Source organism: Paenibacillus planticolens (genome assembly GCF_013141725.1).
In the GTDB taxonomy this organism is placed as follows: Bacteria; Bacillota; Bacilli; order Paenibacillales; family NBRC-103111; genus Paenibacillus_E; species Paenibacillus_E planticolens.
The window spans coordinates 1-57,671 of record NZ_WHNZ01000043.1; the positions used below are offsets into that span (position 1 = coordinate 1).

A 57,671-nucleotide genomic window follows, 5' to 3' on the forward strand; every position below is an offset into this window, starting at 1 on the left:
CTCGACTGTGCTTACTCACTCGTTGTTCAGTTTTCAAAGATCAAGTTTTCTTGTCCAACCCGCTCTCTTTCGAAAGCCGGAAGACCAATATACCATACTGAGTTTTTGTTTGCAACTTATTTTTTTAAGTTGTTTTGTTAAGCATTTGTTGATGCATCTCAGCGGCAACTTTTATAAGATACCACAGACATCGCAGACTATGCAAGTACTTTCGACAAAAAATTTCGAGGCACCTTCCGATGCCCCGAAATGTACCCCTTATTCTCCTTGGCGTTCACGCATAAGCGGGAACAGCAGAACGTCGCGAATAGATGCCGCATTCGTCAATAGCATAACCAAACGGTCAACACCTATTCCTAAACCACCTGTCGGCGGCATTCCGTATTCCAATGCACGGATGAAGTCTTCATCCATCTCATGGGCCTCATCATTGCCTTGCTCTTTCTCTCGCAGTTGAGCTTCAAAACGCTCTCTTTGATCGATAGGATCGTTAAGCTCCGTAAAAGCATTCGCATGCTCACGCGCAACGATGAAAAGCTCGAAGCGATCTGTGAAACGCGGATCCTCCGGGTTCTTTTTGGCAAGCGGCGAAATTTCTAATGGGTGTCCGTAGATAAAAGTTGGCTGTATCAGCGTCTCTTCGACAAACGTCTCAAAGAATTGGTTCAAAATATGACCAAACGTCATATGCGGCTCGACAGGCACATTGTGCTCTTTGGCCAAACGATGCGCTTCCTCGTTCGTCATTTGAACACCAAAGTCTACGCCTTTAACTTCTTTAACCGCATCAACCATGGAGATACGTCTCCAACCTACAGCTAAATCAACGACATGATCGCCGTAAGGAATCGAGGTCGTGCCAAGCACCTCTTGAGCGATATGCGCAATAAGCTCCTCAGTCAGTTTCATAATGTCTTTGTAGTCAGCGTACGCCTCATACAGCTCAATCATCGTAAACTCCGGATTATGACGCGTGGAGATACCTTCGTTCCGGTATACACGACCGATTTCATAAACTTTCTCCAACCCGCCGACAATAAGGCGTTTCAAGTGAAGCTCAATCGCAATACGCATATGAAGCGCCATATCCAAAGCATTGTGATGCGTATTGAACGGACGCGCCGAAGCTCCGCCTGCAACGGAATGCAACGTTGGCGTTTCCACCTCTAAATAGCCCAGGGAATCCAGGTAACGTCGCATGGACTGAATAATACGCGAACGCAAAATAAATGTTTTCTGAACGTCTTGATTCATGATCAAGTCAACATAACGCTGGCGATAGCGCAATTCTACATCGCTAAGACCATGGAATTTGTCCGGAAGCGGAAGCAGAGACTTGGTCAATACCTCGAGAGATTGGACTTTAATCGAAGTTTCTCCCGTTTTTGTTTTGAACACAACCCCTTGAACGCCAACCATGTCGCCAAGATCCAAGAGATCGAATGCTTTGTACTTGTTGGCATCCAGCGCATCTTCTCGCACGTAGATTTGAATCTTCCCGGTAATGTCCTGGATATGGGCGAAACTCGCTTTCCCCATACCTCTTTTTTGCATAATGCGCCCGGCAATACTTACCTCGCGGTTCTCTTCATCCAGCTCTTCTTTGGTTTTATCTTGGCAAGCCGCCAAAATCTCTTGAGTCGTATGCGTTCTTACATATTTGCTGCCAAAGGGGTCTACGCCCAAACCACGAAGCTCGTCCAATTTGTTACGGCGAATGACGAGCAATTCGTTCAATTCCACTTCCTGGCTCATGTTTTCATCTCCTACATATTTTAGTAAAGGGTGCTTAAACCGGAAAAAAGCTTCCGTAAGGAAGCTTTCCAGGACAATTCGCCAATGCTGCGCAAAGGTAAATTGCAACGGGGCTGCGGCTGCACGCTACTTTTTAATATCAACAATTTGATACTGAATGACGCCAGCAGGAACGTTAACGTCAACGGTTGCGCCCTTTTGCTTGCCAAGAATTGCTTTGCCCACCGGGCTTTCATTGGAAATCTTATTCTGCAGCGGATCGGACTCCGCAGTACCTACGATGTTGTACTCCACCAAATCGCCGAATTCCAAGTCCTTTAGTGTGACGATTGATCCAACACTTACCGTGTTGATATCGACATCGTCGTTATTAATAATCCGCGCATTGCGCAGCATTTTTTCTAAAGTGATGATTCTGCCTTCAATAAAGGCTTGCTCGTTCTTCGCATCTTCGTACTCGGAATTCTCACTGATATCGCCATAACCGATGGCAACCTTGATTCTTTCCGCTACTTCGCGGCGCTTCACTGATTTCAGATGCTCAAGCTCATCCTCGAGCCTTCTCAAACCTTCTGGTGTAAGAATGACCTCTTTTTCAGCCATTACCAACTGATCTCCCGTCATGTGAAAGATTTTCATATCGTTGAATCGATGCTTCCTGCTAGGAGTTAGGTCTTTATAGAGCTGATTCAAGTAGTATGAATTCACAGTTATAAAAATAAGGAACTTGCTCGTTTGTCTTTCAATATATGCAGGAACACATTAATATTGACTGATTATATTGCAACCGTTTCAAAATGTCAATCTCAACCATAGTTGCATGATTTATTGCAGTACGGGAGATTCTTCTTCGCTGGATGGAGACGATTGCGCAGCAAGATGCTCAACGTATTCATTCAAAGCTCGAACCATTTCATCACGCTTCAACATCTCCATAATGGCATCCTTCACGCGAGCCGCTCCAGTTAAACCTTTGAGGTACCACGCCATATGTTTGCGCATTTCTTTCACGGCAACATGCTCACCTTTAAGCGCGATGAGACGGTCCATATGCAAGATTGCAATGCGGATTTTCTCTTCCGGCGTCGGCTCCGGCGGCAATTCGCCACCCGATAGGTATTGTACGGTACGGTAGAGCATCCAAGGATTGCCTAATGCGCCTCGACCGATCATAACGCCATCCACACCCGTTTGGTCCAACATGCGTTTGGCATCTTCGGGCGTTACTACATCCCCGTTGCCAATTACGGGAATCGACAGAGCCTGCTTCACTTCCCGGATGATGTTCCAATCCGCTTTACCCGTGTAAAGCTGCTCACGCGTTCGTCCGTGGACACTAACTGCGCTTCCGCCGCCTCTTTCGACAGCTTTCGCATTTTCGACAGCATAGATGTGCTCGGAATCCCAGCCGATCCGCATTTTTACGGTAACGGGTTTGCTGACAGCTTTAACGACCGTCTCAATCATTTGCTCGATTTTGTCGGGTTGGAGCAGCCAGCGCGCGCCAGCATCGCATTTGGTGATTTTGGGCACAGGACAACCCATATTAATATCAATAATATCTGCATTGGTATGCTGATCCACGATTTTGGCCGCTTGCACGAGCGTTTCCGTGTCTCCGCCGAAGATTTGCAAGCTCAGCGGCTTTTCGCGGTCGTCCACATACAGCATTTCCATCGAACGGGCGTTCCCGTGAACGATCGCTTTATCACTAACCATCTCCGCGCAGACCAAGCCTGTGCCAAACTCTTTGGCAATCAGACGAAATGCAGGATTACAAACGCCCGCCATCGGGGCGAGCACAACTTTATTGGGAGCTTCGACATTACCTATTTTCAGCACCGAAGATTCCACCTCTCTCATCTCGCAACCACGGCAACTAACTCGTCCGGCTCTATACCAAGGACTTGCGAGATTTTCTGAATAATTTTCGTATCCGGCTTACGTGTTCCTCTTTCAATTGCGCCCAAAATGGCGATCGAAACGCCGAGCAAATCGGCTAATTCATTCTGGGTATACCCTTTTAATTTACGAAAAGCGCGTATGCGCTGTGCTACTGTGCTTTTTTCCATAACACGACGCCTTCCTTTCCTTCCAGTTTCTCCAACTGTGCGGAGATGAATTCAAATGCAGCATCTTGCCGCTCGCAGAGAACCTCAGACAGAGGAACTAATACAAAAGCCCGCTCATGCATCCGCGGATGCGGAATGATCAAGTCGGGGGTCGTAAGCCGCTCGTCGCCGTACAGAAGCAAATCCAAGTCGATCGTTCTCGGACCCCAGCGCACATCGCGCTTTCGTCCCAGTCGATTCTCGATGGCCAGCAATGTGAATAGCAAATCTTCTGCAGGTATAACCGTTTGAATCTGAACGACCATATTAAGAAAAGCAGACTGGTCCACATAGCCGACCGGTTCGGTTTCGTAAATACTGGACAAACCAGTCACGACAATCCCCGATTCCTCGTTCAGCGCTGTGATCGCATCCTGCAAAAATTGTTCACGATTATCTATATTAGACCCTAATGCGACATAAGCCGCAATGCTTCGTGCTCGTTCTTCGGCTGTCATGACGTTGCCCGCTTTCGGTTAATCTCTACTGTAACGCCGTCGAAAATAACGGCAAAGGGCGGATGCGGCTTAATGACGCGAACCGTCACTTCATTGATACTAGTATAAGTATGCAGCAGCTCGGATGCAATGTTTTCCGCTAAAGCTTCAATTAATTTGAAGGTGCGCCCTTCGACAATTTCTTTCACTTTGAAAAAAACTTCCCCATAATTCACGGTATCATCGAGATGATCCGACAAGCCCGGCTTGTGAAGCGGAAGCATGAGCTCAACATCCACATAGAAGCGCTGACCGAGCTTATTCTCCTCCGGGAAAACGCCATGATTGCCAAAAAACTGCATACGGGACAGTGTAATTTTGTCCATTTGTTGTGACCTCCTTCATTTAAGAGCGAAGTATAGCATCTGTCATAACGGCAGCCCGCTTCGTTGCTTGTACGTCATGCACACGAACGATACCGCACCCCTGCGCAATCCCCAGCACGACAGTTGAGATTGAACCTTCCAACCGTTCTGCCGGCGGCAGATTCAGCGTCATTCCGATGACGCTTTTGCGAGATGTACCCAGGAGTACCGGGTAGCCGAGATCCACGATCGGACGCAGCTGGTTCATGAGCTGTAAGTTTTGCTCGTAGGACTTGGCGAAGCCGATGCCGGGGTCCAAAATAATCCGCTCGTCGCGAACGCCCGCTTCTCGGGCTTGTTTCACATACTGCTGAAGATCGCTCAGCACCTCAGGAAGAAAATCGTTATATTCCGTATTCAAACGGTTATGGGTAATAACGAACGGACAGTCATAGCTCGCCGCTACCCCGGCCATCCGAGAATCAGCCTGTCCCCCCCATACGTCGTTGATGATGTGCGCGCCCGCCACCAATGCTTGCTTAGCGACCTCAGCTTTGTATGTATCTATAGATATAGGAACGTTAATTTCACGGCTTAGCGCTTCAATAACGGGAATGACGCGGTGAAGCTCTTCCTCTTCGCTCACCTCAGCAGCCCCCGGACGCGTGGACTCGCCTCCAATATCAATGATATCTGCGCCATCCGCGACCATCTGGCGAGCTCTGCTCACCGCATCGTCGATTTTGACATAAGAACCGCCATCCGAGAAGGAATCGGGCGTTACGTTCAATATGCCCATGATGATCGTTCGATCACCGATGGGCAGCTCGTGTCCTTTGAAGGATAACACTTTCATCTGCTGTTCACTTCCTATTGTTTTTCAATTTATCAATATTCGTTATACCATTGACGCAGCTTACGAGTTATAGGGCCAACGGCGCCTGTGCCGACAGTAATCGCTTGTCCGCTTGGTGTGTAAAGCGTAGTAACCGGTACAATTTCTTGAATGGAATTGACCAGAAAGACTTCATCGGCTTCCGCCAGATCCTCCCAGCGATACAATCCGTCTTGGGTGGGAATATGCCCCTTCTGGGCAATCCGCAGCACATGGGCTCTGGTAATTCCCGCTAAAATGCCTGTATCCAGCGATGGCGTGTAGCAAGTGCCGTCCTTGATGAAAAAGATATTGCTGACAATGCCTTCAGCCACATAACCCTCTTCACTCATCATCAGACCTTCTGCGCCTGTTGCCCATGGATACTGGCCGAGCTCTCTTTTCGCCAAAATATTGTTCATATAGTGAAAAGACTTGAATCGGTACAAACCCTCCGGTGTATTACGCGGCAACTTCAGCAGCTGCAACGATTTGCCCTCTTCGTAGATCTTCGTATCCTTAGGCGGGAGAGCTTTAATATAGATAATTTCCGTAGGCTGTCCATAATCGCCCGAAGGAAGTCCAAGTGCTTCTACACCGGCGGACACGGAGTAACGAATGTAGGCATCCTGAAGCTCGTTCGCGGCAAGCAGCTCATTGATAAGCTTCTGTATGCGATCAAGATCAGGCTCATAAACAATCCCCAGTTCCTTACAGCCTTCCGCAAGGCGATTCAGATGTTCGGGCAGAAGAAACGGAACTTTATTATAGGTACGGAATGTCTCAAAGAGACCTAGTCCGTAAAGAAAACCGTGATCGTAAACCGAGACCACGGCTTGCTGTTCATCCATAAGTTTGCCATTGATGCTAATAATCATAAATCAAGCTCCTGTTTTAGCCGTGCGGCGCAGGAAGTTGCGCAGCATTTGGTGGCCATGCTCAGTGATAATGGATTCCGGGTGGAACTGAACGCCTTCTATCGGATATTCTTTATGGCGCAGCGCCATGATTTCACCTTCAGCAGTACGGGCACTAACTTCCAAGCAATCCGGCAGCGTCTCCGCTTTGACAATCAAGGAATGGTAACGTGTTGCTGTAAAAGGAGATGGCAGCCCTTCGAATAGCGTTTGGCCGTCATGGAATATTTCTGAGGTTTTGCCGTGCATTAAGCGCTCAGCGCGAATGACGTCGCCGCCGAAAGCTTGCCCAATGGACTGATGGCCGAGACAGACGCCGAACATGGGGATTTTACCCTTGAAATGGTCAATCAGTGATAGACTAATGCCGGCTTCATTCGGGGTGCAAGGACCCGGAGATATTAAGATATGGTCTGGCGCTAAAGCCTCCACACCCGCTAAATCAATTTCGTCATTGCGACGAACGATGACTTCTTCCCCAATCTCCCCCAAGTATTGGACGAGGTTGTACGTAAACGAATCATAATTATCAATCACTAAAATCATTCTAAGCTCCCCTTTCGTCAGCCCTGCTCAGGCTTAAGCTCGGCTCATGCTCCGCTCACTATATTCAATTGCTTTCCACATCGCTTTGGCTTTATTCAAGGATTCGATATACTCACGCTCCGGAATGGAATCAATGACGATCCCCGCTCCCGCTTGAATATGTCCCATGCCTTCGGCCGCCACCAGCGTGCGTATAATAATATTAAATTCCATATTCCCGTTATAGTCAATCCACCCCATGGAACCGGTATACGGGCCACGGCGGACAGGTTCTAATTCTTCAATAATTTCCATGGTCCGAATCTTCGGCGCGCCTGTGATCGTTCCTCCAGGAAATGTGGCGGCAATGACATCGTACGCATCTTTTCCTGGGGCCAGCTCGCCGACCACTTCGGAGACGATATGCATCACATGGGAATAGTACTCAATCACCATGAAGTCTTTGACGCGGACGGAGCCGTACTTGGAGATGCGGCCAAGGTCGTTGCGCTCGAGGTCGACCAGCATGACGTGCTCGGCGCGCTCTTTTTCGTTGTCGATGAGCTCGCCGGCCAGGCGCAGGTCATCCTGCTCGTCCTTGCCGCGCGGGCGCGTGCCGGCAATCGGACGCGTCCGCAGGACGCCGTCCTCCAGCTGCACGAGCAGCTCCGGCGAGCCGGAAACAAGGGCAAAGCCTGCGAAGCGCAGCAAGCCCATGTAAGGCGAGGGATTGACGATGCGCAGCGCCTCGTAGATCTCTTCCGGCGTCGTATTCAGCCGCCGGCTCTGTCTGACCGACAAGTTGACTTGGAACACGTCACCTTGGGAGATATAGGCTTGGATGCGCTGCACCGCCGCCATGTACTCGGCTTTGCCGAACGCAGGCTGGATGCCTGCAATGCTCTCTACATCGATGTGCAGCTGCTCACGCGCGATCGATGCCCCGTCCGGGCCGCTGTGCTGTGGAGCGCCGGTTCCGCTTGAGCGGAGGGCCTGCCAGCGGCTGATCATGGTAGCCGCCTGGGCTTGCGCCTCGGCGTAAAGCCGCTGCAGGTAGGCGTCATCTGCAGCAAGGTCCTGCTGCCGGGGCATATGGACCATGATGTACAGGCTCTTCTCCAGATGATCCACAGCCCACACCTGATCATACATAGCGAAGCTATAATCGGGGATTGGCAGGTCGTCTGCCGCTTGAGCCGGAAGCTTTTCGATGGTGCGAATCACATCGTAGCTCCAAAATCCGACACACCCGCCTAGGAATTTAGGCGCACCTTCTACTTTGGGACTTCTATAGGAGGACATCCATTGTTTCACGACCGTGAGGGGCTCCCCCTTCACGCGGGTTACTTTGCCGGACAGGGCGATTTCGGCCTCCAGCCCTTTTCCGTGCACAGTTGAAAATGGCTGCAATCCGAGAAACGTGTATCGCCCTCCCTTGCCGCTCTCCAGCACGAAGGAATCCGGTGACGCTTCCTTCCAGGCCGATTCCCATGAGGCTACACGGTCTTCCTCCAGTTCAAGCTTTATGACGTAAGGCAGCATGGTAAATGTGGAGGACCAACTGCGCCATTGCTCTAAGGTTGTTAAAATCATGTTTGCCCCTCCTTCCAGTAATATCCGGGGATTAGTTGTCCATTAGTATACTCCAACCCATGACAGAAAAAAAGCCCCAGCTGCAGGAGCTGAGGCTTGCTTGGTTGGATGTCGAACTTATTGCTCTTCGAATTGGTAAAGCGGTGTAGACAGGTAACGCTCACCGTTACTTGGAACGACAGCAACGACACGTTTGCCTGCGCCAAGCTCTTTTGCCACTTTCAAAGCTGCAAAAATCGCTGCACCGGAGGAAATACCGCCAAGAATACCTTCTTCTTTGGCTACGCGGCGGGAAGTTTCGAAAGCGTCGTCGTTCTCCACAGCAATGATTTCATCATAGATCTTCGTGTTCAAAATACCAGGAACAAAGCCGGCGCCGATCCCTTGAATTTTGTGAGGACCTGGTTTACCGCCGGATAGAACCGGTGAAGCCGCAGGCTCGACAGCATAAATTTTGATGTCCGGGAAGTTTTCTTTCAGCACGCCGCCAGCGCCTGAAATCGTTCCGCCAGTACCGATACCTGCGATGAAAGCATCTAATTTGCCGTCATGTCCTTTGATCGCTTCCACGATTTCCGGACCTGTTGTTTCGCGGTGAATTTTCACGTTCGCTTGGTTCTCGAATTGTTGCGGAATGAAATAGGATGGATTCTCCGCTTTCAGTTCTTCCGCACGTTTGATCGCACCTTTCATACCTTCCGCTCCCGGTGTAAGTACAAGCTGTGCACCGTAAGCACGCAGCAGGTTGCGTCTTTCTAGAGACATCGTTTCCGGCATAACCAGAATCGCTTTGTAACCTTTAGCAGCTGCAACTAATGCGATTCCGATTCCTGTGTTACCGCTAGTTGGCTCAACAATTGTATCGCCAGGCTTGAGTTTGCCTTCTTGTTCGGCGACCTCGATCATGGAGATGGCAATACGGTCTTTTACACTGGCACCAGGGTTCTGATATTCCAATTTAACATAAACCTCTGCGCTTCCTTCCGGAACCACACGATTCAAGCGAACAAGCGGTGTATCTCCAATTAAATCCGTAATGCTTTGTACTAATCTTGCCATTTCTAGTCCCCTCCAGATTGAGTAATGAATGATTTCCGAGTTAGTTAGTCGGTATTATGCATTAATCTTATCAATGCATACTATGGTTGTCAACCATATTTTCCACAGTATGCTACTTAAACTGCGGATCTATGATCGTTACTTTCCATTTCGTGCGAAGCTGCGAAACATAATCTTTGAGGGGCGGCGCTTCCTGCAGCGCAAGCTCCCTGCGTACATTTTCCCGAATAAACGTACGATCCGGATTGGCTTTATCCCGCTTATTTTTCAGCTTCACAATAGCAAAGCCTTGTGCCAGCGGAACAGGTTTACTCACTTCTCCAGCCTTCAGCAATTTCGCCGCTTCCAGCACCGGAGCCGACACAAAAGGATCATCTCCCTCAATCCATCCCAAATCGCCACCGGAATTATTGGTTGCATCATCGAGAGAACGATCTCTGGCCAGGATTTCAAAGCTTTCCCCTTTCGCCAACGCCGCTATGACTTTGTTCGCCTGTTCCTTGGTAGAGACAATGATCTGCTGGATGTTGTACTCGGATTCTTGCTTAAATTCATCGGGATGCGCTTGGATATAGGAATCCACCTGAGCATCCGTTATTTGTATATGGCTGGTAGCGAGTTTCTCCAAGAGCAGCTTATTCGTAACATCGTCTTTGATTTCTTGCTGGGACAGCCCCAATTGACTTCGCATGGATGCGTAAAATTGTTCTTCACTCTCATAGCCTTGCTGCATTCGTTTCAACTCACGCGCAATCTCCGCGTCTCCAATCGATGTTCCCGTCTCGTTTCCTTCCAAACGTATCACTTCACGATCCAACAGTTGACCTAACAGTTCTGCGCCATAATGACGTTCCAGCGCCGTTTGCAACTCTTGCCGCGTGATTGCGCGACTTCCAATTTTGGCAACGACCTGCTCAATGGTTTGCCCGCCTTGCTGCTCAGGATCTGCTGGATGACTCGGTTCTGATTGGTTCATGATATGGGTGATCAGCAAGGATGCGAGCACGAGATTACATACAGCCATCACAATGATGACTCCCCACAATCGCTTTACGTTCTGCATCCTGACTCCCTCTTCATTTCCATAGTGCTGCTGATCTACAGATCAATCATCCGTTGCAGCTCTTCTTCATTGTAGCGATACGCTTCATTGCAGAAATGACACACGACCTCGGCAAAGCCTTCATCGTCAAGAATTTCTTGAAGTTCCGCTTTCCCTAAGGAAATTAACGTAGATTCAATTCTCTCCCGGCTGCACTTGCAGCGGAACATAACGTCCATCTGATCCAGTGTCTGAAAAGACGGCAGCACCGTTTGGAGAATTTCCTCCAGGTTCAACCCACTGCCCAGCATGCTTGTAAAAGACGGGATACGTGAGAGCATTTCCTCGATTTCCCCAATCTCTTGGTCGCTTAATCCAGGAAGCAATTGAATGACGAATCCGCCGGAAGCGAGGATGGAGTGATCCGTGTTTACCAAGACACCAAGCGCGACAGCCGACGGCGTTTGCTCCGACTTCGCGAAATAGTATGTGAAATCTTCGGCTAACTCGCCGGTTATTAAAGGCGTACTGCCTTTATACGGCTCTTTGAGACCTAAATCTTTGGTTATGTACAAAAAGCCTTCCGTTCCTACTGCTGCAGCAACATCAAGCTTGCCATTCGCTTTAAGGGGAGGATCAACAAGCGGATTATCCACATAACCGCGCACCTCGCCTTTGGCATTGGCATCGACCACAATTTGACCGATCGGACCGTCGCCTTTGACTTGAATAATAAGATGCTCCTCTCCTTTGAGCATGGCTCCGAGAAGAAGACCTGCTGCCGCCGTTCTTCCTAGGGCCGCTGTGGCCGTTGGAGTCGTTTGATGTCTTCGGCTAAGTTCATCTGTGAGAACGGTGGTTTGTACTGCAAAAGCACGTACTTTCCCTTGAAGCGCCGTTCCTCGAATTAAATAATCGCCCATGTTACGTCCTTTCCTTAACCAACTTATGCGTTTTTCTCGTATATCATTTGTAAGCCTTGCAGGGTCAGCAGGGGATTCACAATCTGAATCGTTCGGGATTCGCTGGAGATCAATTCGGCAAGTCCCCCCGTTGCTATGACGGTAGGATTCACATTAAACTCCTGTTTTACCCGTTCGACAATGCCGTCAACCTGACCCACATAGCCGTAAATAATTCCCGCTTGCATCGCCGCTACTGTGTTTCTGCCTACAACGCTCTTCGGCTTCACAAGCTCGATGCGCGGCAGTTTCGCAGCCTTTTGATATAACGCTTCTGTCGATATCCCGATTCCCGGCGCAATGGCGCACCCTACAAGCTGCTGGGCAGGGTCGATATAGTCGTACGTTGTCGCTGTTCCGAAATCAACAATAATACAAGGGGCCCCATAAAGCTCAAGCGCCGCAACAGCATTCACGATGCGATCCGCTCCAACCTCTTTAGGATTATCTACCCGCACGTTCAATCCCGTCTTGATGCCGGGACCTACGGTAAATGGCGTCCTTTTTAAATAATGCAGACAAAGGTTTTCCATGACGCTGACGAGTGGAGGGACGACGGAAGAGACGATGACACCGTCAACTTCGCTGAATGTGATCCCTGAGTGTTGGAACAGGCTGAATAGCTGCATGCCGTACTCATCAACGGTGGCTGAGCGGTTCGTGCTTACCCGCCAATGGTGTTGGAGTTCACGCCCTTTGTAGAGACCGAGTACAATGTTGGTATTCCCAACGTCGATGACAAGAATCATAGCGCAGTCTCCTTCCGCTCATTGAGGTCAAGTGAAATATCCAGCGCTGCAACCGAGTAAGTCAACCGTCCGACCGAGATCACATCTACGCCCGACTCAGCCATAGCTTTAATGGTCTGCAGCGTTACGGACCCCGACCCCTCTACTACAATATGCGGAGCTTTGCTTTTAATTATGGAAACTGCTTCCTTCATTTGCACGGGTGGCATATTATCCAACATGATGATATCTGCACCCGCGGACAGAGCTTCATGGAGTTGATCGAAATCCTCGACTTCCACCTCAATCTTCATGGTATGAGGAATCTGCCGTCTTGCCGCCTGTACAGCTTGGGTAATACCGCCGGAACCCTTGATGTGGTTATCTTTAATCATCACAGCATCGTAAAGCCCGAAACGGTGGTTATGACCGCCACCCACGCGAACGGCATATTTCTCCAGCATCCGGTGACCCGGCGTTGTCTTCCGTGTGTCCACAAGTCGGGTCGGCAAACCCTCCAGAGCGTCAACATACTCCCGCGTTCTGGTCGCAATGCCGGACATTCTTTGCATGAGGTTAAGGCTCAAACGTTCCCCAAGCAGAATGCTCCGGGTGTTTCCTTCCACTTCAGCTAGTATAGTCCCTTTATTAACAGACGATCCTTCGGCCACTTTAGTTTCAAAACGAAGGGAAGCATCGACGACGGCAAAAACTTCTTGAGCAATTCGCAGACCGCATACGATCCCATCTTCTTTGACGTGGATAATCCCTTTGGACGCATGTTCCAAAGGGATCGTTGTCAGAGTCGTGACATCTCCTGTGCCAATATCTTCTTCTAACCAAAGCCGAATATGTTTACGAATTAGTTCCATATTTAAATCCAGCATATTAAATCCACTCCTCAATGCTATCTTCCCCGCGCTTAAAAACAATATGCTTCTTCCAAGCATGATCGTCCCGCTCCGGGAAATCTTCGCGGTAATGACCGCCCCGGCTTTCCTCACGCGTCAAAGCTGCTGTTGTCGTAAGCAAAGCACAGTTCAGTAAATTAGCAAACTCATATTCTTCACGTTTCGTCATTAGGGAATCGTAAATGGACAGCTGTCTGGACAGTTCGTCATGGCCTTTTTGCAGACCTTTGGCCGAACGCTTCAGTCCGGCGTACCGCAGCATGACTTTCTGCAATTTCAGCTTCTTTTCGACAACGGCCTGGTTAGGAATTTCCGTTCTTGGCGCTTCCGACTCTGCGCGGAGCTGAATATCGCCTTCCAGAGGCGGAAGCTCTTGAATACGCTCTATGATCCTTCTACCGAAAACGATAGCTTCCGATAACGAATTGCTAGCCAAGCGGTTAGCGCCATGTACACCTGTAGAAGACACCTCACCGCAAGCAAAAAGTCTGCGGACGTGTGTTTCACCATGCAAATCAGTCTTAACGCCACCCATCATATAATGGGCTGCAGGAGCAACTGGAATCCAGTCTGTGCTCATATCCAGACCATAATTCAAGCAGAACTCATAGATCGTAGGAAACCGGTGTTTAATGAGCTCCTCGGTTTCGTGCGTAATATCGATATAAACGAACGTCGATTTGCAATTCTCCATCTCGTCCACAATGGCGCGAGCCACAACATCCCGAGGCGCTAGCTCAAGTTGCGGATGATAACGATCCATGAAGCGTTCCCCTTTGATGTTGCGCAGATAAGCCCCCTCGCCGCGCACCGCTTCCGATATAAGAAAACGCGGAGCACCTGGGTAGCAGAGCGCCGTTGGGTGGAATTGAACAAATTCCACGTCTTGAATTTGCGCGCCGGCGCGATAGGCAATCGCGATGCCATCGCCGGTCGCGATATCCGGGTTCGTCGTGTAGCGGAACAGCTGCCCCGCCCCCCCGGAGCAGAGGATCGTGGCGTTGCCGCGGACAAACACCCGCTGGCCGCCCGGCTTCTGTACGAGTGCGCCGTAGCACTCGCCATCTTGCGTGATGAGGTCGATGACAAAGTGATCGTCCCAAATCTCGATATTCGGATCCTGCTTCGTGCGTTCCGAAAGAGCCCGTACAATCTCGGCGCCGGTAGCGTCGCCGTGTGCGTGCAGAATGCGGCGCTGGCTGTGAGCCCCTTCTTTGGTCAAAGCGAACTCTCCGTTCTCCAAATCGAACTGAGTTCCCATGCGAATCAGATCCTGAACGCCGTTAGGCCCTTCATGAACAAGAACGTCAACAGCCTCAGGCGAGCAGAGGCCGGCACCGGCGATCAAAGTATCCTGCATATGATATTCAGGTGAATCCTCATCGGAAATAACAGCAGCTATCCCGCCTTGTGCATAACGGGTGTTGCTGTCGAGGAGCGATTTCTTCGTAATCATCAGAACTTTCTTATTTTCACTAGCGCGCAATGCCGTAAATAATCCCGCAATACCTGCGCCAATCACAATCACATCTGTATGTACATGAGGAATGGAATTTAAATCTACATCTACGAGGTATCTAGGAATCATGCCGCTCACCCGTTCTTCACCGTTAATTATACAAATTGATGCGTTCATTCAATTAAACAAGAGAGTAGCGCATGCTACTTTACTTGTAACATGCGCTCTAAGGACAATCTTGCTTTATCGGCTACATCTTCCGGCACATAAATCTCCGGCTGCATCGTCTCCAAACATTTCACAATTTTCTTTAAATTGTTCACTTTCATATTCGGGCAGACCAAATATTTCGTTGCGAAGTGGAATTGTTTGTCCGGGCTGTCCAGGCGCAGTTGGTAACCTGTCCCATCTTCCGTTCCGACAATAAATTCCTTGCAGTCTGACTCTTTGCAATATTTAATAATCGCTGTCGTACTCCCTACAAAATCGCCAAGTTTCACAACTTCTGGCCGGCACTCCGGATGGACCACGAATTGCGCATTCGGATACTGCGCTTTCATTTCTTCGACATCTTTGACGGTCAGCATATCATGCGTGTTGCAGTAACCTTCCCAGATGATCACTTTTTTGCTTGTGAATTTTGATACATAGTCGCCCAAATTTTTATCCGGTACCCAGATGATTTCATCTGAATCGACGGAATTGATGACGTTTATGGCATTTGCGGATGTACAGCAAATATCTGTTTCTGATTTAACATCGGCTGACGTATTAATGTAAGCAACGACTTTAGCTTTAGGATGTTGGCGCTTCAAAGCACGAAGACCTTCAACATTCACCATATCCGCCATCGGGCAGCCTGCCCGTTCATCGGGGATAATTACCGTTTTGTTCGGGGCTAATATTTTAGCGCTTTCTCCCATGAAATGAACGCCGCAAAAAACGATAACATCTGCATCTGTTTGTGCCGCCTTTTGCGCTAGCAAGAAGGAATCCCCCCGAAAATCGGCAACCTCTTGAACCTCGTCACGCTGATAATAATGAGCCAGAATAATGGCATTCCGTTCTTTCTTCAGTTGCAGCAACCGTTCTTTCAATATACGATTCTGCTCCGCTTTGCGCTCTAATGCTAAAGCTTCCATGGATGCTTCCTCCCCGGTTTGGGATGTAAAATGTATTTCATAATACTTACATAACATCTAAAATAGTATGATCAAACCCTCGTAAATTTAGAGATTTACAACTAATTTACACATTCCAGCATCCCCTGTCAATGCGTAAAAAAGCCGAAATAACCACAAAAATCCGGGTACACCTGACGTGTACACCGGATTTACGTGTTGCTATCCCTTGTTACTCTTCGGATTGATCCGAATTGGGTTCCTTGTCTTTCTCTTTATCTTTGTCGAACTCTAACTTGTTGCTTTCATTTGCTTGGCTTTGCGGCTGAATGTTCACTTTAACGTCTTCGTCATCTCCGCTAGCATTCAGTTTGCCTTTTTCCAAGAGCTCAATAATTTCGTCTTTATCGAGCGTTTCTTTCTCAAGCAGCGTTTTGGCTACAAGATGCATCTGATCCGCATGCTCCGTAAGAATGGCACGCGCACGATCATAACAAGCACGGATAATGCTTTGCATCTCTTGGTCGATCTCATATGCGATCGCATCGCTGTAGTTCTGTTCATGACCGATATCGCGGCCCAAGAACACTTGACCTTGCGAGCTGCCGAATTGCATCGGACCCAGCTTATCGCTCATTCCGTATTCCATAATCATGCGGCGAACGATGCCGGTTGCCTTCTGGAAGTCACTGTAAGCCCCTGTACCGATCTCGCCGATAAACAATTCTTCGGCAACGCGGCCTCCGAGGAGTCCAGTCACTTTATCGAGCAACTCGTTCTTCGTCTGCATCATGCGGTCTTCGCCTTCTTTAGGCAGCATCATGACGTAACCGCCGGCGCGTCCGCGCGGAACGATCGTCACTTTGTGCACCATATCTGCATTTTCCGCATGATAACCAATGATTGCGTGTCCGGCTTCATGATAGGCGACAATACGTTTCTCAACATCGCTAATAATCCGGCTTTTCTTCTGCGTACCGACAATGATACGGTCAAAAGCTTCCTCGACTTCAGCCATGGAAATGTCTTTACGGTTACGGCGAGCAGCGATTAAAGCCGCTTCATTCAATAGATTCTCTAGATCAGCGCCTGTAAATCCAGTTGTGTAACGGGACAAAGCGTCCAGCTTCACATCTTTGGCAAGCGGCTTATTGCGAGCATGTACTTTCAGTACAGCTTCGCGGCCTTTAATATCCGGACGGTCAACCGTGATTTGACGGTCGAAACGGCCTGGACGCAGTAAGGCAGGGTCAAGAATATCAGGGCGGTTCGTCGCGGCAACGATAATAATACCTTCGTTTGCGCCAAACCCGTCCATTTCAACGAGCAACTGATTGAGGGTTTGCTCACGCTCGTCGTGTCCGCCGCCTAAGCCGGCGCCACGTTGACGACCGACAGCATCGATCTCATCAATGAAAATGATACAAGGCGAATTTTTCTTCGCATTTTCGAACAAGTCACGTACACGGGATGCGCCGACACCGACGAACATCTCCACGAAGTCGGAACCGGAGATACTGAAGAACGGCACGCCTGCTTCACCGGCAACCGCCCGTGCAAGCAATGTTTTACCTGTTCCCGGAGGACCGTTGAGCAGAACCCCTTTGGGGATTCGAGCGCCGACTGCTGCGAATTTCCGTGGATCTTTGAGGAACTCAACAACCTCGACCAACTCTTGCTTCTCTTCATCCGCGCCTGCCACGTCTTCAAATGTGACACGCTTCTTTTCCTCGTTATATAAGCGTGCACGGCTTTTGCCGAAGTTCATGACTTTGCCGCCGCCGCCCTGCGCTTGATTCAACAGGAAGAAAAACAAAATGAAGATAATGACGAATGGGATAATAGAGGTAAGGAAACTAATCCATACGCTATCCCTCTCCATCGTCTCATACGTTTCCGTCGGAACGCCATTGGCTTCAATCAATTGAACGACCAAAGGCTCATACGGAGCGTGCGTTTCAAAGCTCTTCTTATCTGCACCGCTTGGAGGGTTAATGTACTTACCTCTAATCAAATACGTGTAACCATCGAACTTCAACGTTACGGATTCCACATTTTTGGTAACGACTGCTTGGCGGAATTTATCGTAAGTTATTACTTCCTTTTGTTCGTTTTGGGTACTGATGAAATGGACGATACCTACTGTTACCAAAAATATAAGTAAATAAAAACCGGTATTCCGGATAATTCGATTCATCCCAAGCCTCCTCTCGAACGGCACACTTTTATTATTTTACCATATCCCGGTAAAGCACTACAACATAACCGCATTGAAGAAGCCGGGAAGTATGACATTAGGTAGTATAGATCTCTGGTTTCAATATGCCGATAAATGGAAGGTTACGGTATTTCTCTGCATAATCTAGACCATATCCGACAACGAACTCGTCCGGAAGCACATAACCTGTGTAATCAGGTTCGAGCTCCACGGTTCTGCGACCCGGTTTATTAAACAGCGCAACGACCGAAATCGTCTTCGCATTGCGTCGCTCTAGCACATCTATCAGATAACTCAGCGTTAAACCGCTATCGATAATGTCCTCCACGATAAGAATGTGACGCCCTTCTACCGGAACATCAAGATCTTTAATAATCTTAACGACGCCGGATGACTTCGTGGATTGGCCATAGCTCGAAACGGCCATGAAGTCGAGTTCCAACGGTACTCTGATTTGCTTGACAAGGTCAGCCATGAAAATAAAAGCTCCCTTAAGCACGCAAATAACCAATGGATTCTTGCCTTCGTAATCGACGGAGAGTTGCTCTCCTAATTCTTTAATCTTCCCTTGAATCTGTTCTTCACTGTAAAGAACTTCTTGAATGTCGCTGTACAAGGATGAACCCCCTAGATTATATTATGAATCCTTATAAATTTACATTCTAGAAGAACGAAATTTACGCATGTTACTTCAGCACGAGCTTCAGATGAAGCACACGTTCCGTATCGGGTCCGACAAGAGCGTGCTTGGACCTGCGAAAGCCGGCAATCCAAAGGATCTGTCCGGAAGCATCGACCAGTAACGGGATGACATCGCGCCGGCTTAGCGGCATTTTGGCATCAATGAACATATCTTTTACCTTTTTGGACCCGTTTAAACCATGAGGTTCCAATCGATCTCCAGACCTGCGGCTTCGCATATAAAGCGGCAATTGAAGTTGATCCAGATCCAAAAATACGTCCGTTGCCGATGAGAGCAAATCAGCTTTCTCTATCGAACTGACGTGCATCCAAGAGATGAGCAGCCCGGCTTCTATTTCTGGCAAGTTCAGCCCATCCGTATCTAATCCGATCTCATATTCATAAGGCTTCGGCGTAGGAGCAAATGTCTGAAATTGAATGTCTTCATATTCTCTCACAATATAAAGCGCATCATTTACCTGCAAGACTTGATTAGAAACTTGATCTTGTAAGATCAGCTCGCGGATACATTCAATCCGGTTAAATTCCAGCCGGTCCATTCCCAAACAAAGACAGTTTAATATTAATTTAATCAAACGCCTTTGTAAAGCAACGTGCAGTCCGGTGAAATCACTTCTCTCCAGACGGCAAACAGCTCCCTGAAAAGTCACTATCCGGCGTAAAACCCGCTCGGTTTCCCCAGCCAAATAATCATCCTCAGCGCGCATCATATCCGTCAATCGATTCAGCGATTCCGGAAGTTGTTCATTATACTGCTTCAGCACCGGCATGACATCAAGCCGAATTTGATTACGAAAGTACTTCCGCAGCGCATTGCTGCTGTCGTTGCAATAAGTAATTTCATGCTGAAAGCAATAATTCACAATATCTGATTTGTATATACGTAGGAAAGGACGAATCAGTTCCACTTTTTTTTCGCTTCTTCGTTCCGGCATCCCGACAAGCCCGGACGGGCCTGTTCCGCGAAGGATTCTCATCAAGACCGTTTCCGCCTGATCATCCGCATGATGAGCGAAAGCAATTCGCTGAGCCCCATAGTCGGCAGCCACTTGATGCAGGAATTCGTACCGTTTCTCACGCGCGGCGGCTTGACCGTTGAGCGCCGTTTCCTCTATATAAGCCGGGACATCGATAACCCCGATTTCATAAGGGATCCCCCATCTCTTAGCCAGCTCCATAACGAAATCGGCCTCCGCATCGGACTCCGCTCCCCGGAATTGATGATTTACATGGGCTACAACCAACTGCCATTTGAAGCTGTCCGCCAGCGTAAAAAGGACATGAAGCAGCGCCACGGAATCAGGCCCCCCTGAAACCGCAACGACGACGACATCTCCCGGATCCGCCAGCCTCTCTTCTGTTATCCGCTGCCGCACCACGGCGGCAAGATCGACTTCCATGCTGTATTCCTTTCTTCCTCGCTCTTTTACCTGGCTAATTCAACCAATACATATAATAAATCGTGGCCCCAAAAATAAAAATGGAAGCGGCAAAGCAAATTTTCAGCCATGGCATTTTGAGCGCGGGCTGTGCGAGCTTCTTACCTGAGATAAGCTTTCTCCAATAGTGATAGGCTTCTTGTGAGGTGCCGAATTCACTTTTCAGAGCTTTATGCAGAAAAGGCGCAATGTGGGCAGCGGCCGGATTCTCACGGATGATTGCCATAAGCTGCTCCAAGTCCCTGTTCTGAGGCAGCATTTTGTTAATAGCGGAGAAGCGTTGGCGCTGATCGAGCGATTTTAAAAGTAAAATGGCAAATGAAAATAAATCATAGCTCTCTTCCGCTACCCGCTCCCCCATGTTCCAGAAGCCGCGATCGTACACTTCCGTTAACTGTTTAATGGCTCTGCCTTTCGGTGTTACCCCTCCAAAATCAATGAGGTCCACATCGCCATAGTTGGATACGATCATATTCTCAATCTTCAAATCGCCGAACACATATCCGCTCTGATGGATCTCGGTCAGCTTGCGCAGCAGATTAGAGCCAATGACATAGATCCAATCCTGTCCTCGCTTATGCATAAAACGAGAAATTGTCATTCCTTCAATATACCGCATGACATAGAAAGAAACATCTTTCCCGCGAACCTGCATATCATCCGCATCGACTAAAAAATGCTTAAAAGATGTTTCTGTGAGCGATATGGCGAGAAGCGAGTTGATCTCCGATTGATGGTCAACCGTTTCATGTCCCGCTTTCAACGCAAACCGGACCGTTCCTCTTCGTACGAGAACCACAACACCGTTAGAGCCAGCACCTAATAAACGTTCAACCACATAGCTGTGGCCGTTCCATTTGCCTTGGATCTCTGCCCCTGGACGGAAGGCTTCCTCATACCACGTAGTCACTCAGCATCCCATCCCCGGTCGTTGGTATGACAGGCTTCTCCGTTACGAACTGCAGCGTTTGCAGGAGCGCCGGACCTGTCGGAGTCGTACCCTTCATGTTTATTTTATAGAACATCTTATCTAAATTTGCAAGTTGATTCGTCCAATCGAGATCCATCTCCAGCTCTTGGTCTCTTGTTTTGGTGGAAGGGAAATGAAACACCGCTAATTCACTTTTGCCGCTGCGCGCTCTGAGACTTAGCAGTAGATCATGAATGGCTTCCCTTACGGCTGCAAGCTTGGGCTTCATACTAGCACTAGCATCTATTAAAAGCGCTACGCGAAGGGAAGAGGTTTCGCTCATCGAGTCGATCACCTGAACCACCTCAGCCCGCTTCTCCGGCGGAAGCTGCTCTAATTGATTAATTCCCAGAATACTTTGCAATTCTTTGCCTACCGCATGCTGAATCGTTGTCGTTACGGTTTTGCGTGTCATCATCTGAACGGTTTGGGACAGTTGGCCCGAATTAACAATCCGGCTCATCCCGCCGCCCGCCGCGGCAATCTCCCGAATTTCCTCGGAGCCCAGCATGCCTAGCTCCCCTTGGTCGACCACACCGATGACATTCACTGTTACGCCTTCTGTATGCGCTTGTGCGGCCGCGATTACCGGACTCACACCAACATTCGAGCATCCGTCTGTAATTAACAAAATCTGCTTCATCATGATATTTGCCTCCCTGGCCCAAGAAAAAGTTTTGCTCTCTAGCAGTTCTTCTCCTAGTTTTTCCATTTTTGAGAGGGTCTAATCACGAGGTAAACAGAACGGCAAAAAACAGTTAGCCGGCTAGTGCGGCTGACTGCTTTTTGCAAAAGTACACTTGCGCTTTATGGCTTACGCCGTCTTTTTCTCAACATAAAGCCAGATAGAACCAAAGCTACTCCCGCTAGTTTCACAGCTGTATGGCTGGACTCTCCGGTTACAGGAAGTGTTTCCGCGTGATTGTCAGGCTGATTCCCTCCCCCTTCGTTATCACCCTTCACTGGAATAAGCCCCCCGGTTGGTGTCGGACTGGCATTGGGAGCAGATTCGTTCGACGGTTTTGACGTTCCAGCCGGAGTCGGACTTGGACTTGGATTTGGTTTTGTACTCGGACTTGGCGAAGCCGACGGTGCCGGCGTCACGCTTGGCTTCGGCGTTGGCGAGGCGCTCGGAGTCGGAGTCGGGTCTGGATCGGACGGTGTGCTTGGTCCCGACGGCGTCGGCGATGGCGATGGTGATGGTGACGGCGATGGCGATGGTGATGGTGACGGCGATGGCGACGGATCCGGTTGAGACCTTGCATTGGTGACGGTTAAGACCAAGTTCTGCGCCGAACCAAGCGTTATAGAGCGTTCGACACCGTTTAACACATACCCGGCAGGAGCTTTGGTTTCCTTCACCATATACTCACCAGCCAGAAGGCCGGTAAAGTCGGCAGTCCCGTTCGCATTCGTAGTCACCGTGCTAATCAGATCCTTTGTGTCTCCGGACTTGCGGTACAGTTCGAAAGTTGCTCCGCTAAGCAGTAAATTTTCGTTAGCTGCATCAACTTTCTTCACCGATAGAGATCCTCTGACACCGCTGCCAGTGCCGGAACCGCTCGAAACACCTACCAAAACATCCTGAACGGTTTCTTTGGTGACTGGCGTTTCGTTGTTGCCGCTAAAACTGACTTTATTGGAAACGATGTCTTTATCATTGGCTGCAATGAGAGATTGATATTCCAAGATGTAGGCCGAATTAATCTGCTTTGCAAACTTTAATTCAAACGTTTGTCTGCCGTCGTCATAGGATTGGAATGTCACCGTGTAGTCCGTACCCTTTGTCAACTCCGCACCCTTAATTAAATCGCCGCTTGTCGCAAAGAGATGGAATGAATCCGGAAGCAGTATCTGATTCTTCGTCGGTGTATCGAAGATCGCAGCGTCTGATACCGTGGATTTTCCGCGATTGATGATAACTTTCCAGTTTATCTTCTCGCCGCTCTGCTGACCTTCTTTGCTGACATACTCTCCCCCGTGCGGAATGTTAACAGTTGCTGTAAGATCATTCGATACGGGTTTACTGCCGTCAAATAATTTGGCCGAATTATTCACCGTACTATTAATAAGCTGGCCCTCAAGACTCGTTGTAAAGACTAAATAATACGGTGATGAAATTGGTTGTCTGAATGTCACGATTAGCTTATTGTAAGCATCCACATGGTAGTCATAGTTTGATGAATCCACTTTAGAGCCCTTAAAACTCGGCCCATCACCCAAAATATTCATGTTGTAGACAGCTAAGGCAACGGAACCGTTGGAACCTTCCACCAGCTTTTGATTTGATTGCAAAAGGTCCTCGATCACTGCTGACTCAAGCGGTTTCTTGTTATAGTTGAAACCTACTGTCCAAGTGATTTCTTTTGAATTCGCATTATACTCGCCGCTTTTAAACCCATTGTTCTTGACTTCAGCCCTTGGTTCAAAATTAGTGGTTACCGTTTTGGTTTGCCAGACTTCAGTACGATCGAACCATTTGAGCTCGGCCGAATTGCTAAAGATGGTGCTGCCCGCAGGCTGAATCCAATCCAGATTAAATTCCGTTTTGTAGCTAATTGTAATCGGACTGTTAAGCGTATTCTCAAATGTAATTTTCAAGCCTTCGTCAGGGGCTACCGAATTATCGATTGTATACTCTGTTGGATCTAGTATTGTGGTGCCCTTTTTAATGACTAGCGAATCCGGGAGAAGTTGGAGGCCTTTATTCGGAAATGTATCGTTCACAGTAACATGGTACATTTCATGACTATCCCCGTTAATCGCTACGTTCCATACAATCGTCTTAGCCCCATAGTCTACAGTTCCAAAAGTTTTGGCAAGAACAGCCTGCAAGAGAGGCTTTGAAGCTGTTTTAACGATTCCGCTGCCGGAAGTGACTTGGTTCGTTATTAACACATTATTGACAACGGGAATACTTGACTTCGTTACATAGATGATTTTGTAAGCCGATGAAATATCAGTATTAAACTGAAGCTTGAACCCTCTCTTAGCGGTAGCCGTTGCCTGTTGTGGCGTCACTGTATATTCGGAAGCAGGCAATTCACTGCCCAACTCCTCGTCGCCAGTGGGACTGAACGTTACCGGATAGACTTTGAGAGAATCCGGAACTAAATCTTGGGAGTCATTGTATAGGTCTGATAACCACGCTGCCTCCTGGGCAATGTTCCCTTCGTTATAATTGTACATAATTGCCCAGCGGATGGACTGAGAACTGGCTATGTATTCGAGGGCAGTCTTTTCAAGCGGGCTTCCATGCTTTACGGCGACCGTTGCAGTTGCCTGAGCAGTTGTTATGTTGCTTCCCTCCAACTTTGCGGTGTTCACGAATGGCCCTTTGGATTGGTCAGCGATTGGCGTCGTATATTGAATGCGGTAGGCAGAAACAATAGGGCTGTCTGTAAAGTGTAAAGAAAGAACATTCCCCTCCGTACTCACCGTATACTCGCTGCTGTCCACCAAATCACCCTGAACCGTTGTGCCATTCAATTGTACATCCAGATGGTAAACGGCAACTGTTACCGGAACGGAGAGCCCTGTGGGTATAGGATCTGTTATAATAGCGCCCTGAATGGAGTCCAGAGATTTGTTCACATCGACAGTCCAATCTATTTGCTTAGCATTGAACCCCTTAGCTACACCGGTTTTGCTAATTGTAGAAGAAACTGTCGGTTTGAAGGTGAGCGTAAACACCTGTTCTCCGGAATGAATCGGAATTTTAATAATTTGCGTGGTGCTTCCTGTAATCTGGCTTTTATTGAACTGGGTATTGAGTGAGAGAGTGCCCTTCACATTGTCATGGCTTTCAATGTAGTTATTAAATGTAATCACGACTTGATGACTGTCTTTTCCTACATGGAACGTTCCTACCTGATCATCCCCCATAGTCAGATTGCCGCTAATATCATTGAATAGTAAAAACTGCTGCGGCAGATCAAACGAATAGGTATCTCCGGCACGGTGACCGTTTGGCAGAGACCAAGTATAGTCCAGTTTCACCTTGGCCCCTTGATCATAAACGTTGCCCGTCACCACTTGTCCCGCACTGTCGTATACCACCATAGTCACACTGTCCAAAATACTTTCTGTAATTGCGGTAGCACCGACCTTCGTTGAAAAGCTAATCCCGTACAGGCTTTGCATGAATACTAAGAGGGCAATTAACAAAACCTTCGTCTGTTTATTGAACATTTTTCTTTCTTACCTCCATTCCTGACTAGTAACTGGACCTAAAAACGGGCAATTCACAACGTTTGAAACAAAATGTATCAAAAATACCATCAGTATACAATACAAATTGTATCAACGTCTACATTATATGATACATTATGTATTGTATACGTGTTGTTTATATGACAGAATAAATGAGATGCAGCATAACTGCACTCACTTATCCTTTTGATTCCACTATTTTCCCCTTTACTATTAACCGCTGTGTCGGATTTACCATAGGGTGGCAGGTGACTAACGTAATTTCTCGATCTTTGCCATTTCCCTTCAAAACGGAAACATCAGTCGGAAGGACATACTCCTTGTCCTCTACAATGTAATCAAACTGTTTGCTCCCCGTATCCACCTGAATGACATCCCCTATATCGACTTCATCCAATCTGTTGAAATTTTTCCCGTAGGTTAAGTTCCTATGCCCGGCAATGGCATAATTGCCGAGTTCGCCAGGTTTACCCGTATTGGCAATGCTTGCAAGGGAGACTTTTAAATTCTCTGCGGTTGCGTCAGTCAAAATTGGGAGCTTTAAATTTATTTTTTTAATAACCAACACGCCCTCTAAATTCTTAGGCATCATTGGCGTTGGTTTCGGTGCAGCCGGCGTGTTCAAAGGTTGGCTTGTTTGCAGGCTTGCTGCGGGAGCGGCGGAAGAAACGGCATCTGTCATGTTTCCCGGGTCGACCTCGGCGCCAGTATCAGCCGGACCCGCTGTGTTCACCGTCTCCATCTCCTCGGCCGCAACTTGATCCATTGCTTGCATATTTTCTTGCCACTGCTCCAAAATTCGCTGTTGGCGATAGCTTTCGTATCGATCATTGATCGAAGGATAAAGAAAAACCATGATGCCAAGGAGGATAAAACTGATTGAAAGCGTTTTCTTAATCATTCGGTGCCTGCCTTTCTTGAATTTCTCCGATGAAGCTCTACAGCCAAAAAGCCGCAACAGCAAATGAGCTGCTACAGCTTCACTTTCCCACCTGGCTAGCTGACGGTTTTGGGGCGCTCCATGCGCGTGATCCCCGGCCAGCGGAACGTAGCCCACTCCGGCTGCCGCTTCTCTACACGGGCAACGACGACCGTCATATCATCTTGGATTTCGCCATGATGGTGACGGAAAATCCGTTCCAACAAGCAATCCGCGAACTCTTGCGGGTAGGTGGTGTCTATTTCATGAATCATGCGCTTCATCCACATCTCCTTATTCACCGCATGACCTGGCGCATCATAGATACCGTCCGTCATCATGACGAGAATATCCCCCGATTGAAGCGGAATGGATACCAGATCGACATCGATCTCGCTCAAAATCCCCACGGGCAAGTTATTTGCGGAGATGGCAATAACCTCATTCCCACGCTTAATGAAGCTCGGGGTTGAGCCGATTTTCATGAACGTCGTATTTGCATTATACATGTCAATCAACGCCATATCCACCGTCGCGTACATCTCGTCGGAGGAACGGAGCATAAGCACGGAGTTCAGCGACTTAATCGCGAGCTTCTCGTCCATGCCCGACTGCAGCAGCTGCTGCAGGATGCTAAGTGCGGTCTGGCTCTCAGCCCGCGCCCGCTCGCCGTTGCCCATGCCGTCGCTAAGCGCAACGGCATACTTGCCATTGCCCAGCTCCACCGTGGAGAAGCTGTCGCCCGAGAAGAGGTCGCCCCCTTTGGCTGCGCCGGCGACCCCGGTCTCAACCTCGTATTCCTTGGCGGAGCCGAATACGACCGTGCTGTAGCCTTCGCCGCGCTCATGCATTTCCTCGCGCATCACGGCGACATTCTCGCCGATGATTTCGCTCAGCAGCGGGGCAATGATTTTCCGGCATTCATCGAAGCCCTTCGTGTATTGATGAATGATTTCAATCTCAATATTTCCTTCGTCCAAGGAAATAATATCGATCGTATGAATAGATAAGCCCAGCTCCTCCAGCGCATTACGGATTTGCTCTTCCTGAAGGAACAATTCCTGTCCTTCCCGCTTAATTTCCTTCGCCAGGTCCTCCATCACCTGCGAGACGCCGGACAGCTGATCCGCAACGAGATGCCGGCTGTCCATAATCTGTTTTTTCCAGTGTAAATCATTTTTGTATAAACTGTACTGTTGTTTCATCACATCCAGTACCTGCTCAGGCTTATTACATACTTTCTTCCACTCTGGCGGAATTTGCTTCTTCGTCATATTCTCCTTTGTCTCGATATTCGTCATCATATCAGTCATATATGTGTACGTCTGGTAAAACTTTTGATCCCAGCACTGGCTCTTTTTCCAGCAGGAGTCACAAGCTTTCTGCGCAACAGCATTCATGAAATGTCCAACTTCCTCCTCCTTTCGGCTTACCGCATCATCCGTCGTTAACTGCTTAAAACTGCGCGACAACTGGCGAAACACTTCCGAGAACTGCTCCACACGGCTGGCCGTCACATCGCGTACCCGCTTCGCATAGTCCTGCTGCGATTTGAGATTCTCCTGCGTGCCCGGAACATATTTGGCTAGCGTGAGAATCAGACTCCGCGGTGTAAGGAGGAACAACGTAACGGCGGCAAGCGACTCCCATGCGGAATTCATAACATCGACGCTCGTCCCCATATAGAACGATAAGATCGAAGAACCCAGCAGCATGCCGAAAGCGACAGCGAGGCGATTCCCTTCCTTCAGCAGTCCGGCTAACATGCCTGAGAAAGCAAGCAAGCTCATTTGATAAACGGCATTGCTATTCGCAAGGCTTAAGATAAGTCCTGTGATAACACCAACCGAGGCTCCGAAAGGCGCTCCCCCCACCAGCGCAAATAATAAAATCAAGTACCGGGAGAGCACGTGCTCCACCGTGACAGGCCCTATCACCCAGCTCACCGTCCCTGTCATAACGGAAGCCAATAGAATGATCAAACAGATGATTTCCTCGTGTTTCAAATGATAGTTTTTACGGGTAAGTGTGAATACAGGGATGGCTTGTATGAAAATTAGCGTCAATACCAGACTGAGCAGCGCCTCAACGGTAATCATCATGAGGGTGTACCAGCTTAAGTTAGAAACCACCAGTTCGGCAAAAAGCTGGACCAGGAAGGTTGAGCTGAAGACGAGAATCGGAGCCAGCGACAGATCGGAGCGTTCAAATTTCTCCAGCGCTTTTTGAATGAGCAGGAATACGATAATCTCTGTAACGAGATAGCCGGTATTCGCATGCAGGGACAACAAGCTACCGGCAAATGCCGCAACGCCTACATAGTGTAAAATGTCTCTCCGCGTAAAATAAATAACGGCAATAAATGCTAGAGCAAACGGGGATAGCTGTTCCAAAATCATCGCACGTCCAAGAAGGAAACCCATAACAACGAGAAGAAAAGTCCATCTTTTAGCCACAAAGGCTTGAACAAACCGATTTTCCACCGCAGCACCGCGTGCACCTGTTTTCGCTTTCTGCCATAACCCTGACCATCCGCCACCAATCACTGCACCTAGGCTTCTTCTTTGCATGCTTTGTACACCATCCATTCTTCCCTTATTTGTTTCTCTAGTATAGAGACAATCTAGCAGAAAGTTTGTCAGAATGAGTTGATAGATTCAAAGAAATTTCCGACAAGCCGCGCCAGCCGTGTCATCAGCCCTCATCCCTTGCCTCATCTCGCTTTACCGGATTGAGAGCGTATCCAAAAGTCTGATTGCCCCGAACTTTCGCCATGCAGATGGGGGAGATACCCGTAATTCCATGTCGATTGCAAATGACTATACGATAAATCGTAATCTATTGGTGTGTTCACTCTTTACTATCTCTCACTCTGCCCACTCTGCTCCGCTCAGGCAAATATAAGGGAACGTGAGTACGCTATTTTAACCTTATTAGCCGATTTCACTCACTAAGAGGAACTACAGGGTCCTATTTACCTAAGAACCTCCACATTTCAGCCAAAACAACAATATAGCGGAACATAGTTCCCTCTCAGGAGCGGTAGAAACGAATTTCGGTCAAATAGAGGACTGTAGTTCCCTGTCGCATAAACCATAGCTGCTGCTAAGCCCATTCCCCGCTACAATGCAATCCCCTCACTCAGCTTCCCTATCTCTCATTCAGCCACGCTCTCCCATTCGGTCTCACGATCTTCTCATCCAGTCATCTACCCACTACAAGACGCTCCCTCACTCAGCTTCCTCATCTCTCATTCAGCCACGCTATCCCACTTAGTCTCACTATCTTCTCATCCATTCCTTTCTCCGCTACAGCCCGCTCCCCTCATTCAACTCTACCAACCTCCCCTCATCCAGCCCACGGCCACGCAACATAAAAAACCACATCCGCCTAAGCGAATGTGGTTTTTTATTTGCATCTATTAGTCTCTTCTTCCGCCTCGGCCACCGCGTTTGGACTCGGTGTTCTTCTTCAGAGACGAAATCCGCTCTTCACTATCTTTAAGGAAACGAGATACTTTATCTTCGAACGAGAACGGTCTAGCTCCGCCTTGCTGCTTGTTAAAGCCGCCGCGACCGCCACCGCCGCCACCACGATTGAAGCCGCCACCGCCTGGACGACCACCACCTGGACCGCCGCTTGGAGGACCACTGCGTTCTCCGCCGCTGCTTGGACGACCACCTTGGAAGCCACCTGGACGATCTCCGCTTGGGCGACCTTGATAGCTGCTGCCACCTGTACGTTCAGGACGAGCTGGTCTTTCCTCAACTGGCTTGTCAACCGTTTGCTTGATCGACAGTCCGATCTTGCCATCCTTGTCCACGTTAATCACTTTGACCAATACTTTGTCTTCCAGCTTTAAATGGTCATTAACGTCTTTCACATAATTGTCCGCGATCTCCGAAATGTGAACAAGACCGGTAACTCCTTCAGCAAGCTCGACGAATGCTCCAAAGTGAGTAATCCCCGTCACTCTACCCTCTAACTTGGTGCCAACTTCAATTGCCATAAAGTAAAATGTTCCTCCCTTAAAATGTTGAAAACACTGGCTACGCCGATTATAACCGATGCAGAAACCACGGTCAACACGGCATTCGCCGCTTCTTCAGTCCTGTTATTGCTTCGAGACACTGAGGGGCGTCTCTCCCGTTTTGCTATAGTGAAAATCCCGGCGAATAATTTGATCCAAGTATTCGTCATTATGAAGCCTAGCGATTTCCTTCTGCGTCTGCTCCTTGACCTTCTTCGCATCAATAAGCTGCTGCTCCATATTCGCGACGGCATTTCTCTTCTCGTGAAGCTTAGCGAACTGCCCCCAAATGTTAACGGCAGCCCAGCTCATAAAACATAGGACAAAGATCAAGAGAAAACGCAGTCTTCGCTTTGAGCCTACGCTACTGCTGCGCTTGTTGTTTGGTGCGGTTGCTTGAGCCTGCATGAATAGGAATTCCTCCTACTTTGAGAATAACCTGTGATAGATCGTTACGATTTTACCCGTCAGCTTCTTCAACCAAACAGGGATTACGAAATATTTATGCACAGGCCGAGTCATCCACAGGAGTAATCTCCACAAAGGATAAAGCAATTGTAGCACAATTCTGTATAGGAATATAGCTACAGCTAGTAAAAAGCCCAAAATTATCACGGTTAGACGATATAAGCCAATGATCGGTTTTATAAGAAGAATTTCGACGGTTTTTGCTGTGAATTTGTAAATCGCAATGACAATTCGTATAAGAAGCAGCGTCAGATAAATGACTACACGGCTGAGGAAGGCGAAATAAAAACAAATACCGATCCCCATCCCGAGAAAAATAAACACGCGGACTTGTCCTTCATTGCTGTAAATGAGCAAGCGGAACACGAGGATTGTCGCCACAATCCAATACACCGTATCAACGAGCGGAATCGTCCATCGCGGCAGCTTGAGCTTGCCGGAAAGCACACGAAACACATCGAACATCGCACTTATGGCGACTCCGCCCAAAAACATCATGAAGATCGTATGGAATTGAACGTTCAGGGTCACTTGAATAATTTACCAAGGAACCCCTTGGATTTCTCCTGGGTATTTCCGTCCACATAAGCTAATTCTTGAATGAGTCCTTCAATGGCGACTAACCCTTGCTCCAAGCTCAAATTCTTAATGTGCAAATTTTGCCCTTTAATCATCAGGTAGCCCATTTCCGTTTCCAGGAGGAACTCTTCGCTGTCAAAGCTTTCTACGTTCAAAACTCCGGAGATCTCCAAGAGCTTGCGATTCAACATTTTGATTTCTTGCCGCTTGTTCGTGTTTTTCACGGGTTCCATCATGGCCTGTACCCCTCCTTCATCTATCCTTACGATATGGGAGGATGTCCTATTTTAGAACCATAAAAAAAGCCCAAGATCCCTCATTCGGGAATCCTGGGCTGATCTTTGTTTGGCAGCGTTACTCGGACTGATAAGCTTCTTCCTTGATCAGGGTATACATCTTCGCAGCGTCTTCCTTGCGGGTCGACTCCGAAAGGAGCTCTACGCGAATCGTCACCTTTTTCTGACCAAATTGAATCGCCAGTTCGTCACCGACTTTCACCTGTGTACTCGCCTTGGCATCTCTGCCGTTTATCCAGACACGCCCTTGATCGGACACATCCTTCGCTACGGTGCGGCGCTTAATCAGACGAGAGACTTTGAGAAACTTGTCGATTCGCATTATTTTACAGCGTCTTTAAGCTTGTTGCCCGCTTTGAACGCTGGAACGTTGGATTCCGCGATCACGATTGGGTTGCCTGTTTGAGGGTTACGGCCTGTACGACCGGAACGTTTACGAGTTTCGAAAGTTCCGAAACCGATCAATTGAACTTTATCTCCGGATGAAAGAGCGTCTGTAACTTCACCAAGGAATCCGTTAAGTACAACTTCTACATCTTTCTTCGTTAGTCCGCTTTTTTCTGCAATGTTGTTGATCAAATCCGTTTTGTTCATGTGATTTGTTACCTCCCAAAAATAGTTGAAGATCATGTCTTCTATGTACCAAAGCCGCAAAGCTGAGAGACTTCGAACAAGGTTCAAATATCCCTAAATTATATTTCCATATTCAACCTTACACCTTACACCAAACTTAGTATTCTTCTTTTTTCGCCAAAATCCTTCTATTACTAACGAAGTTTTGTAACTTTTTTTGCTTCTTGCCAGTAATTTTCCATCACTGATAACTCAGTTTGTTCAAAAGAAAGCCCTCTTAAACGTAGCTGATCTTCAATATATGAAAATCTTTGAATAAATTTGCGATTTGTATGCGCAATTGCTTCTTCCGGGTCAATTTTCAGGAATCTAGCAACATTTACGATAGAAAAAAGCACATCGCCCAGCTCCTCAAGCCGATCTTGAGCCGCCTCTTCCGATGAACTGCCGATAGCCTCACGAAGCTCTGTCAGCTCCTCTTCCAGCTTCTGAAGCACCTCTCCGAGCTCCGGCCAATCAAAGCCGACGGCAGCCGCTTTCTTCTGCAGCTTCAAGGCCTTCATAAGACCCGGCAGCTCCCGCGGGACGCCGTCCAGAACGGATTGCTTCGTCACGTCGATGCCTTTCTTCCGCTTCTCCTCGGCCTTCATGGCATTCCAGTTAACAAGCGCCTCGTCGGCATCCTCCGCCTTGTTTTCCCCGAATACGTGCGGGTGGCGGCGAATCAGCTTCTCGTTCAGCGTCGCAATCACGTCGTAAACCGTGAACGTTCCGATCTCCTCTTCCATCTGAGCATGAAGCATGACTTGCAGCAGCAAATCCCCCAGCTCCTCGCACATATGCTCAGGATCATCCTCATCAATCGTTTCCAGCACCTCATAGGCTTCCTCTATGAGATTTTTGCGCAGGCTGGCATGCGTCTGCTCGCGATCCCAAGGGCAGCCATCGGGACTGCGGAGAATTTGCACAATTTCGTGCAGCCGGCCGAACGTACGATAATGAACCTCATCCTTCTCACTTTTAGGAATCCACACAAGCGATAAATTCCCGTAGCCTTTCACATGATCCAGCTCATGGAGCGGCACTTCGATGATCTGTTCTGCACCCGCTACACCTAAGGAGTGGCCTACCACCACGCGATATTCGTCCGGGTATGTATCCATGAGAGAGATTTTGAGATCCGACGCCGTATATGTATCGTACACTTGCCCAATGATCGTATGTACCTGAGGATTTAAAGCATAACGGCTAAGGCTGGTCGCGTCAAGCAGTTGAAAGCCATCGATCGGGTCAAAGCCGAAGCGCAGGAAAGCTTGGTCCAAAAAGCTCTCACCGCCCATGACTTGAAGGGAAATTCCCTCTTCCGGACAGCGCTGCTTCAAAAGCTGAACCGTATATTCCGCCACCATCGGGTGACCCGGTACCGCGTAGATAACCTCGGCGGACGTACTTTTGGCGGATTGGACAAGCGCCTCCGCGATAGATTCGTATACCCCTTCAAAGCTTTGGTGGGCAACGTAATTCGCATCGAAAGTTTGGTAAGGAATTTGGTTGCTGTCCAGCATGCGCACCATTGGATGGTCCACCGTGCGCAAAAATAACTGAGCTTGGGATTGAGCTGCGCTTTGAAGCTTTTTCCAGACGCCTAGCGTGAGCTGGTCTTCGTCGCCCGTTCCGAGTCCGACAACGGTAATGTGAGCTTGGGTTGACATGGTTCGCACCTCCTGAAATATGTGTGGGACCCGATCTGGATCCAAAAGGCTGAGGCTGCCACGGCATGGGCAGCCGCGGGGGCAATGACAAGTGCTACGGCATCTGCAGCCGCAGGAGCCCTACCGGCCGCCGGAACGCCCCGCCGGCCAGATCCGAGCCAGGACCGGCGCCAGCTTCCGGTCCAGCTCCGGCATCAGCCGCAGCTCCTCGCGGCTGACGCTGCCGCTGCGCAGCAGCGCTAGCCCGTAGACGGCCGCGCCGCCGGCTACCCCAACCAAAGCGATTACGCTGGCGCTCAATCGCTCAGACACGTGCCATGCCGCAGCAGCGGGCATGGCCAAGAACTGCAGCGCTGCGAGGCAGACACCCATCGCCACCACGCCCAGCGTGGGTGCGATGACGTACGGCCGCAGCGCGAAGCGCGCCCCGGTGCAGCGGCGCAGCTGCACCAGATTCAGCCCCGCCGCAGCGGCGTAGGCGATGACCGCGCTGAGCGCGGCGCCGTTGATGCCCCAGCGGGGCATGAGCACGACGTTGCCGAGTGCTTTCAGCACGATGGCAACGAGCAGGGCCTGCACCGGCGTACGGACCGCGCCGGCGCCCTGCAGCACGCTGGCCGACACAGCGTTCAGCGTGCTGAACAAGGCCGTAAAGGCAAGAACAGCCATCGTCAAGCTGGCCTCGTCGTTTTTGTACAGCATCACATTGATCGGCATCGCAGCAAAAGCAAGTCCGAAAGAGGCGCCAAGACCAATAAGCCAAGAAAGCCGAACAGACATCTCCGCCCGGAAACGCAGCACGTCTATCTGCCCTCTCGCCTTCGCATCCGCCATCGCGGGAACAAGCACAGCCGACATCGAGGAAGCGATCATAACAACTAGCTGGACGAGCGGCAGCCCGCGGTTGTATAAACCAAACTGCCGAATAGCCTCAAGCTCGCTGCCTTGCGACGCTTCAAGCAGCCGCGGCATCGTAAACGTGTCGACCAATGTCAGCAGGGGCACAACGACCGCGCCTAAGCAGACAGGAATCGCATAAGCTGCGATGCGCCTCGTCCACTGCCAAGAGGAAAGGACCTTAAAGCCGGGCTTCCTTGCACCCTCCTGATCACCAGAATACTTTTGACGCCGCATTGCTTTACGCCAATATACATACATAACGAGCAGCCCTGCACCGGCGCCGGTTACAGAGCCAAAGGTTGCTCCTGCAGCAATCCACTCCTCGTCATACGCTAGAGCCGCCAAATAGAGCAGTAAGGCAACCATCGTAATGACGCGAATCAACTGCTCAATTACTTGAGAAACTGCGGTTGGCACCATGTTGTGATACCCTTGGAAATAACCGCGTAGAACAGCCAAGGTCGGAGCTACAAGAAGCGCAAACGATACGCTTCGGATCGCCCTCTCCGTTTGGCGGATCCCAATCCAGCTTGCAATCTCACCCGCTCCAAAGTAGAGCAGCATAAACAGGACGATGCCAGTAACCAGCAGCACAACTCCGGAAATACGGGCGATGCGCCTAGCCTCCTGATGATCGCCATGAATGACGCTCTCTGCCACAAACTTGGATACGGCGACGGGAAAGCCCGCTGTGGCCGCGAATAAAATCAAAATATAAAGCGGATAAACCGCATTATAGATACCAAAGGCCGCGTCCCCTGCTACATTTTGCAGCGGGATTTTTTGCAGAGTGCCCAGCAATTTAGAGAGTACAGCGGCGGCTCCCAGTACGGCAGCCCCCTTCAACAGCTTGACGTTACCCTGTTTTCCGACATTCTGCTGGAGCCCCTCTTGATCCATTTGATGCTCCTTGCCGGTTTTCCCCATCCTGCTTCTCCTCTACCTGAAGTGATCCAGCGATACATATACACGTATTATAACGAAATAGGCCATGGCAGACAAAAAAAGCTTCTCTTACAGATGAACATCACCTCAGTAAGGAAGCCTTTGTGTCTTATAATTTTGTCTACTGCTCCATCTGTTTCGCCAGAAAGCCAGCCGCTGTTTCTACCATCTTCACTTCCATGTTCCCCATCTTAACACTCTCATCCTTGGAGATTAGAATAACAGATCCAATAGGATCGCCACCCGCTACAATCGGAGCCGCCACGAAGGAAGAGAACGTTTCATTCGCATCTTTAATAATCTCAAACGTCCCTGGATTGCTCTCCAATATCGGTTTCCGGTTTTCCATACAAGATTCGATGATGGACCCCACCGACTTTTCCAAGAAATCCTTTTTGGATCCGCCAGCCATGGCAATAATCGTGTCCCGGTCTGAAATCATGGCAACATGATTAGTGCTCTCAAATAATGACTCTGCGTATTCCTTCGCAAAATCACCAAGCTCGCCAATAGGCGAATATTTCTTCAGAATCACTTCACCATCGCGATCCACAAAAATTTCCAACGGGTCGCCTTCACGAATTCGCAGTGTGCGTCGTATTTCCTTGGGGATGACTACTCTCCCTAAATCATCTATCCGACGGACAATTCCAGTTGCTTTCATACCTCTAGATGCCTCACTTTCCGCTCAAGAATTAGATACGACAGGAGCATGAAATCTTGTATGCTAGATCGGGATTTGGTGGGAACTTGAATTCTATCCATAGTATTCTTCACTTCCCAATCTTCTATGCAGTCGCTTCTGCTAAGGAATTTTTCTTTATGTAGCTTTGCACCCTGCTGCGATTATGTTGTCCAAAAATAACAAATAAAAACAGGATGTCCATAATCGGACATCCTGGTAAGTTCTTACTTTGCCGCTGGGCTAGCTGCTGGACTTGCAGCAGGGCTTGCCGCCGGAGCAGGGTTTGCTTCCGGTTTAGGCAGATTATTCGTTTCGATCAAGTTCGGATATTCTTTCTCAGCAAATTCAGTCAAGGATTTCTCTGCAAGCTGAGATTTAATTTGTGTTTTAAGCGTATCATCAAGTTGTTTCGTGCTTCTGGATTCCACTTTCATCACGTGGTAGCCAAAAGAGGATTCAACCGGATCGGAAATTTTGTTCAAAGGAAGTGTGCTTGCCGCATCTTTAAATTCAGGCACCCATTGGTTGATGTCTGCATCTTTATACGTACCGCCGGCATCTTTGGAACCCGGATCATCGGAATACTCTTTCGCTAGAGCCGCGAAATCTCCGCCTTGATCCAATTTGCCTTTTACTTCTTTCGCTCTAGCCAAGGCTTCATCCTTCGTACGCAGATCCTTCTGAGTAGCTGCATCTTTCAAGGAAATCAGAATATGGCTCACAGTTGCGATATCAAACGCATGCGCGGCTGCTTGCTCGTTGTAGGAATCTTGTACTTCTTTGTCAGTAATTTTGCCTTCCATGCTGCCCATCGTGTAGAAGCTCATTTTCATCAAAGATTCGATGTCTTTTAACTCGATGCCGTTATCTTTCAACTGCTTGTCCATTCCGCCTTCTTGCTTGCCGAAGTAATCCGTAATAGCCTTCATTTGCTCGGCGACTTGCTTGTCAGCATCCGCCTTCACTTTATCATCGGCTTTCGCGGACAACACGCGGAAAGTAACCATTTGCTTCAACATATCTTGTTGAAAAGCCGGATCTGCCATGAACTGAGCCAGTTGCGGCGAGAACATTTTGTTCACGTTGATGAAAGAATCGAACTCGGCGCGAGTGATTTTGCCGCCTTCTTTGTAAGTGGCAATCACATCAGTCGGCTTGCCTGTTGCTGCTGCAGTCGGGGAAGGTGAAGCTGTTGCTGCACCCTCCTTTTTGCTGCCGCATGCACTCAATACAGAAAATGCAAGTAGCAATGCTACCATGCTTAATATCCATTTTTTAGAAAAAAGTCGTTTGCTAGTATGATTTGGCAACATCCTTTAATTCCCCTTTCGTTTTCAGAACATCCTTATATTGTACCAGAAATTTCTCCAACAACTCGATGGAAGCTTCTGGCTTCATACCTTTGGAGCGGATAACAATATGCAACTGCGGGTCTGCGTTGAGCTTGATTCGACCGTCAAAGCCTTTGGACAAATTGAGCAGCTTCTGTCCATCCAGCCTGCCATTTTGGTCAATATGCACCTTGATTAGGTAATCATCCCCTTTTTGGCTGATCGATTCAATACGGTACTCCGCGCCATATGCTTTCAAGCGAGCCACTGACAGCAAGTTGAATACGGCCTGAGGCAGATCCCCGAAGCGGTCCACAAGCTCATCATGCAGGTCTGCGGCTTCCTCCAATGTGCGAATGGCGGCCACTTTTTTGTAAATTTCGATTTTTTGCATGCTGTCGTAGATGTAGTCGGATGGCAGATAAGCATCCAATTGTATATCGATGGAAGTGTTCCATTCCGGTTCCGGTACAGCCGCTTCCCCGTCTATTTCTAGTTTCAGCTTTGCAATTTCTTCGGCTAACATTTGGGAATAGAGGTCAAAACCTACGGAAGCAATGAAGCCATGCTGCTCTGCACCCAGCAAGTTCCCTGCGCCGCGGATGGACAAATCCCTCATGGCAATTTTAAAGCCTGAACCAAGTTCTGTAAACTCTTTAATCGCTTGCAATCGTTTTTCCGCCACTTCCGTGAGCACTTTATCCCGCTGGTATGTGAAATATGCATACGCTACGCGATTCGATCGCCCTACGCGACCACGCAGCTGATACAGCTGGGAAAGCCCCATTTTATCGGCGTCATGAACAATAAGCGTATTGACATTCGGGATATCGACACCCGTCTCGATAATGCTCGTACTGACGAGCACGTCGTATTCTCCATCGAGGAAATCGAGGATCGTCTTCTCCAGCTCCTGTTCGCCCATTTGTCCATGTGCGACGGTCACGCGGGCATCCGGTATCATCATCGAGATTTGATCGGCGATCTGCGTAATCCCTTGAACCCGGTTATAGAGATAATACACTTGACCCTCACGGGCAAGTTCCCGCTCAATCGCTTCTCTGACAAGCGTCGGGCCATACTCCACCACATAAGTTTGGACAGGGAAACGATTCTCCGGCGGCGTCTCAATAACGGACAAATCCCGCACTCCGAGCATGGACATATGCAAAGTTCTTGGAATCGGCGTTGCGGTGAGCGTCAGCACGTCCACATTCGTTTTGAGCCGCTTCAGCTTTTCTTTGTGGGACACGCCAAACCGCTGCTCCTCATCGACAATCAGCAAACCGAGATCTTTGAACTGCACATCTTGCGACAGCAGCCGGTGCGTGCCGATGACAACGTCAACCGTCCCTTTTTTGACGCCTTTCATGACTTCCGTCTGCTCTTTTTTGGAGCGGAAACGGCTGAGCACTCTCACATTAAACGGATAGCCTGAGAACCGCTCGCGGAAAGTCTCGTAATGCTGCTGCGCCAAAATCGTCGTCGGTACCAAGACAGCGACCTGCTTCCCGTCAATAGCCGCCTTAAATGCCGCACGAACGGCCACTTCGGTCTTCCCGTAACCAACGTCGCCGCAAAGCAAGCGATCCATCGGACGCGATTTCTCCATGTCGTTCTTAATTTCTTCAATCGCACGAAGCTGATCCCGCGTTTCATCGTAAGGGAACATCGCTTCGAACTCATTCTGATAGGAGCTGTCTTTGCTGAAGCCGTAGCCGGTCGTGGCCTGACGCTCAGCGTAGAGCTTGATCAGTTCATCCGCAATATCCTTCACAGATGCCCGTGCCTTGCTCTTCACTCTAGCCCAATCCGCTCCGCCAAGCTTATAAACCTTCGGTTCTTTCTCTTCCGAACCTACATATTTCTGAATGAGATCAATCTGGTCAATCGGCACTGACAGCTTATCGCCGCCAGCGTACATGATGTGCAGATAATCTTTATGGATTCCGCCTACTTCGAGCGTACCTATACCGACGTATTTCCCGATCCCATGGTTCACATGAACAACGTAATCGCCAATTTTAAGCTCTTGATAGCTCTTGATGCGCTCGGCATTCTCCAGCTTTTTCTCGACCTTGCGGGCTTTCCGCTGCTTCTGCGTGAAGATTTCGCCTTCCGTAATGACGACCAAATGGATCGAAGGCAGTTCAAACCCTGTTTGCAGATTGCCATCTACAATTTCCGGCACTTCGATCTGGTAATCATTCAAGACACGCCGCACCCGTTCGGCGCGTTCTTCGCCGTTCGCAAGAAGAATGACGTTGGCGCCATTCTTCTTCCAGCGCTCCATTTCCGCTTTCAGCAGATTCATTTGCCCGTGGAAGTTTTGCATCACACGACTGACGAAGTTCACAATGTTTTGCGGTTGAATGCCCACGACCTGACGCAGGAACAGCGACAAATACAAGGTCGGAAACGGTCTGCGGTGCAGCAGCGTTTCATAGGATTTGGACAGCACAAAAGCCGGCAAGCTCTTCCCCTCTGTCAGCGCATGCATCATCCACTCCGCCTCGTCGCGTTCGAGCTGCTTCGCCGTCTCCAGCAAACGCGCCGGCTCGTCGATGATCAGCACCGCATCCTTAGGCATGTAGTCTATGAGGGTCTGTCTTTCCGTATATAAAAGCGAAATATATTTATAAATGCCCGGAAATGTCTGCCCTTCGCGGAGCAGCTCAATATCCTGTCCAATCCCTTCGAGCAGGTTATCTTTCGCAGACCGGTCGGTCATTTTCTCCAGTTGCGCTTGAAGCAGCTCGTACGCGTGCTGCGCTGCGGATTGTAATCGCTTTCGGTCCGCTTGAATCTCACGGCAGGGAGGAATCGTAATCGCCTGTAATTTATCTATTGACCTCTGGTCACTCACATCGAAAGTACGGATAGAGTCAACATCGACATCAAAAAGCTCAATACGAATCGCATTTTCCGACGTCAGTGGGAACAAATCCAATATGCCGCCGCGAACGCTCATTTCCCCTTTGGTCTCAACCCGCTCCACGCGTTCGTAGCCCATATTGGATAACGTGCCGAGAAGCGTATCCAGTTCAACGGTATCCCCTACCTTAACGGTAATCCGGGATTCTTCGAAAACTTGCTTGATCGGAAGCAACCTGCGGACTCCGGCGAACGGCGCGATCACAATCCCACGGTAACCGCCTGCCAGCTTGGTGAGCACATCGATTCGCTGTGCCAGCATCTCCGGACTGGAAGCTGCTTCTTCCGCCGTCAGAAGCTCTTGCGACGGGTAGAGCAGCACATTATCGGCTGAGAGGCACTCTAGCAAATCCTCCGCTATTTTTTGAGCGGCAAACATATTATGAGTAACAATGAATAGCGGGCGCGTTAGCTCTCGCGCAAGAGTTGCGATCATCACTTGCTTAGAGGAGCCGGTAAGTCCGGCAACGAGCTGCTCTTTCATCTCGGACCTGATGCCTGTCACGATCGTTTGGAAGTCGGTATCCGCAGAAAAAGCCTGAATTAAAGCTTGCAAACAAGTACACTCCTCTCACAAAAAGAAGCCTTGGCACACTTGCCTCGGCTATTAACTCTTCATCTTCATCATTTTACTTCAACGAAATTCTGTTACTGCAAGGGACTAGCCAGCAAAGACAGCTCTGGATTGGCTTCCAGCGCCTCGCGGCAGTAGTCGCAAACAACCCTAACCGTAACATCTCCGTTCGTGTTATACGATATTATATCTCTACGCTCATCGGGGGTCAAGAAATGGAAACCCAACTGCTGCTCCGTGATCGCATGTTGATTAATTTCCCCAACAAACGTGTGGCAATGCCTGCAAATATACTTAATCATATGTATGCCTCCTTCGACGATTCGATTACATCCTAGTATGGCCATTCTCCGGAGAAATTAGCCGAATATACCATTATCATTTTCGAATAAGGGCTATGCATACAATACGTAGAAGCAAGCTGCAGACTTTATTTGTTGAATTTGCCCATCGTCTTCTCGAAAGGTTCGTCAAGACTCGACAACATCGCTTCGCACGTCAGATCCAGCACATCGCCAAGCGACTTCATCTCTTCCTTGGAGAAGTTCGACAGCACATAATCGGCAATATTATAGCCGGGAGCCGGTCGGTTCACGCCCACGCGAATGCGGTTAAAGCTCTGCGTCCCGGCATGCTGAATAATCGACTTAATTCCGTTATGACCGCCTGCGCTCCCTTGATAACGAAGTCTGATCTGGCCAAAAGGCGTATCCATATCATCATAAATGATGACAACATCCTCCACCTTCGCTTTATAAAAGTCCAAGACCGCTCTCATCGATTCGCCTGAAAGGTTCATATACGTCATTGGCTTCAGCAAAAACACCTTCGTGCCGTTCACGTTCCCCTCTGCGAGAAGTCCTTTGCCCTTGTTTTGAAAGGAACTTATTCCCCATTTGGCGGCAAAACGATCAATCGCCATGAACCCGACATTATGCCGGTTCATCTCATATTGTTTTCCCGGGTTTCCCAGTCCGATAAAACATTTCATTTTCTTCCAGTTCCTCCTAGCCGTTTGCTAAAAAATCCTTGGCGTAACCTGCATCTAACGGTTATTGTTTACCTATATGTAACGAAAGCGCACCAACAAATTCTTAGCTGCGGGTGAATTATTGAATATGTATCTAAACGGTCAACAACTTACAAGCGATCATCATTTTCAAGATCATATAGATGCCGGTATTCCCGTCCAAGTATACTATCAAAATCTGCATAAGGATATAGGCTACATTGAAAATTACAACCCGCATTTTATTAAAGTCAATAATACGTTCTATAACCGAAACACGCACGTTATTGTTTCCCGGCCAGGATACTGACTCATCTTGAGATCCGCCTGATTGAAGGGTAATTAAATAAAGGATACCCTTAGCACATCGCGGAGGGTACCCTTCTTTTAACTTATACCGTCTGTTCTTCTTTCGCTTGCTCGCCTGCTTCGCTTGGCTTATCCTCTTTGCCCTGCGTAGCAACGTCCTCTGGAGCTTCTTTCTGAGGCGCCAGGATCGTGAGAACGAGCTCATTCGGATCGGACTTCACTTCAATCGTATCCGGCACCGTGAGCTCGCTAACCAGCATGTTTTCGCCGATGCCTACGTGTGAAATATCGACCGTGATCGAAGCCGGTATCTGATTGGGCAAACAGCGGATTTCCAATTCATGCAATTGAATCTGCAGAATGCCGCCTTCCTTCGCCCCTTCGGCCTCCCCGACGAATTCCAGAATAACCACGGTTTTGACCGGCTCGTCCATATTGATTTGATGAAAGTCAACATGGAGCAGCTCCCGGTTAAGCGGGTGGCGCTGAATTTCATTGATCATAACCGGCTGTTTGCCCCCGCCATCCGGCATGTCCAGCTCAATAACGGCATGCGGGCTCTTGCGGAGCAGCGCCATTAGTTCCTTCTGATCAACGGTAATGACCGTTACCGCCACCTTCTTGCCGTACACGACTGCAGGCAGCTTGCCGTTCACACGCAGCTGCTTAATATCAGATTTCGTTGCGTCCTTGCGGGCTTCCGCTTTCAATGACAATGCCATAAGAAAAAGAACCTCCTAAGAGTTTTGCTCAGCACACTTACTTTCGTAAACGACGCCAAGTGGGTAACAGCTAGTTCATAGCGTACCCAACCTTAAGAAGTTCCATCCAAAATCCCCCTCGTGAGGGAGATTTGACTTTTTCCTACTCTTTTTTCGCTTTACTGTCCTTCTTCGCTTTCATCCGTGCTTTGATTTTATCTGCATAGCCCGGTTTATTCGTTTGTCTTTCACGCGCGATAGCCAAATCGCCGTCGTTAACGGCGTGTGTAATCGTAGAGCCTGCGACGACATAAGCACCGTTGCCAATTTTCACAGGAGCAATTAAGTTGACATTACTGCCTACAAACGCATCGTCCCCGATTTCAGTTAAACTCTTATTGAAACCGTCGTAGTTCACCGTAATTGCGCCACAGCCAAAGTTAACGTTCGTGCCGACAACCGCATCTCCTACATAGCTTAAGTGAGATACTTTCGATCCATCGCCCAGCGTCGCATTCTTAATCTCGACGAAGTCGCCGATCTTCACTTGCTTGCCAAGTTTCGCTCCGGGTCTCAAATAAGCAAACGGCCCTACACTAGCCTCATTATCCACATAAGCGTCTTGAAGAACGGATTGCTTAATCGTAACGTCATCCTTCACAACGGAATCGATAATCTCGGTTTGAGGTCCGATCGTACACTGCTCGCCAATCACCGTTTTCCCACGCAAAATAGTACCCGGCAGCAGCACGGTATCCGCTCCGATCACAACCCCTTTTTCAATATAGGTGTTGGCAGGATCGATAATCGTAACCCCGTTCAGCATGTGCTCACGGTTAATGCGCGCTTTAAACAGCACTTCTGCTTCAGCTAGCGCTACACGGTCGTTCACACCGATAGACTCTGCGGCATCTTTCATGCAGTAGCCTTGTACCGTTTCCCCGGCGCCCGTTAGGATGCCGATGACATCGGTCAGGTAGTATTCATTCTGAGCATTGTTGTTTGTCACAGAGCCCAGTGCTTTGAACAGCTTCCGGTTATCGAAAATATAAGTGCCTGTATTGATCTCCTGAACAGCCGCTTCTTCGCTGCTGCAGTCCTTTTGTTCCACAATTCGCGCAACTCTGCCATCTTCACCGCGAATAACCCGGCCATACCCCTGCGGATCATCGAGCTTTGCTGTCAGGATCGTCGCCGACGCGCCCGAACGCTGATGCAGTTCAAGCGTACTCTTCAGCGTAGCTTCCGAGATCAACGGCGTATCTCCGCAAATGACCACCGTCGTGCCGTCTTCATCGCCAAGCATATCTTTCGCTTGCAGAACCGCATGACCGGTTCCGCATTGCTGCTCCTGCAAAGCATATTCAACCTGGTCTCCCAGGTAACTCTTTACCGCTTCCGCTCCAAATCCAACAATAACTAGAGTTCTTGTTACTTCTATTTGCTGAAGCGTGTCCATAACGTGCCCCACCATCGGTTTACCTGCAACCGGATGAAGCACCTTATACAGCTTTGATTTCATACGCTTACCTTGTCCTGCAGCCAACACAATCGCCATGAGCTTCAATGCCTATTCCAACCCCTTTATTAAAAATAACTGTATGCATATATACGTAATAATCGAATTAAAAGTTCATTACCAATGATAGCATCAATGCCACCCAAATGAAAAGAGAGCCCCAAAGGGCTCCCTCAATAATTATTCGCTATGCGCCTTCTTCAATAACCTCTTCCTCTACTGCCGCACGGTCGTATTCAGCCAATACAGCAGCTTGAATCTTCTCGCGTGTAGTAGAAGAAATTGGATGAGCGATATCGCGAAACTCCCCATCTGGCGTACGCTTGCTTGGCATTGCCACGAACATGCCGTTATTCCCGTCGATAACACGTATGTCGTGTACAACGAACTCGTTATCGATGGTAATGGAAGCGATTGCTTTCATCCTCCCCTCGGAGTTGACCCGGCGGAGCCTTACATCTGTAATTTGCACTTGTGTTCACCACCTTTTTCCATCTCTGAGACTTGGGTGTAATATTCCACATCATCGTGCAAATTCCTTCTTATTTTTTTGAAATTTTCGATAATTTTATACAATCTTAATGTTACTGTTAAAATTCGACAGGAATCTCAGCAATTAACTCTATTTCGACAAAAACATCGCGTGGTAATCTGGCCACTTCGACAGTCGATCTAGCCGGTTTATGGTCGCCAAAGTACGTCGCGTAAATCTCATTGAGCTCTGCAAACTGATTCATATCCTTTAAGAAAACAGTCGCTTTCACGACTTGTCCAAAAGATGAGCCTGCCGCTTCCAGCACGCCTTTCAAGTTGGCGAACACTTGGTGCGCTTGCTCCTTAATGCCGCCCTGCACGATTTGCCCATCCAAACCGAGCGGGATTTGTCCCGAAGTAAACAGCAAATTGCCGAACTTAACCGCCTGCGAGTAAGGTCCGATAGCAGCAGGCGCTGCCGTTGTTGAAATGAATTCCATCGTTTTACGCATCTCCTTTTTTACTATCAAAATAATTGCCTGGCTCTACCGTAATTTGTTTGGTCTTGGAATCAACGCCATACAACCGGGCCAGCGATATGTAATGATCCACTAAACGCTCTTCGACTTCAACGGATTCCATAAAGACGCCAACCCCTTGGACAGTGGCTTTGAATTCCGCCAGCAAATCCATCATGCCATGAATTGTACCGCCTACATGCATGAAATCGTCGATGATGAGCACTTTCGATTCCTCTTTCAAGGCGCGTCTTGCCAGCGACATGGTCTGAATGCGCTTATTAGAGCCCGAAACATAGTTAATGCTCACCGCTGAACCTTCAGTAACCCGGCCGTCCCTGCGGACAACAACAACCGGCAGATTCATATAAGTAGCCGTCGCATAAGCGAGCGGAATGCCTTTCGTTTCTACAGTCATAATCACATCAATATCACGACCTGCGAAAGCAGATGCAAATGTTTTGCCAATTTCATTCAAATACTGGGGCTGCCCCATGATATCGGACATATATAAGTAACCGCCGGGCAAAATCCGTTCAGGCTGCTGCAGCTGCAGGCAGAGCTGTCCAATAAACTTCAAGGATGTTTCCTTCGGCACCTTCGGTGAAAACTTCACACCCCCGGCTGCGCCCGCAAGCGTTTGCAGCTCGCCGAGTCCCTCTTCTTCAAAAACTTCTTTAATAATCGCCAAATCCTCACTAATGGAGGACTTCGCTGAGTTGTAACGCTCGGCAAAAGTCGTTAAAGGAATTAACGAATGGGGGCGAAACAACAAGTATTGCGTCATTTCTACCAGCCTAGCGCTCCTTTTCAACTTTTTCATCGCACTACCCCCCAAAAATCCGAATAATATAAAGAAAATATACCACTTTTATACGTATTTATTCAAGCTTAGCATGAAAAATAAATTAACATGGACCTCACACAATACTAACACAATGAAAAATCAGCAAGAAGCGAACCTCTCCACAAAAAAAGGACCGCCTAGGCAGTGGGCCTGACGGCTTTCCAGGTTGCACGATACGCAACCTCTATCAATTCAATCGTTACTTACTGCTAGGTCAACATCCGCACCGCATATACATCCTTGCAGAAACCCCGAAGCCCGTTATAAATCCGCGGCACCTTCGCTTCCTTCGAGACAAGACCGAATACCGTTGGCCCGCTTCCGGACATCAACACGCCGTCTGCTCCCAGACGCTGCATGCATTCCTTCAATTGCCGGACCTCCGGATAAAGATCCAGCGTCACTTCTTCCAGCACGTTGCCAAGGTTTCCGCAGAGCTGATCGAACTGCTTCTCGCGAATCGCCTTCATCACACTCTCCGTAGATGGATGATGCTTGATCTCACGGGCATTCAGCTTCCCATAAATCTCCGACGTGGACACATTGATGGGAGGCTTGGCCAATACGACCCAACACTGCGGCGGCGAGACGATCGGCTCCAGCTTTTCTCCGCGTCCTCTGGCGACGGCCGTTCCTCCTGTTACACAGAAAGGCACATCCGATCCAAGCTCAGCGCCAAGCACCTGCAGCTCCTCCATAGGGATGTTTAAATCCCAAAGCCGGTTCAAACCTCGGAGCGTTGCTGCTGCGTCGCTGCTGCCCCCTGCCAGTCCAGCTGCCACAGGGATCTTTTTATCCAAATGAATGTAGACGCCTTGTTTGACGTCATAGCGATCTTTGATTAGACGTGCAGCCTGAAAGGCCAGGTTCTTCTCGTCTAGCGGAATGTAGCCCGCCTGACTGGAAATAATGATGGTGTCCCGTGAAAGCTCTTGCATCTCGATCCGGTCAGCCAAGTCGACCATCGTCATGACCATCTCTACTTCATGATAACCATCCGGTCTTTTATGTAAAACATCTAAGGATAAATTAATTTTAGCCGGTGCTTTTTCAAAAATTTTCAACAGGATCACCTTCTTTTGCTCGTTTGCCGTTAAAATATTATAACAAAAGCGCAAAAAAAAAGCTAAAGCATTCGCTTTAGCTGTAATAGGGACGTTGTTCGGCCTGTACCGCTTGTTGAGACGCCGATGCCACGGGATTCCATCCCGCATGCGCCGAGCCGCCTGGTGAAGCTGTCTGGCCGTAAGAAGGCGTGTAGGCAGGCTTAACAGTCGCCGCTTGCTGCCCATACATCTGAGGCGATTGTACAACCTGCTGGTTATACATCGGCGTTTGCGAATAGCCTGGCGGCATAGCGTTGGGCTGACTGTAAGATGTTTGCGGTGTGGGGCCAGAGGATGAATATTGCTTCGCCAACTGTTCCTCCGCGATTTGAATCGCTCGTTTCACCATATTCCCCGCATCTTTCGTGCGGATGCCTTCCCAGCCTTCACGCTGCACGACATCATAGAACCCCAGATCTTTGGCCAGCTCATTTTTGAAACTTTCGGACATAACACCTCTTCTGCGACTCATAAAAAAACCTCCTTCTCCTGAGCCTAGCGTGAGCTTTGACTGAACAAAGCCGCCAGCGTAAGCATAAAGTAAGGTTAGTATGCCCAGTCGCGCAAGGTCCATTCAAATGCAAAAACAGACCCTCGGGTCTGCTCATATAGAAACTATTTAAGCTAATGTTGGATATAGGTGATACGAACCTGGCCGTCATCATTGCACACCGTAACTTCAACAGATTCGGTAAGGATGTCGGCGTAGCTGTAAGACACTCGTTTAAAGGCGTGTGATTCTTGGTCAAGCTTCACGATAAACACAGAAGGGTAGGTTTCTTCTAAAACACCGGAACGTTCGACAGTCTTTCGACGGCCACCATTCGCTCTCAACATGATCTTCTGCCCGACGTGGGGCTCCAAACTGCGTTTGATTTCCAATAGCGCATTTTTTGCCATTGTCAACTACCACCTCTTTCCTTGTTAATTATAACCCAAACTGACAAGCATGTCAAACAGGGTCAAATATTATATCAGCACCACAATCCAGTTGTCAACGGCATTTTCACCTAATTTCCGAATTCCCCATTGTACAGGTTGTCTCCAAAGTTCGCAAATTATTCACACTTTTCCAATAAAAAAAGAACACTCCCCCGGCACCTCCCTCTCAATGAGGAAAGCATCAGGCAAATGTTCTTTAAATAATCTATATGAGCACCAGTTACACATGCTCCTCTGTGTGTTGTTGAATACCCGGAACGCCCATCCGGTAGCTGCCGCGCGTCTCTACCCCGCCTAAACCGTCAAGCCCCGTCACCGTCAAGTCCATAATATCCAGCATGGATATTGTCTCCTTCACGGATGTGTAGGATAGCTTTGCCGCTATGCAAAGCGGGTCTAGTGCGTGGATGAGGATGCGCGCGGGTGAGCTCGCGAAATTAGCCCCCGCCCGAAGCAATGCCTCAAAATGAGACTGGCACGCACCGGCCACGATAATCATCGCGTCGCGGTTGCGTTCATACTGCCGGGCGATCTGAACGGCGTTCACGAAGTTCTGTGAATTCTTATAGCTGGCCAAACCGCTAGGTCCTGCGGTTTTACGATGCTTAAGTATTCCGTCATGCCCCGTGATGACGACAATGTCCGGCTTAATTTGCGGGAGCAGCCGGTGGAGCGCGTCGGCCATTTGCGATTCCGGAATGTAATACCCCTCTGCCGGCACGCGAAGCTCGCCATAGAGCAGCATGCTTTTACGCAGGTAGGTCGGATCTCCGTCCAAATGCAGCACTTTGCCAGGGACTTCAAAATACCCTGCACTGGCTTTCTGATTATGGGCGACGGTGAGGTGATTCTTCTCCTGCAGTTGCACCTGGGCTACCGCCAGCCTCCGCAATGTCTCGCGAAATTCGGGCGAGCTCGACCTGGGATGGTCGATCGCCTCTGCCGGGTTCGTCAGCGTTAAGTCCACTAAAGGTGCATCCGCAAGCAGTCTATAATCGACGCCGCGCAGAATGGCCTTCATCTGATCAATGCGTTCAATCTTAAACATGACGTCGCCGCCATAGGATTTACGGGTTACAAAGTCTCCTTGCCTCATCGCACAAATCCCCTCCTAGGGTCATCCTATGGCGGGACTGGGCATTTGGTGCGGGTTATTTGCAGCCGTGCGCGCGCAGCGCTGTCGATAAGCGCGCGAACTCTTCCATGCTGAGCGTTTCGCCGCGGCGCGAAGGCTCGATGCTGCAGCCGTGGAGCAGCGCTTCCAGCTCCGCTTTGTTTTCTTTGGTAAAGAACCGCGCCGCCAGGTTATTGTACAAGGTTTTACGCCGCTGGACGAAGGATGCCTGGACGACGGCGAAGAAGAAGTCCACGTCCGCCACCTCAACCGGCGGTGTTTTGCGCACACGCAGCCGAATCACGGCGGAATCGACGTTCGGCTGCGGCACGAAGACGGTGCGCGGCACGATCGTCACGAGCTCCGGCTCGCAGTGGAATTGCACGGCAATGCTGAGGCTGCCGTAATCTTTGGTGCCCGGGCGAGCCGCCATGCGGTCGGCCACCTCTTTTTGAATCATCACGACGATATTCTCCAAGGGCAGCTTCTCTTCCAAAAGCTTCATAATGATCGGTGTCGTGATGTAGTACGGCAGGTTGGCGACGACACTGACGCCATCCATGCCCGTGAAATGCTGCCGGAACAACTCCGGCAGGTCGGTCTTCAAAATATCGCCATGAACGACACTCGCATGGGGATACGGCTCCAGCGTCTCGCCTAGAATAGGCAGCAGACGCTGATCGATCTCGACGGCCAAGACGCGCCCTGCGAGCTTGGCCAGCTGCTGGGTGAGCGCCCCGATGCCAGGGCCGACTTCCAGCGCTCCCTTGTTCGGTCCGAGCTCGGCGGCCGAAACGATCTTGCTCAAAATATTCTGGTCGATCAGAAAGTTCTGACCCAGACTTTTTTTGAGCACAAGATTATGCTTTTTAATAATTTGTTTCGTCTTACTCGGTGTTGCAACGTCATCTGCTGTTACAATCACTTCATTGCCGGGTATATTCATCTTGTAGCCCTCATTTATCTATAGGTTCTGAGTTTAACTATATATTCGCTTCCAGATGCTCCAAAGCTGCCTCAAACTCTTCACGTGAGATCTGGAACATCGCACACCGCTTATAAAACTGTTTGCCGTTGCAGTAGCCTATTCCAAGCGCATTGCCTACAACAAGCCTTCTGGACGCCGCCTCGGGGTGAACGATCAACCCTGCGGCCATAAGGTCGCTCATGGCGAGCTGCGAAACGCTCCCTTCGTACTCTGTCCGAAGGTTCTGAAGCGCCTGCCGGATCGTCTCTGGCGCCGCATTCTCCACGCCAATGTCGCCTTTATACTCGGCCTGCTCCTGCGTGATAAAGGCATGCTTGCAGCCTGGCACCTTGGCGGCCACAATCTTCCGAATCCGCTCGCCTGCGTGATCCGGGTCGGTGAAAATAATGACGCCTCTGCGCTGCTGTGCGAGGGCTATCCGCTTCAATACGGCTTGCCCGATGGCGGAGCCGCCCGTTTCTATCGTATCCGCCTCGACCGCTCGGCGAATGGCGGCCGTATCGTCCTTGCCTTCAACGACGATGACTTCTTTCATCATAATGAGTTCCCTTCCCAGTACGCAGAAAAAGAAGAGGGAACCCCTCTTCTTTCGCCCAGGCTGCTCGCCTGGCAACGTATAATGACATTGTTCCCGCTGAAACTGACGTTTACACGTTAATTTTCAGACGGCTTTTTCGGTCCTACGACATAGACCGTATACCCCTGTTTTGTTCCGAATTTATTGGCATAGCCATGATCTTCAAAGTATACATCAATCATTTGGCCTTTCACACCGCTGCCGATATCTTCAGCACGGCGGAAGCCGACACCCTCAATGTAAACCCACCATCCCAGCGGGATAACTTTCGGGTCAACCGCAATCGTTCTGCCTTCCGTTACCGTTGTTCCCGTATACGTCTTACCGTATCCAGGCGATCCTTCGGACTTCCCTGTCGAATCTGCGCCCGCCGAATAGGCGGTCAGCTTCACATTCTTCAGAATTTGTTTATACCCGAACGTAACGCCATTCTTGGAAATCTCATCCACACTCGGGGATGAGGCCGACAGCGTCACAACAGGGTTCTTCGTGCCAACGGACACGACTTTCTTGATACTTTCCTGCTGGACTTCTTGACCCACAACAGCTTCCGCCACTAGAACGCCATCTTCGTAAGTCTTCTCTTTCTTTTTGACCAATACGCCCTCTTTACCTTCTTGGACAACTTGCTCTTTGCCTTTGAGCAGCGATGCATCACTTTTCTTTTCCGTATCGAATGCAATCGGCTCTGTTACTTCTTCCGTCTCTTTTTTTACACGGACGATTTTGATTTCATCGCCTGAGCTCAGAGCGGCTGTTGGATCGGGAGTCAGCTTATCCTGTTCCCCAAGTGCAATATGTAAACGTTGCAATGCACTTTCAACCGTTCTTGCAGTTGTGTAAACAGTGGTGGTCTTTCCATCAGCAGTCAATTGAATTGGAGAAGCTTGCTCGATGACGAATTTGTCTCCACCCTTGATTGTCGCCGCAGGGTCTGCAGATATTTCATCGTGTTCACCAATCTTTATGGCTTGTTCATCCAGTAGGCGTTGCAGGACCCATTGCTTCGTATGCACAACGGTTTCTTGTCCATTCACAACCACGGATACGCTCTTGGTAGCCGTACCGTACAACAACACCAAAAACATGAAAGTCATTGCGATTGAGATTAGAGCCAGGCTTAAAATCAAACGCAAGTTTTCATGCTTCCATCGCAATGCGAAGGACATGCTGGATGATCGTTTTACATGGGTCTCGCTAAAAGAGATACTGCCCACTTCTTCGGTCCTCCTTCAAAGCCTCGCCGCCAGGTTACAGCATGATTAAATTTGACGCGACTAAGGTTTTTAATTTAACTTAACGTGCTTCCATCGGCAGCTGCGCTTAAACTGCTGCGTTCCGGTCGTCCCACCCCGCTTTGCCTATTCAACATTCTATGAGTAGAGATCCTTAAGAAGATAAAAAGCCAGCAAGAAGAGGACTCTTCTCGCTGGCTTAGTTTGCATAGTAAATACACAAATAGCACACACGACAATCGTTACCTCTCTTACGCTTACGAGGTTAGCTGACGGATTCGGACGTGAGAGTCGCCCTACTCAGACGTAAACTTCCGTTAACGTCCAAGATTCACCCCTGTTACTCACTCTGTTCACTTCAGATGCGTTCACCCGCTTCTCAAGCTTACAGTGGTTCCCCCGTTCCCTTATTCGGAACTCAGCGAATGGAAAAATGGCAAATTGGTTATTAAGTTATTATGAAAAGTATATTACGCTGTTAATCTCTACCTGTAAAGGGATTAACACCTACTAAAAAGGGCTAAATCGCTTAAAATTAGCTTATTTTTAGAATAAAACCACTTTTTATCTACATTTATCTCACTATAACGTATGAATACTAGGTTTCTTCGTGTTTTCACACCTAAACTAGGCTTCGAAACCAAATTTGTTTATACTTATCATGAAAGAATTTAGTGATTTAATACCAATAATTAGCTATTCAGGGAGGCAATGAGATGGGGCCCATTTTGCAAGTCGACTCTTTATTTGGAGGATATTTACCCACGAAACCGGTTCTCCATGACCTCACGTTTTCGATTCGTCAGGGAGAAATGATGGGTTTGATCGGTTTGAACGGCGCAGGCAAAAGTACGACCATCAAAAACATCCTCGGTCTGCTTCAGCCTCAAAAAGGTTCGATAAAAATCAACGGCTTGACGTTAACCGAGGATCCGCTTCCTTACCGGGCTACCTACGCATATGTTCCTGAGAGTCCGGAGCTATATGAAGAACTTACGATTCGTGAGCACCTCGAGCTAACGGCAATGGCATACGGCTTGTCGAAGGAAGACTATCTCTCCCGTTCGCAAGCGCTGCTCGCGCAATTTCAGATGGAGGACAAGCTGAACTCCTTCGCCAGCCATTTATCCAAAGGCATGAAGCAAAAAGTGATGATTATGAATGCGTTCCTGATCGAGCCCTCATTGTACATCATTGACGAGCCTTTTCTCGGACTCGATCCGTTAGCGATTCGCTCACTGCTGGAGTTAATGGTCAAAATGAAGCGGCAAGGCGCGTCATTCCTCATATCATCGCATATTTTGTCTACGATTGAGAAATATTGTGATAATTACGTCGTCCTTCATAAGGGTCACATGGTCGCTCAGGGTGATTTAGTCGAATTGCGTCAGCAAACCGGACTCCAACAGGCGTCACTGGACGACATCTTTTATAAGCTTGTAAAAGGGGATCCGGTATGAAATCGATGGACTTGAATACCCGTGCCTTATGGCAGCAAAGATTTGAACGTTATATGAAAGAATCTATGGGCTATCTGCAGTATGCAGCGCGCAGCAATTTTTTCGGCTTCCTGTTATTTCTTGTCATTCTTTCTTCCTATTATTATGCAAAAATACTACAGCGGCTTCCGACAGATTACCCTTATCTGTGGATCGTCCTTTTGCTTCTCGTTCCTCTGTTGTCTTCCAGCCCGATCCGCACCTTAACCAGAAGCGCAGACCGTATGTTTTTGCTGCGTATCGAACATCAAATGGGCCCTTACATCCGCGGCGGATTTATGTACAGTTTAGCGCTGCAAGCATTTTGGACATTTCTGGCATGGGTCGTGTTGTGGCCTTTATACCATCACTGCCTCGGACGTGAAGAGCAGCATTTCTTATGGATGCTCGCCTTGCTTCTATTAATGAAGTTAGCCAATTTATCGGCTAGCTGGCAGGAAAGCCGGTTCACGAATGAACGCGCGAGAATCGCATCCGTTAGCTTTCGCTGGATCGCAACAACCGCCTTGGTTTCTCTGCAATTTCTGACTAGCGTGTTCTGGGCAAGCGGCGCAGCATTGGTTCTCATTTTAGCCTGGCTAACGGCTACTCACTACGTATCCAAATACCTGATTGGATGGGATTACCTCATCGCTAAAGAAAGGCAGCAGCAAGCAAGACTTTACGCCTTTTTCAATTGGTTCGTGGATGTTCCGCACTTGGGAACGCGAATAACCCGCCGAGGCTGGATCAGCGGGGTCACAACATTCATTCCTTTTAAACAAGAGGCTGCTTATCTGTACATATATATGAAGACCTTACTGCGTACGGAGCTATTCGGGATTGTCATGCGTATTTCCCTGTTGGGGGCGTTAGCCATAGCCGTTTCAAGCAGCGAAACAGCGCGAATACTCATCTTTTTTATCGCGTTGATCATCTCCATGGTTCAACTCACGCCGCTCGAGCGTTCACACCGTTATACCTTTTGGCTGGAGATGTACCCGCTTGACCGTCAATTGAAAGCCGGTTCCTTGGCCTTCATCATTTGGTCCGTCCTGTTCTTGGAGCTATGCATCCTGTCGGTTCCGCTTTTGATCCGCTCTTCGCCTATCCTTTTCACGGTCCCGCTCATCGGACTCGCCTTCATCTCGTTAAGCTGCGGAATCTTGCTTCGACGCAAATTCGCAAAGAACGCTTTACTTGAGACCTAGCAAGGCAATCGCGTTGTTTGTCGTTATTTCTGCGAGTTCCTCCAGACTCAAGCCCTTAATTTCCGCGGCCGTTTCGGCCACCAACCGAACATAAGCCGATTCATTGCGCTTGCCGCGGAAAGGATGCGGGGTCAAGTAAGGAGCATCCGTCTCAATCAATAAGCGGTCTAACGGAACTTGGGCCAGCACTTCCTTTGGCTGTTTCGCATTTTTGAAAGTAACAGGCCCGCCGAAGGAGATATGGAAATTCATATCCAAGCATTGCTTTGCCGTTTCCCAACTCCCCGAAAAACAGTGCATAATACCTCCGACTTCCGCAGCTTTCTCCTCTTTTAAAATCGTCAAAATATCGTGATGGGCATCCCGGTTATGAATCACAATAGGCATGCCAAGCTTTCGCGCCAGCCTGATTTGCTCTCGAAAAACCCGCTGTTGTACGTCCTTGGGCGACTTATCCCAGTAGTAATCCAGTCCGATTTCCCCGATGGCCACCACCTTCTCATGTTTGCACAAATCCTCGATCCATTCCAAATCGCCCGGCTGCATATCAATGGCATCGACAGGATGCCAACCCACCGTTGAATAGATGAAATCGTATTTCTCGGCAAGCGCAATCGAGCTGGGAATGGTCTCCCGATTAAAGCCGACATTCACCATTCTCGTAACGCCTGCCTCCCACGCACGCTGAATGACCTCATCCTGATCTTCTTGAAATTGTTCCGCATTTAAATGTGTATGTGAATCTGTCAGCATGTTCTTCTCCTTACTCTTTCTTATGTATAGTGGTTTATTCTTGTTCGCCAAGCAGCTCCCATAGTTCCGGATATTGGACGGCATTCAACCGTTCCAGCAGTTCTTCAGGGTAGTAGACATGATGCTTACCCATTTGGAATCCGCTTATAGACTGAACGATCTCCGACCGATGGGTGATTTCAGTTAACGCTTCCTTATGATCCAAAAGCAGGATCGGCAAATTATCTTCCGTTTCCCCCGGTCTGTACACATCATAGGATTGATTCGAAGGGAAATCAATTTCCATGTAGTAGATCGGATCAAAGCCGACTTCCGCCATGACTTTCTCCATGAGCTGGATTAAACGCTGATTCGACTCATCGAAGGTACTGTATTTATACAGTTTACGGTCCAAGAAGCGCTTGCACATATCACCCAGAATGGGGTCCTTCTCGCTCATCCAAAATGTTAACATAGCCTGCATGACAGACTCATCCAGCAGTAAATAATCTTCAAGAGAAATTTTATTCTGAATGAGGTGAAGAATGGGATCGGTCATAAAAGCAAACGTATAGTTGTCTTCGTATAAATGTTTGGCGCGCGCAAAGATTTTATGCAGCAAAATTTCCGCGCTCCGTGTCACCGGATGAAAATAGACCTGCCAGTACATTTGATAACGGGACATTAAATAGTCCTCTACCGCATGCATGCCGCTCTCTTTGACTACAATATGCCCCCGGTAGGGCCGAATGACGCGCAGGATCCGCTCAAGATCGAACGTACCGTAATTGACCCCTGTGAAATAAGCATCCCTCAGCAGATAGTCCATCCGGTCAGCGTCCAATTGTGACGACACCAGGCTTACAACAATTTCCTCATTATACGATTTGCAAATAACACCGGCTACTTTCTTCGGAAAATCAGGAGAAACCCGCCGAAGTACTTCATTGACCTCCGTATCGCCAAGCACGATTTTACAAGACCAATCCTCATGCCGTGTTCCGAAAGCCTTCTCAATGGAATGGGAGAAAGGCCCGTGCCCCAAATCGTGCAATAGCGCCGCACAAAGGCAAAGCAGCCGCTCTTCCTTCGGCCAGCCTTCATATTGATTGCGTTCAAATTGGGAAATAATTTTGCGCGTGATCTCATAAACACCGAGCGAATGAGAGAACCGGCTGTGCTCGGCACCATGAAACGTTAAATAAGAGGTGCCCAATTGACGAATGCGGCGCAGCCTTTGAAACTCTCGCGTATTGATCAAATCCCATATCGTGGCATCCTGGACATATATGTATTTATGAACCGGATCTTTAAAAACTTTCTCTTCCTTCATCTGTTCACAACCTTTCTTTATTTAATTCTACATGTTTTCGACAATCCGCTCCATCACTTCGACACTTAATGTCGTAATTTGTCGAATCGCTACTCCCAGTTTTCTCTTCGTTCCGCTCTTGCATTTCTATTGGTAACTCTAACCTTTTTCAGAGAGAGGAAAGTAATATATTATTTACATTCCCCTATTCTACAGGGTTTTCACCTTCTTCCCTTTCGTAATTAGATATAGA

54 protein-coding genes, 1 pseudogene and 1 riboswitch are annotated in these 57,671 nt (G+C 48.8%); of the genes and pseudogenes, 3 read left to right on the forward strand and 52 right to left on the reverse strand.

Annotated elements, in window-relative coordinates:
• Window positions 1-258: 258 nt before the first annotated feature.
• The 38 genes from lysS to pth form a co-directional block, all read right to left on the reverse strand.
• Window positions 259-1,755 carry a lysine--tRNA ligase gene (lysS, locus tag GC097_RS20655; protein WP_171685217.1) on the reverse strand — a complete coding sequence of 499 codons (1,497 nt, stop codon included), beginning with the start codon at window positions 1,753-1,755 and terminating at the stop codon, window positions 259-261.
• Between the two features lie 126 nt (window positions 1,756-1,881).
• Complete coding sequence (gene greA, locus GC097_RS20660) at window positions 1,882-2,358, reverse strand: transcription elongation factor GreA (RefSeq protein ID WP_127457170.1); 477 nt, start codon at window positions 2,356-2,358, stop codon at window positions 1,882-1,884.
• A 222-nt stretch (window positions 2,359-2,580) separates the two neighbouring features.
• Window positions 2,581-3,597 (reverse strand): tRNA dihydrouridine synthase DusB, encoded by a 1,017-nt coding sequence (gene dusB / locus GC097_RS20665; RefSeq protein ID WP_171685218.1) that lies wholly within the window; start codon window positions 3,595-3,597, stop codon window positions 2,581-2,583.
• Window positions 3,598-3,614: 17 nt separating this feature from the next.
• On the reverse strand, window positions 3,615-3,827 hold the full coding sequence (locus GC097_RS20670; RefSeq protein ID WP_171685219.1) for a helix-turn-helix domain-containing protein: 213 nt from the start codon (window positions 3,825-3,827) through the stop codon (window positions 3,615-3,617).
• Window positions 3,809-4,324 carry a 2-amino-4-hydroxy-6-hydroxymethyldihydropteridine diphosphokinase gene (gene folK / locus GC097_RS20675; RefSeq protein WP_171685220.1) on the reverse strand — a complete coding sequence of 172 codons (516 nt, stop codon included), beginning with the start codon at window positions 4,322-4,324 and terminating at the stop codon, window positions 3,809-3,811. Before folK ends, GC097_RS20670 begins: the two co-directional genes overlap by 19 nt.
• Complete coding sequence (gene folB / locus GC097_RS20680) at window positions 4,321-4,689, reverse strand: dihydroneopterin aldolase (RefSeq protein ID WP_171685221.1); 369 nt, start codon at window positions 4,687-4,689, stop codon at window positions 4,321-4,323. The genes folK and folB overlap by 4 nt, the downstream gene beginning before the upstream one ends.
• Window positions 4,690-4,708: 19 nt before the next feature.
• Complete coding sequence (folP, locus tag GC097_RS20685) at window positions 4,709-5,524, reverse strand: dihydropteroate synthase (RefSeq protein ID WP_171685222.1); 816 nt, start codon at window positions 5,522-5,524, stop codon at window positions 4,709-4,711.
• A 32-nt stretch (window positions 5,525-5,556) separates the two neighbouring features.
• Window positions 5,557-6,420 carry an aminodeoxychorismate lyase gene (gene pabC, locus GC097_RS20690; protein ID WP_171685223.1) on the reverse strand — a complete coding sequence of 288 codons (864 nt, stop codon included), beginning with the start codon at window positions 6,418-6,420 and terminating at the stop codon, window positions 5,557-5,559.
• A 3-nt stretch (window positions 6,421-6,423) separates the two neighbouring features.
• A complete protein-coding gene (pabA, locus tag GC097_RS20695; protein ID WP_171685224.1) occupies window positions 6,424-7,005 on the reverse strand; it encodes an aminodeoxychorismate/anthranilate synthase component II in 582 nt (193 codons plus the stop codon).
• 33 nt (window positions 7,006-7,038) lie between these two features.
• Complete coding sequence (locus tag GC097_RS20700; protein WP_171685225.1) at window positions 7,039-8,577, reverse strand: anthranilate synthase component I family protein; 1,539 nt, start codon at window positions 8,575-8,577, stop codon at window positions 7,039-7,041.
• A 117-nt stretch (window positions 8,578-8,694) separates the two neighbouring features.
• Complete coding sequence (cysK, locus tag GC097_RS20705) at window positions 8,695-9,636, reverse strand: cysteine synthase A (RefSeq protein WP_171685226.1); 942 nt, start codon at window positions 9,634-9,636, stop codon at window positions 8,695-8,697.
• A gap of 112 nt (window positions 9,637-9,748) precedes the next feature.
• Window positions 9,749-10,699 carry a peptidyl-prolyl cis-trans isomerase gene (locus GC097_RS20710; RefSeq protein ID WP_171685227.1) on the reverse strand — a complete coding sequence of 317 codons (951 nt, stop codon included), beginning with the start codon at window positions 10,697-10,699 and terminating at the stop codon, window positions 9,749-9,751.
• 35 nt (window positions 10,700-10,734) lie between these two features.
• Window positions 10,735-11,601, reverse strand: a complete 867-nt coding sequence (gene hslO, locus GC097_RS20715) for an Hsp33 family molecular chaperone HslO (RefSeq protein ID WP_171685228.1) — start codon at window positions 11,599-11,601, stop codon at window positions 10,735-10,737.
• A 23-nt stretch (window positions 11,602-11,624) separates the two neighbouring features.
• Window positions 11,625-12,389 (reverse strand): type III pantothenate kinase, encoded by a 765-nt coding sequence (locus GC097_RS20720; protein WP_171685229.1) that lies wholly within the window; start codon window positions 12,387-12,389, stop codon window positions 11,625-11,627.
• Window positions 12,386-13,255: a carboxylating nicotinate-nucleotide diphosphorylase gene (nadC, locus tag GC097_RS20725; RefSeq protein WP_171685230.1), complete on the reverse strand. Its 870-nt coding sequence runs from the start codon at window positions 13,253-13,255 to the stop codon at window positions 12,386-12,388. Before nadC ends, GC097_RS20720 begins: the two co-directional genes overlap by 4 nt.
• 1 nt (window position 13,256) lies before the next feature.
• A complete protein-coding gene (gene nadB, locus GC097_RS20730; protein WP_171685267.1) occupies window positions 13,257-14,867 on the reverse strand; it encodes an L-aspartate oxidase in 1,611 nt (536 codons plus the stop codon).
• A gap of 74 nt (window positions 14,868-14,941) precedes the next feature.
• Entirely contained in the window at window positions 14,942-15,880 is a 939-nt protein-coding gene (gene nadA / locus GC097_RS20735; protein WP_171685231.1) for a quinolinate synthase NadA, read from the reverse strand.
• 211 nt (window positions 15,881-16,091) lie between these two features.
• Window positions 16,092-18,056, reverse strand: coding sequence for an ATP-dependent zinc metalloprotease FtsH (gene ftsH / locus GC097_RS20740; RefSeq protein WP_171685232.1), 1,965 nt, complete (start codon window positions 18,054-18,056; stop codon window positions 16,092-16,094).
• 97 nt (window positions 18,057-18,153) lie between these two features.
• Window positions 18,154-18,693 carry a hypoxanthine phosphoribosyltransferase gene (gene hpt / locus GC097_RS20745; protein ID WP_171685233.1) on the reverse strand — a complete coding sequence of 180 codons (540 nt, stop codon included), beginning with the start codon at window positions 18,691-18,693 and terminating at the stop codon, window positions 18,154-18,156.
• A gap of 70 nt (window positions 18,694-18,763) precedes the next feature.
• Entirely contained in the window at window positions 18,764-20,179 is a 1,416-nt protein-coding gene (tilS, locus tag GC097_RS20750; protein ID WP_171685234.1) for a tRNA lysidine(34) synthetase TilS, read from the reverse strand.
• A gap of 34 nt (window positions 20,180-20,213) precedes the next feature.
• On the reverse strand, window positions 20,214-21,128 hold the full coding sequence (locus GC097_RS20755) for a protein kinase domain-containing protein (protein ID WP_171685235.1): 915 nt from the start codon (window positions 21,126-21,128) through the stop codon (window positions 20,214-20,216).
• Window positions 21,112-21,831, reverse strand: coding sequence for a vWA domain-containing protein (locus GC097_RS20760; RefSeq protein ID WP_171685268.1), 720 nt, complete (start codon window positions 21,829-21,831; stop codon window positions 21,112-21,114). Before GC097_RS20760 ends, GC097_RS20755 begins: the two co-directional genes overlap by 17 nt.
• 164 nt (window positions 21,832-21,995) lie before the next feature.
• Complete coding sequence (locus GC097_RS20765; RefSeq protein WP_171685236.1) at window positions 21,996-25,379, reverse strand: collagen binding domain-containing protein; 3,384 nt, start codon at window positions 25,377-25,379, stop codon at window positions 21,996-21,998.
• 199 nt (window positions 25,380-25,578) lie between these two features.
• The gene (locus GC097_RS20770; RefSeq protein WP_171685237.1) at window positions 25,579-26,301 is read right to left on the reverse strand and encodes a class D sortase; all 723 of its coding nucleotides are present in this window, start codon (window positions 26,299-26,301) and stop codon (window positions 25,579-25,581) included.
• Window positions 26,302-26,396: 95 nt separating this feature from the next.
• Window positions 26,397-28,889, reverse strand: a complete 2,493-nt coding sequence (spoIIE, locus tag GC097_RS20775; RefSeq protein WP_171685238.1) for a stage II sporulation protein E — start codon at window positions 28,887-28,889, stop codon at window positions 26,397-26,399.
• A gap of 851 nt (window positions 28,890-29,740) precedes the next feature.
• A complete protein-coding gene (locus tag GC097_RS20780) occupies window positions 29,741-30,328 on the reverse strand; it encodes a S1 domain-containing RNA-binding protein (protein WP_167059160.1) in 588 nt (195 codons plus the stop codon).
• A 105-nt stretch (window positions 30,329-30,433) separates the two neighbouring features.
• Window positions 30,434-30,757, reverse strand: a complete 324-nt coding sequence (locus tag GC097_RS20785; protein ID WP_171685239.1) for an FtsB family cell division protein — start codon at window positions 30,755-30,757, stop codon at window positions 30,434-30,436.
• A gap of 15 nt (window positions 30,758-30,772) precedes the next feature.
• On the reverse strand, window positions 30,773-31,348 hold the full coding sequence (gene yabQ, locus GC097_RS20790) for a spore cortex biosynthesis protein YabQ (RefSeq protein WP_171685240.1): 576 nt from the start codon (window positions 31,346-31,348) through the stop codon (window positions 30,773-30,775).
• Complete coding sequence (gene yabP / locus GC097_RS20795; protein ID WP_167059151.1) at window positions 31,345-31,632, reverse strand: sporulation protein YabP; 288 nt, start codon at window positions 31,630-31,632, stop codon at window positions 31,345-31,347. Before yabP ends, yabQ begins: the two co-directional genes overlap by 4 nt.
• 118 nt (window positions 31,633-31,750) lie before the next feature.
• On the reverse strand, window positions 31,751-32,014 hold the full coding sequence (locus GC097_RS20800; RefSeq protein ID WP_167059148.1) for an RNA-binding S4 domain-containing protein: 264 nt from the start codon (window positions 32,012-32,014) through the stop codon (window positions 31,751-31,753).
• Window positions 32,014-32,286, reverse strand: coding sequence for an HU family DNA-binding protein (locus GC097_RS20805; protein WP_029197991.1), 273 nt, complete (start codon window positions 32,284-32,286; stop codon window positions 32,014-32,016). The genes GC097_RS20800 and GC097_RS20805 overlap by 1 nt, the downstream gene beginning before the upstream one ends.
• A gap of 173 nt (window positions 32,287-32,459) precedes the next feature.
• A complete protein-coding gene (gene yabN, locus GC097_RS20810) occupies window positions 32,460-33,977 on the reverse strand; it encodes a bifunctional methyltransferase/pyrophosphohydrolase YabN (RefSeq protein ID WP_171685241.1) in 1,518 nt (505 codons plus the stop codon).
• 120 nt (window positions 33,978-34,097) lie between these two features.
• Entirely contained in the window at window positions 34,098-35,804 is a 1,707-nt protein-coding gene (locus GC097_RS20815; protein WP_171685242.1) for a putative polysaccharide biosynthesis protein, read from the reverse strand.
• Window positions 35,805-35,943: 139 nt separating this feature from the next.
• Complete coding sequence (spoVT, locus tag GC097_RS20820) at window positions 35,944-36,486, reverse strand: stage V sporulation protein T (RefSeq protein ID WP_171685243.1); 543 nt, start codon at window positions 36,484-36,486, stop codon at window positions 35,944-35,946.
• Window positions 36,487-36,731: 245 nt separating this feature from the next.
• Entirely contained in the window at window positions 36,732-37,766 is a 1,035-nt protein-coding gene (locus GC097_RS20825) for a peptidylprolyl isomerase (RefSeq protein WP_171685244.1), read from the reverse strand.
• Between the two features lie 34 nt (window positions 37,767-37,800).
• Window positions 37,801-41,328, reverse strand: coding sequence for a transcription-repair coupling factor (gene mfd / locus GC097_RS20830; RefSeq protein WP_171685245.1), 3,528 nt, complete (start codon window positions 41,326-41,328; stop codon window positions 37,801-37,803).
• 92 nt (window positions 41,329-41,420) lie between these two features.
• Window positions 41,421-41,648, reverse strand: coding sequence for an anti-sigma-F factor Fin (fin, locus tag GC097_RS20835; protein ID WP_167059133.1), 228 nt, complete (start codon window positions 41,646-41,648; stop codon window positions 41,421-41,423).
• Between the two features lie 128 nt (window positions 41,649-41,776).
• Window positions 41,777-42,337 carry an aminoacyl-tRNA hydrolase gene (gene pth / locus GC097_RS20840; RefSeq protein ID WP_171685246.1) on the reverse strand — a complete coding sequence of 187 codons (561 nt, stop codon included), beginning with the start codon at window positions 42,335-42,337 and terminating at the stop codon, window positions 41,777-41,779.
• Window positions 42,338-42,464: 127 nt separating this feature from the next.
• Between pth and GC097_RS20845 the strand changes: the two genes are divergently transcribed.
• Entirely contained in the window at window positions 42,465-42,665 is a 201-nt protein-coding gene (locus GC097_RS20845) for a hypothetical protein (RefSeq protein WP_171685247.1), read from the forward strand.
• Window positions 42,666-42,747: 82 nt separating this feature from the next.
• Here the strand turns inward: GC097_RS20845 and GC097_RS20850 are convergent, their stop codons facing one another.
• From GC097_RS20850 to GC097_RS20905, 12 genes and pseudogenes are all read right to left on the reverse strand, one after another.
• A complete protein-coding gene (locus GC097_RS20850; protein WP_171685248.1) occupies window positions 42,748-43,386 on the reverse strand; it encodes a 50S ribosomal protein L25 in 639 nt (212 codons plus the stop codon).
• A 142-nt stretch (window positions 43,387-43,528) separates the two neighbouring features.
• A complete protein-coding gene (gene glmU, locus GC097_RS20855; RefSeq protein WP_281364324.1) occupies window positions 43,529-44,932 on the reverse strand; it encodes a bifunctional UDP-N-acetylglucosamine diphosphorylase/glucosamine-1-phosphate N-acetyltransferase GlmU in 1,404 nt (467 codons plus the stop codon).
• A gap of 139 nt (window positions 44,933-45,071) precedes the next feature.
• On the reverse strand, window positions 45,072-45,356 hold the full coding sequence (spoVG, locus tag GC097_RS20860) for a septation regulator SpoVG (RefSeq protein ID WP_028557369.1): 285 nt from the start codon (window positions 45,354-45,356) through the stop codon (window positions 45,072-45,074).
• A 118-nt stretch (window positions 45,357-45,474) separates the two neighbouring features.
• On the reverse strand, window positions 45,475-45,858 hold the full coding sequence (locus tag GC097_RS20865) for a RidA family protein (protein ID WP_376768413.1): 384 nt from the start codon (window positions 45,856-45,858) through the stop codon (window positions 45,475-45,477).
• 4 nt (window positions 45,859-45,862) lie between these two features.
• Window positions 45,863-46,699: a pur operon repressor gene (purR, locus tag GC097_RS20870; protein WP_171685251.1), complete on the reverse strand. Its 837-nt coding sequence runs from the start codon at window positions 46,697-46,699 to the stop codon at window positions 45,863-45,865.
• 233 nt (window positions 46,700-46,932) lie between these two features.
• Window positions 46,933-47,787 (reverse strand): 4-(cytidine 5'-diphospho)-2-C-methyl-D-erythritol kinase, encoded by an 855-nt coding sequence (gene ispE, locus GC097_RS20875; RefSeq protein WP_171685252.1) that lies wholly within the window; start codon window positions 47,785-47,787, stop codon window positions 46,933-46,935.
• A 343-nt stretch (window positions 47,788-48,130) separates the two neighbouring features.
• Window positions 48,131-48,301, reverse strand: a pseudogene (locus tag GC097_RS20880) (small, acid-soluble spore protein, alpha/beta type); the annotation flags it as partial.
• Between the two features lie 152 nt (window positions 48,302-48,453).
• Window positions 48,454-48,729, reverse strand: a complete 276-nt coding sequence (gene veg / locus GC097_RS20885) for a biofilm formation stimulator Veg (RefSeq protein WP_028557365.1) — start codon at window positions 48,727-48,729, stop codon at window positions 48,454-48,456.
• 262 nt (window positions 48,730-48,991) lie between these two features.
• Window positions 48,992-49,867, reverse strand: a complete 876-nt coding sequence (yabG, locus tag GC097_RS20890) for a sporulation peptidase YabG (RefSeq protein ID WP_171685253.1) — start codon at window positions 49,865-49,867, stop codon at window positions 48,992-48,994.
• 55 nt (window positions 49,868-49,922) lie between these two features.
• Window positions 49,923-50,831: a 16S rRNA (adenine(1518)-N(6)/adenine(1519)-N(6))-dimethyltransferase RsmA gene (gene rsmA / locus GC097_RS20895; RefSeq protein ID WP_171685254.1), complete on the reverse strand. Its 909-nt coding sequence runs from the start codon at window positions 50,829-50,831 to the stop codon at window positions 49,923-49,925.
• A 37-nt stretch (window positions 50,832-50,868) separates the two neighbouring features.
• The gene (gene rnmV, locus GC097_RS20900; protein ID WP_171685255.1) at window positions 50,869-51,411 is read right to left on the reverse strand and encodes a ribonuclease M5; all 543 of its coding nucleotides are present in this window, start codon (window positions 51,409-51,411) and stop codon (window positions 50,869-50,871) included.
• 116 nt (window positions 51,412-51,527) lie between these two features.
• A complete protein-coding gene (locus GC097_RS20905) occupies window positions 51,528-52,667 on the reverse strand; it encodes a resuscitation-promoting factor (protein ID WP_312875712.1) in 1,140 nt (379 codons plus the stop codon).
• Window positions 52,668-52,924: 257 nt separating this feature from the next.
• A riboswitch (cyclic di-AMP (ydaO/yuaA leader) is annotated at window positions 52,925-53,119 on the reverse strand.
• A gap of 282 nt (window positions 53,120-53,401) precedes the next feature.
• Here GC097_RS20905 and GC097_RS20910 point away from each other — a divergent pair.
• Both GC097_RS20910 and GC097_RS20915 read left to right on the forward strand, forming a co-directional pair.
• Window positions 53,402-54,145 carry an ABC transporter ATP-binding protein gene (locus GC097_RS20910; protein ID WP_171685256.1) on the forward strand — a complete coding sequence of 248 codons (744 nt, stop codon included), beginning with the start codon at window positions 53,402-53,404 and terminating at the stop codon, window positions 54,143-54,145.
• Window positions 54,142-55,374 (forward strand): ABC transporter permease, encoded by a 1,233-nt coding sequence (locus tag GC097_RS20915; protein ID WP_171685257.1) that lies wholly within the window; start codon window positions 54,142-54,144, stop codon window positions 55,372-55,374. Before GC097_RS20910 ends, GC097_RS20915 begins: the two co-directional genes overlap by 4 nt.
• Here the strand turns inward: GC097_RS20915 and GC097_RS20920 are convergent.
• Together GC097_RS20920 and GC097_RS20925 are read right to left on the reverse strand one after the other, a co-directional pair.
• On the reverse strand, window positions 55,360-56,127 hold the full coding sequence (locus GC097_RS20920; RefSeq protein WP_171685258.1) for a TatD family hydrolase: 768 nt from the start codon (window positions 56,125-56,127) through the stop codon (window positions 55,360-55,362). The genes GC097_RS20915 and GC097_RS20920 overlap by 15 nt on opposite strands.
• A 34-nt stretch (window positions 56,128-56,161) precedes the next feature.
• The gene (locus GC097_RS20925) at window positions 56,162-57,439 is read right to left on the reverse strand and encodes an HD domain-containing protein (protein WP_171685259.1); all 1,278 of its coding nucleotides are present in this window, start codon (window positions 57,437-57,439) and stop codon (window positions 56,162-56,164) included.
• Window positions 57,440-57,671: the final 232 nt, after the last annotated feature.

What these genes read in the sequence shown, in the direction of transcription:
- lysS (WP_171685217.1), bottom strand. Translation starts at nt 1,755, where the DNA reads ATGAGCCAGGAAGTGGAATTGAACGAATTGCTCGTCATTCGCCGTAAC.
- tilS (WP_171685234.1), bottom strand. Translation starts at nt 20,179, where the DNA reads ATGGAAGTCGATCTTGCCGCCGTGGTGCGGCAGCGGATAACAGAAGAG.
- nadB (WP_171685267.1), bottom strand. Translation starts at nt 14,867, where the DNA reads ATGATTCCTAGATACCTCGTAGATGTAGATTTAAATTCCATTCCTCAT.
- greA (WP_127457170.1), bottom strand. Translation starts at nt 2,358, where the DNA reads ATGGCTGAAAAAGAGGTCATTCTTACACCAGAAGGTTTGAGAAGGCTC.
- yabN (WP_171685241.1), bottom strand. Translation starts at nt 33,977, where the DNA reads ATGTCAACCCAAGCTCACATTACCGTTGTCGGACTCGGAACGGGCGAC.
- GC097_RS20800 (WP_167059148.1), bottom strand. Translation starts at nt 32,014, where the DNA reads ATGCGAATCGACAAGTTTCTCAAAGTCTCTCGTCTGATTAAGCGCCGC.
- GC097_RS20825 (WP_171685244.1), bottom strand. Translation starts at nt 37,766, where the DNA reads ATGGTAGCATTGCTACTTGCATTTTCTGTATTGAGTGCATGCGGCAGC.
- folK (WP_171685220.1), bottom strand. Translation starts at nt 4,324, where the DNA reads ATGACAGCCGAAGAACGAGCACGAAGCATTGCGGCTTATGTCGCATTA.
- purR (WP_171685251.1), bottom strand. Translation starts at nt 46,699, where the DNA reads ATGAAAAAGTTGAAAAGGAGCGCTAGGCTGGTAGAAATGACGCAATAC.
- ftsH (WP_171685232.1), bottom strand. Translation starts at nt 18,056, where the DNA reads ATGAATCGAATTATCCGGAATACCGGTTTTTATTTACTTATATTTTTG.
- veg (WP_028557365.1), bottom strand. Translation starts at nt 48,729, where the DNA reads ATGGCAAAAAATGCGCTATTGGAAATCAAACGCAGTTTGGAGCCCCAC.
- GC097_RS20815 (WP_171685242.1), bottom strand. Translation starts at nt 35,804, where the DNA reads ATGGGGAAAACCGGCAAGGAGCATCAAATGGATCAAGAGGGGCTCCAG.
- GC097_RS20920 (WP_171685258.1), bottom strand. Translation starts at nt 56,127, where the DNA reads ATGCTGACAGATTCACATACACATTTAAATGCGGAACAATTTCAAGAA.
- pabA (WP_171685224.1), bottom strand. Translation starts at nt 7,005, where the DNA reads ATGATTTTAGTGATTGATAATTATGATTCGTTTACGTACAACCTCGTC.
- nadC (WP_171685230.1), bottom strand. Translation starts at nt 13,255, where the DNA reads ATGCTGGATTTAAATATGGAACTAATTCGTAAACATATTCGGCTTTGG.
- GC097_RS20760 (WP_171685268.1), bottom strand. Translation starts at nt 21,831, where the DNA reads ATGAAGCAGATTTTGTTAATTACAGACGGATGCTCGAATGTTGGTGTG.
- fin (WP_167059133.1), bottom strand. Translation starts at nt 41,648, where the DNA reads ATGATTAAGTATATTTGCAGGCATTGCCACACGTTTGTTGGGGAAATT.
- rsmA (WP_171685254.1), bottom strand. Translation starts at nt 50,831, where the DNA reads ATGAATATACCCGGCAATGAAGTGATTGTAACAGCAGATGACGTTGCA.
- GC097_RS20865 (WP_376768413.1), bottom strand. Translation starts at nt 45,858, where the DNA reads ATGGAATTCATTTCAACAACGGCAGCGCCTGCTGCTATCGGACCTTAC.
- GC097_RS20850 (WP_171685248.1), bottom strand. Translation starts at nt 43,386, where the DNA reads ATGGCATTGTCATTGAAAGCGGAAGCCCGCAAGGACGCAACGAAATCT.
- GC097_RS20785 (WP_171685239.1), bottom strand. Translation starts at nt 30,757, where the DNA reads ATGCAGGCTCAAGCAACCGCACCAAACAACAAGCGCAGCAGTAGCGTA.
- GC097_RS20845 (WP_171685247.1), top strand. Translation starts at nt 42,465, where the DNA reads ATGTATCTAAACGGTCAACAACTTACAAGCGATCATCATTTTCAAGAT.
- GC097_RS20765 (WP_171685236.1), bottom strand. Translation starts at nt 25,379, where the DNA reads ATGTTCAATAAACAGACGAAGGTTTTGTTAATTGCCCTCTTAGTATTC.
- GC097_RS20925 (WP_171685259.1), bottom strand. Translation starts at nt 57,439, where the DNA reads ATGAAGGAAGAGAAAGTTTTTAAAGATCCGGTTCATAAATACATATAT.
- pabC (WP_171685223.1), bottom strand. Translation starts at nt 6,420, where the DNA reads ATGATTATTAGCATCAATGGCAAACTTATGGATGAACAGCAAGCCGTG.
- yabG (WP_171685253.1), bottom strand. Translation starts at nt 49,867, where the DNA reads ATGAGGCAAGGAGACTTTGTAACCCGTAAATCCTATGGCGGCGACGTC.
- GC097_RS20770 (WP_171685237.1), bottom strand. Translation starts at nt 26,301, where the DNA reads ATGATTAAGAAAACGCTTTCAATCAGTTTTATCCTCCTTGGCATCATG.
- yabP (WP_167059151.1), bottom strand. Translation starts at nt 31,632, where the DNA reads ATGATGGAACCCGTGAAAAACACGAACAAGCGGCAAGAAATCAAAATG.
- spoIIE (WP_171685238.1), bottom strand. Translation starts at nt 28,889, where the DNA reads ATGCAAAGAAGAAGCCTAGGTGCAGTGATTGGTGGCGGATGGTCAGGG.
- cysK (WP_171685226.1), bottom strand. Translation starts at nt 9,636, where the DNA reads ATGGCAAGATTAGTACAAAGCATTACGGATTTAATTGGAGATACACCG.
- GC097_RS20910 (WP_171685256.1), top strand. Translation starts at nt 53,402, where the DNA reads ATGGGGCCCATTTTGCAAGTCGACTCTTTATTTGGAGGATATTTACCC.
- GC097_RS20720 (WP_171685229.1), bottom strand. Translation starts at nt 12,389, where the DNA reads ATGATTCTTGTCATCGACGTTGGGAATACCAACATTGTACTCGGTCTC.
- GC097_RS20670 (WP_171685219.1), bottom strand. Translation starts at nt 3,827, where the DNA reads ATGGAAAAAAGCACAGTAGCACAGCGCATACGCGCTTTTCGTAAATTA.
- GC097_RS20915 (WP_171685257.1), top strand. Translation starts at nt 54,142, where the DNA reads ATGAAATCGATGGACTTGAATACCCGTGCCTTATGGCAGCAAAGATTT.
- GC097_RS20710 (WP_171685227.1), bottom strand. Translation starts at nt 10,699, where the DNA reads ATGCAGAACGTAAAGCGATTGTGGGGAGTCATCATTGTGATGGCTGTA.
- GC097_RS20780 (WP_167059160.1), bottom strand. Translation starts at nt 30,328, where the DNA reads ATGGCAATTGAAGTTGGCACCAAGTTAGAGGGTAGAGTGACGGGGATT.
- GC097_RS20700 (WP_171685225.1), bottom strand. Translation starts at nt 8,577, where the DNA reads ATGATTTTAACAACCTTAGAGCAATGGCGCAGTTGGTCCTCCACATTT.
- rnmV (WP_171685255.1), bottom strand. Translation starts at nt 51,411, where the DNA reads ATGATGAAAGAAGTCATCGTCGTTGAAGGCAAGGACGATACGGCCGCC.
- folP (WP_171685222.1), bottom strand. Translation starts at nt 5,524, where the DNA reads ATGAAAGTGTTATCCTTCAAAGGACACGAGCTGCCCATCGGTGATCGA.
- GC097_RS20805 (WP_029197991.1), bottom strand. Translation starts at nt 32,286, where the DNA reads ATGAACAAAACGGATTTGATCAACAACATTGCAGAAAAAAGCGGACTA.
- pth (WP_171685246.1), bottom strand. Translation starts at nt 42,337, where the DNA reads ATGAAATGTTTTATCGGACTGGGAAACCCGGGAAAACAATATGAGATG.
- hslO (WP_171685228.1), bottom strand. Translation starts at nt 11,601, where the DNA reads ATGGGCGATTATTTAATTCGAGGAACGGCGCTTCAAGGGAAAGTACGT.
- folB (WP_171685221.1), bottom strand. Translation starts at nt 4,689, where the DNA reads ATGGACAAAATTACACTGTCCCGTATGCAGTTTTTTGGCAATCATGGC.
- nadA (WP_171685231.1), bottom strand. Translation starts at nt 15,880, where the DNA reads ATGGAAGCTTTAGCATTAGAGCGCAAAGCGGAGCAGAATCGTATATTG.
- spoVT (WP_171685243.1), bottom strand. Translation starts at nt 36,486, where the DNA reads ATGAAAGCAACTGGAATTGTCCGTCGGATAGATGATTTAGGGAGAGTA.